The organism is Paenibacillus baekrokdamisoli (assembly GCF_003945345.1).
In the GTDB taxonomy this organism is placed as follows: Bacteria; Bacillota; Bacilli; order Paenibacillales; family Paenibacillaceae; genus Paenibacillus_Z; species Paenibacillus_Z baekrokdamisoli.
Window position 1 is genome coordinate 6,483,700 of the sequence record NZ_AP019308.1, and the last position, 57,671, is coordinate 6,541,370.

At 43.0% G+C, this 57,671-nt stretch carries 55 protein-coding genes and 1 pseudogene (1 of these 56 running past the window's edge); 49 read left to right on the plus strand and 7 right to left on the minus strand.

From position 1 onward, the window contains the following. Positions 1-944, plus strand: partial view of a serine hydrolase domain-containing protein gene (locus EKN16_RS28515; RefSeq protein ID WP_125664566.1) — the 3' portion only. Its footprint begins 487 nt before the window's first position; 944 of the gene's 1,431 nt are visible here — the last part of the coding sequence; its start codon lies beyond the left edge, outside the window; the stop codon is at positions 942-944. A 16-nt stretch (positions 945-960) separates the two neighbouring features. After that, positions 961-1,407, plus strand: a complete 447-nt coding sequence (locus EKN16_RS28520; RefSeq protein ID WP_125664568.1) for a PH domain-containing protein — start codon at positions 961-963, stop codon at positions 1,405-1,407. Between the two features lie 251 nt (positions 1,408-1,658). Here EKN16_RS28520 and EKN16_RS28525 read toward each other — a convergent pair. Continuing rightward, positions 1,659-1,754, minus strand: a pseudogene (locus EKN16_RS28525) (hypothetical protein); the annotation flags it as partial. 80 nt (positions 1,755-1,834) lie between these two features. Here EKN16_RS28525 and EKN16_RS28530 point away from each other — a divergent pair. From EKN16_RS28530 to EKN16_RS32730, 4 genes are all read left to right on the plus strand, one after another. Beyond that, positions 1,835-2,224 (plus strand): MerR family transcriptional regulator, encoded by a 390-nt coding sequence (locus EKN16_RS28530; protein ID WP_125664570.1) that lies wholly within the window; start codon positions 1,835-1,837, stop codon positions 2,222-2,224. Between the two features lie 120 nt (positions 2,225-2,344). Then, positions 2,345-3,535, plus strand: a complete 1,191-nt coding sequence (locus EKN16_RS28535; RefSeq protein WP_125664572.1) for an MFS transporter — start codon at positions 2,345-2,347, stop codon at positions 3,533-3,535. Then, positions 3,532-3,777, plus strand: coding sequence for a hypothetical protein (locus EKN16_RS32725; RefSeq protein WP_197719113.1), 246 nt, complete (start codon positions 3,532-3,534; stop codon positions 3,775-3,777). The genes EKN16_RS28535 and EKN16_RS32725 overlap by 4 nt, the downstream gene beginning before the upstream one ends. A gap of 192 nt (positions 3,778-3,969) precedes the next feature. Next, a complete protein-coding gene (locus tag EKN16_RS32730; RefSeq protein ID WP_269462733.1) occupies positions 3,970-4,263 on the plus strand; it encodes an FAD-dependent oxidoreductase in 294 nt (97 codons plus the stop codon). A gap of 12 nt (positions 4,264-4,275) precedes the next feature. Here EKN16_RS32730 and EKN16_RS28545 read toward each other — a convergent pair whose 3' ends face one another. Next, positions 4,276-4,743 carry a hypothetical protein gene (locus tag EKN16_RS28545; protein WP_125664574.1) on the minus strand — a complete coding sequence of 156 codons (468 nt, stop codon included), beginning with the start codon at positions 4,741-4,743 and terminating at the stop codon, positions 4,276-4,278. Between the two features lie 177 nt (positions 4,744-4,920). On the opposite strand from EKN16_RS28545, the gene EKN16_RS28550 reads away from it, so the two are divergent. The 4 genes from EKN16_RS28550 (at position 4,921) to EKN16_RS28565 (ending at position 9,580) form a co-directional block, all read left to right on the plus strand. Then, the gene (locus EKN16_RS28550) at positions 4,921-5,382 is read left to right on the plus strand and encodes a GyrI-like domain-containing protein (RefSeq protein ID WP_164523033.1); all 462 of its coding nucleotides are present in this window, start codon (positions 4,921-4,923) and stop codon (positions 5,380-5,382) included. Positions 5,383-5,646: 264 nt separating this feature from the next. Further along, a complete protein-coding gene (locus EKN16_RS28555) occupies positions 5,647-6,066 on the plus strand; it encodes a hypothetical protein (protein ID WP_125664578.1) in 420 nt (139 codons plus the stop codon). A 199-nt stretch (positions 6,067-6,265) separates the two neighbouring features. After that, positions 6,266-7,147 carry a serine/threonine-protein kinase gene (locus tag EKN16_RS28560; RefSeq protein WP_125664580.1) on the plus strand — a complete coding sequence of 294 codons (882 nt, stop codon included), beginning with the start codon at positions 6,266-6,268 and terminating at the stop codon, positions 7,145-7,147. Between the two features lie 822 nt (positions 7,148-7,969). After that, entirely contained in the window at positions 7,970-9,580 is a 1,611-nt protein-coding gene (locus tag EKN16_RS28565) for an S-layer homology domain-containing protein (protein ID WP_232016062.1), read from the plus strand. 206 nt (positions 9,581-9,786) lie between these two features. On the opposite strand, the gene EKN16_RS28570 is transcribed toward EKN16_RS28565, so the two are convergent. Then, complete coding sequence (locus EKN16_RS28570; protein ID WP_125664584.1) at positions 9,787-10,704, minus strand: hypothetical protein; 918 nt, start codon at positions 10,702-10,704, stop codon at positions 9,787-9,789. 180 nt (positions 10,705-10,884) lie between these two features. Here EKN16_RS28570 and EKN16_RS28575 point away from each other — a divergent pair, with 180 nt between their 5' ends. The 29 genes from EKN16_RS28575 to EKN16_RS28715 all read left to right on the plus strand — a co-directional run bounded on the left by EKN16_RS28575 (position 10,885) and on the right by EKN16_RS28715 (position 36,496). Then, positions 10,885-11,457, plus strand: coding sequence for a nucleoside/nucleotide kinase family protein (locus EKN16_RS28575; RefSeq protein WP_125664586.1), 573 nt, complete (start codon positions 10,885-10,887; stop codon positions 11,455-11,457). 48 nt (positions 11,458-11,505) lie between these two features. Then, the gene (locus EKN16_RS28580) at positions 11,506-11,844 is read left to right on the plus strand and encodes a VOC family protein (RefSeq protein WP_269462734.1); all 339 of its coding nucleotides are present in this window, start codon (positions 11,506-11,508) and stop codon (positions 11,842-11,844) included. Between the two features lie 30 nt (positions 11,845-11,874). Further along, a complete protein-coding gene (locus EKN16_RS28585) occupies positions 11,875-12,195 on the plus strand; it encodes a GNAT family N-acetyltransferase (protein WP_269462735.1) in 321 nt (106 codons plus the stop codon). Between the two features lie 525 nt (positions 12,196-12,720). After that, positions 12,721-12,987: a CD3324 family protein gene (locus EKN16_RS28590; RefSeq protein ID WP_125664591.1), complete on the plus strand. Its 267-nt coding sequence runs from the start codon at positions 12,721-12,723 to the stop codon at positions 12,985-12,987. 146 nt (positions 12,988-13,133) lie between these two features. After that, entirely contained in the window at positions 13,134-14,243 is a 1,110-nt protein-coding gene (locus EKN16_RS28595; protein WP_125664593.1) for a nucleotidyltransferase domain-containing protein, read from the plus strand. A 56-nt stretch (positions 14,244-14,299) separates the two neighbouring features. After that, complete coding sequence (locus EKN16_RS28600; protein ID WP_125664595.1) at positions 14,300-15,244, plus strand: GNAT family N-acetyltransferase; 945 nt, start codon at positions 14,300-14,302, stop codon at positions 15,242-15,244. Between the two features lie 14 nt (positions 15,245-15,258). Next, complete coding sequence (locus EKN16_RS28605; protein WP_125664597.1) at positions 15,259-15,798, plus strand: GNAT family N-acetyltransferase; 540 nt, start codon at positions 15,259-15,261, stop codon at positions 15,796-15,798. Beyond that, complete coding sequence (locus tag EKN16_RS28610) at positions 15,791-16,918, plus strand: P-loop NTPase family protein (RefSeq protein WP_125664599.1); 1,128 nt, start codon at positions 15,791-15,793, stop codon at positions 16,916-16,918. Before EKN16_RS28605 ends, EKN16_RS28610 begins: the two co-directional genes overlap by 8 nt. Before the next feature lie 318 nt (positions 16,919-17,236). Beyond that, on the plus strand, positions 17,237-17,551 hold the full coding sequence (locus tag EKN16_RS28615; protein WP_125664601.1) for a hypothetical protein: 315 nt from the start codon (positions 17,237-17,239) through the stop codon (positions 17,549-17,551). A gap of 153 nt (positions 17,552-17,704) precedes the next feature. After that, on the plus strand, positions 17,705-18,259 hold the full coding sequence (locus EKN16_RS28620) for a DUF4240 domain-containing protein (RefSeq protein WP_125664603.1): 555 nt from the start codon (positions 17,705-17,707) through the stop codon (positions 18,257-18,259). Positions 18,260-18,527: 268 nt separating this feature from the next. After that, on the plus strand, positions 18,528-18,896 hold the full coding sequence (locus EKN16_RS28625; protein WP_125664605.1) for a VOC family protein: 369 nt from the start codon (positions 18,528-18,530) through the stop codon (positions 18,894-18,896). Positions 18,897-19,193: 297 nt separating this feature from the next. Beyond that, positions 19,194-19,418: a hypothetical protein gene (locus EKN16_RS28630; protein ID WP_125664607.1), complete on the plus strand. Its 225-nt coding sequence runs from the start codon at positions 19,194-19,196 to the stop codon at positions 19,416-19,418. 303 nt (positions 19,419-19,721) lie between these two features. Continuing rightward, positions 19,722-20,186 carry an NUDIX domain-containing protein gene (locus EKN16_RS28635; RefSeq protein ID WP_125664609.1) on the plus strand — a complete coding sequence of 155 codons (465 nt, stop codon included), beginning with the start codon at positions 19,722-19,724 and terminating at the stop codon, positions 20,184-20,186. A gap of 217 nt (positions 20,187-20,403) precedes the next feature. Next, positions 20,404-20,862: a DUF4279 domain-containing protein gene (locus EKN16_RS28640; protein ID WP_269462717.1), complete on the plus strand. Its 459-nt coding sequence runs from the start codon at positions 20,404-20,406 to the stop codon at positions 20,860-20,862. Positions 20,863-21,191: 329 nt separating this feature from the next. Continuing rightward, a complete protein-coding gene (locus EKN16_RS33305) occupies positions 21,192-21,545 on the plus strand; it encodes a GNAT family N-acetyltransferase (RefSeq protein ID WP_331852385.1) in 354 nt (117 codons plus the stop codon). A 127-nt stretch (positions 21,546-21,672) separates the two neighbouring features. Continuing rightward, positions 21,673-22,269: a GyrI-like domain-containing protein gene (locus tag EKN16_RS28650; RefSeq protein WP_125664613.1), complete on the plus strand. Its 597-nt coding sequence runs from the start codon at positions 21,673-21,675 to the stop codon at positions 22,267-22,269. 254 nt (positions 22,270-22,523) lie between these two features. Continuing rightward, on the plus strand, positions 22,524-22,796 hold the full coding sequence (locus tag EKN16_RS28655; RefSeq protein WP_125664615.1) for a hypothetical protein: 273 nt from the start codon (positions 22,524-22,526) through the stop codon (positions 22,794-22,796). A 464-nt stretch (positions 22,797-23,260) separates the two neighbouring features. Continuing rightward, positions 23,261-24,166, plus strand: a complete 906-nt coding sequence (locus EKN16_RS28660; RefSeq protein WP_125664617.1) for an ROK family protein — start codon at positions 23,261-23,263, stop codon at positions 24,164-24,166. Positions 24,167-24,192: 26 nt separating this feature from the next. Next, the gene (locus EKN16_RS28665) at positions 24,193-25,146 is read left to right on the plus strand and encodes an aldo/keto reductase (protein ID WP_125664619.1); all 954 of its coding nucleotides are present in this window, start codon (positions 24,193-24,195) and stop codon (positions 25,144-25,146) included. A gap of 136 nt (positions 25,147-25,282) precedes the next feature. Then, positions 25,283-26,581 (plus strand): extracellular solute-binding protein, encoded by a 1,299-nt coding sequence (locus tag EKN16_RS28670; RefSeq protein ID WP_164523034.1) that lies wholly within the window; start codon positions 25,283-25,285, stop codon positions 26,579-26,581. Positions 26,582-26,731: 150 nt separating this feature from the next. Beyond that, positions 26,732-27,628: a carbohydrate ABC transporter permease gene (locus EKN16_RS28675; RefSeq protein WP_125664623.1), complete on the plus strand. Its 897-nt coding sequence runs from the start codon at positions 26,732-26,734 to the stop codon at positions 27,626-27,628. 19 nt (positions 27,629-27,647) lie between these two features. Beyond that, positions 27,648-28,472, plus strand: a complete 825-nt coding sequence (locus EKN16_RS28680; RefSeq protein ID WP_125664625.1) for a carbohydrate ABC transporter permease — start codon at positions 27,648-27,650, stop codon at positions 28,470-28,472. 124 nt (positions 28,473-28,596) lie between these two features. Continuing rightward, on the plus strand, positions 28,597-29,721 hold the full coding sequence (locus tag EKN16_RS28685; protein WP_125664627.1) for an ROK family transcriptional regulator: 1,125 nt from the start codon (positions 28,597-28,599) through the stop codon (positions 29,719-29,721). Between the two features lie 38 nt (positions 29,722-29,759). Beyond that, positions 29,760-30,497, plus strand: coding sequence for a glucosamine-6-phosphate deaminase (locus EKN16_RS28690; RefSeq protein ID WP_125664629.1), 738 nt, complete (start codon positions 29,760-29,762; stop codon positions 30,495-30,497). A gap of 22 nt (positions 30,498-30,519) precedes the next feature. Further along, positions 30,520-31,284 (plus strand): sugar phosphate isomerase/epimerase family protein, encoded by a 765-nt coding sequence (locus EKN16_RS28695; protein ID WP_125664631.1) that lies wholly within the window; start codon positions 30,520-30,522, stop codon positions 31,282-31,284. A 30-nt stretch (positions 31,285-31,314) separates the two neighbouring features. Continuing rightward, a complete protein-coding gene (gene iolD / locus EKN16_RS28700; RefSeq protein ID WP_125664633.1) occupies positions 31,315-33,174 on the plus strand; it encodes a 3D-(3,5/4)-trihydroxycyclohexane-1,2-dione acylhydrolase (decyclizing) in 1,860 nt (619 codons plus the stop codon). A 33-nt stretch (positions 33,175-33,207) separates the two neighbouring features. After that, complete coding sequence (iolB, locus tag EKN16_RS28705) at positions 33,208-34,038, plus strand: 5-deoxy-glucuronate isomerase (protein WP_125664635.1); 831 nt, start codon at positions 33,208-33,210, stop codon at positions 34,036-34,038. Then, positions 34,039-35,031, plus strand: a complete 993-nt coding sequence (gene iolC, locus EKN16_RS28710; protein ID WP_125664637.1) for a 5-dehydro-2-deoxygluconokinase — start codon at positions 34,039-34,041, stop codon at positions 35,029-35,031. 13 nt (positions 35,032-35,044) lie between these two features. Continuing rightward, positions 35,045-36,496 carry a CoA-acylating methylmalonate-semialdehyde dehydrogenase gene (locus EKN16_RS28715; protein WP_125664639.1) on the plus strand — a complete coding sequence of 484 codons (1,452 nt, stop codon included), beginning with the start codon at positions 35,045-35,047 and terminating at the stop codon, positions 36,494-36,496. Between the two features lie 853 nt (positions 36,497-37,349). Here EKN16_RS28715 and EKN16_RS28720 read toward each other — a convergent pair. Continuing rightward, positions 37,350-37,655 (minus strand): type II toxin-antitoxin system RelE/ParE family toxin, encoded by a 306-nt coding sequence (locus EKN16_RS28720; RefSeq protein ID WP_125664641.1) that lies wholly within the window; start codon positions 37,653-37,655, stop codon positions 37,350-37,352. After that, complete coding sequence (locus EKN16_RS28725; protein ID WP_125664643.1) at positions 37,633-37,917, minus strand: type II toxin-antitoxin system Phd/YefM family antitoxin; 285 nt, start codon at positions 37,915-37,917, stop codon at positions 37,633-37,635. The genes EKN16_RS28720 and EKN16_RS28725 overlap by 23 nt, the downstream gene beginning before the upstream one ends. Positions 37,918-38,179: 262 nt before the next feature. Between EKN16_RS28725 and EKN16_RS28730 the strand changes: the two genes are divergently transcribed. From EKN16_RS28730 to EKN16_RS28765, 7 genes are all read left to right on the plus strand, one after another. After that, positions 38,180-38,776, plus strand: a complete 597-nt coding sequence (locus EKN16_RS28730) for a GNAT family N-acetyltransferase (RefSeq protein WP_221226891.1) — start codon at positions 38,180-38,182, stop codon at positions 38,774-38,776. Positions 38,777-38,895: 119 nt separating this feature from the next. Then, on the plus strand, positions 38,896-39,372 hold the full coding sequence (locus EKN16_RS28735; protein WP_125664647.1) for a GyrI-like domain-containing protein: 477 nt from the start codon (positions 38,896-38,898) through the stop codon (positions 39,370-39,372). Between the two features lie 655 nt (positions 39,373-40,027). After that, positions 40,028-40,840: a hypothetical protein gene (locus EKN16_RS28745; RefSeq protein WP_125664650.1), complete on the plus strand. Its 813-nt coding sequence runs from the start codon at positions 40,028-40,030 to the stop codon at positions 40,838-40,840. A gap of 207 nt (positions 40,841-41,047) precedes the next feature. Beyond that, entirely contained in the window at positions 41,048-41,590 is a 543-nt protein-coding gene (locus tag EKN16_RS28750) for an O-acetyl-ADP-ribose deacetylase (RefSeq protein ID WP_125664652.1), read from the plus strand. A gap of 210 nt (positions 41,591-41,800) precedes the next feature. Then, on the plus strand, positions 41,801-42,268 hold the full coding sequence (locus tag EKN16_RS28755; RefSeq protein WP_125664654.1) for a hypothetical protein: 468 nt from the start codon (positions 41,801-41,803) through the stop codon (positions 42,266-42,268). 549 nt (positions 42,269-42,817) lie between these two features. Continuing rightward, positions 42,818-43,834, plus strand: a complete 1,017-nt coding sequence (locus EKN16_RS28760; protein ID WP_125664656.1) for a LacI family DNA-binding transcriptional regulator — start codon at positions 42,818-42,820, stop codon at positions 43,832-43,834. A gap of 323 nt (positions 43,835-44,157) precedes the next feature. Next, a complete protein-coding gene (locus EKN16_RS28765; protein WP_125664658.1) occupies positions 44,158-52,206 on the plus strand; it encodes an S-layer homology domain-containing protein in 8,049 nt (2,682 codons plus the stop codon). Positions 52,207-52,481: 275 nt separating this feature from the next. Here EKN16_RS28765 and EKN16_RS28770 read toward each other — a convergent pair whose 3' ends face one another. Then, positions 52,482-53,495: a LacI family DNA-binding transcriptional regulator gene (locus EKN16_RS28770; protein WP_125664660.1), complete on the minus strand. Its 1,014-nt coding sequence runs from the start codon at positions 53,493-53,495 to the stop codon at positions 52,482-52,484. Between the two features lie 116 nt (positions 53,496-53,611). Between EKN16_RS28770 and EKN16_RS28775 the strand changes: the two genes are divergently transcribed. Genes EKN16_RS28775 through EKN16_RS28785 form a run of 3 tightly spaced genes read left to right on the plus strand, consistent with a single transcriptional unit; the run spans position 53,612 to position 57,088 of the window. Then, positions 53,612-54,526, plus strand: coding sequence for an ABC transporter permease (locus EKN16_RS28775; protein ID WP_125664662.1), 915 nt, complete (start codon positions 53,612-53,614; stop codon positions 54,524-54,526). 13 nt (positions 54,527-54,539) lie between these two features. Next, positions 54,540-55,421, plus strand: a complete 882-nt coding sequence (locus EKN16_RS28780; protein ID WP_125664664.1) for a carbohydrate ABC transporter permease — start codon at positions 54,540-54,542, stop codon at positions 55,419-55,421. Positions 55,422-55,480: 59 nt separating this feature from the next. After that, positions 55,481-57,088, plus strand: a complete 1,608-nt coding sequence (locus EKN16_RS28785) for an extracellular solute-binding protein (protein ID WP_125664666.1) — start codon at positions 55,481-55,483, stop codon at positions 57,086-57,088. 174 nt (positions 57,089-57,262) lie between these two features. On the opposite strand, the gene EKN16_RS28790 is transcribed toward EKN16_RS28785, so the two are convergent. Beyond that, entirely contained in the window at positions 57,263-57,550 is a 288-nt protein-coding gene (locus EKN16_RS28790; RefSeq protein ID WP_125664668.1) for a hypothetical protein, read from the minus strand. Between the last annotated feature and the right edge of the window lie 121 nt (positions 57,551-57,671).

A 57,671-nucleotide genomic window follows, 5' to 3' on the forward strand; every position in this document is an offset into this window, starting at 1 on the left:
TAATCGAAAAAGTTACCGCCCAACCTTTAACCGATTATCTCATGCCTCGCTTGTTTGAGCCCTTGGGTATCTCACGACCATCGTGGGAAACTTGTCCGATGGGTGTTGCTGCTGGAGGAATGGGACTCAGTATTCCAACCGAAGGTATAGCTAAATTCGGTCAGATGCTGCTTAACAAAGGGGTATTCAATGGACAAAGAATTGTTTCAGAGTCCTACATAGATCTGGCAACCAAAGAGCAAAGCGATACAAGAAGAGACGAAGAAAGAATTGATTTCTCACAAGGCTATGGGTATCAGTTTTTCTTGTGTCGTGATGGATGCTTCATGGGGAATGGCGGGTACGGCCAATTTTGCTTTGTAGCGCCACAATCCAATATTGTTATCGCAGGTACATCAAGCTTCTCAAGTATGAAACAGCTTCAGACACTGCTCGATCTCTTTTATGAACATATCCTCGGGAATATAAACAAAGATGTTCTGCAAAGTAAGGCTGATCAGCAATCGTTACAGAAATATCTTTCAGCTATGACTTATCCGTTCACCAAACCGCAGTCGCCATCTATCAATTGCATACAATTACAAGACCGTCACTATTCATTAAAGGATAATCCCCAGCATATCTCGCAGCTTAGCTTTTTTTCAAAAGATGAGCACGTAGAGTTTCAAATGACCTATGAGGACGAGACTGTTAAGTCATATAAATGTGAATTGGATTGTCTAGTCACCTCAAGTGATCTATTTGTTAAGGATTTAGCTCTACATCAACAAGAGGTAGTTACTCATGCCTGTTGGAAGGAAGCAAACAAACTAATCATTACGAGAGTGTACATTGAAACACCGTACGTGGTTACGTACTCTATTTCATTCACTGATAACAGGGTAGAGTTAATTTGTACTTCTAATGTGTCTGAAGAATATAAATTGCTCGGAATTTTAGTTTAAAGGAGGGACTTCGCCAATGACCTTTAAAACCAAAAGAGATCGCTTTTTTATCAATTTGTGGGTGGGATTACTATTATTTATTAATGTGATCTTCCTTGTCCCCCTGATCTTCTCACCGCCGAAAGCAGGTGAGCTATTAACTGTCATCATTCTGGATATCATCATAACGGGATTTTTAGCTTGGATAGCCATCGATATAAAGTATGTATTGTTACAAGACCATTTGGTTGTAAAGGGTGGGTTGTTTAAGTCCAGGATTCAATACCGGGATATAACCAGAATTACAAGAAACCCTAATATATGGGTAGGTTATAAAATCTTATTTTCTCAAGATGCATTGGAAGTTCACTATAAGACAGGAATCTTGGGGAGTGTCATTATCTCTCCAGTCGATAAGGAATTATTCATTAATGAAATGAAAAAACGTAATGGGAATTTGAAAGTTGAAGGGGGAATTTACTGACATTGAGGAGGAATCAACGGAGTCATGATGCTTTCTTTCGAAAAAGAATCAAGTAAATTTCAGGTCAGAGTTTGCTGATCCTGTTGTTGATAATTATAAGTAGATGGAAAAATACTGTATACGGACTCTTTTAATTTGTTCAAGGACATTTTTAATCTCTTTCCCCTCCCATAATCACAAACGCCTACATTATACGGATACGCGTACCCTGCTTATTGAGTCAACAGATGGACAAAAAGCAAATTCGTTACAATGGCAAATCCTATCTCAGCAATTAAATTTGATGCTTCCGCACCCACAATTTGAGCACCGATGATACGCCCCGTTTCATTTTCCGCGATAATTTTACTCGCGGATCGTTTACGTTAGGATACATAAAAATAAAAGTGCTTGCTTTAGAGTGAACTCGAAAGTATATACTGTTGTTATGGAAAAGTTATTAACAATTCGACAGGTTGCTGACGTTACGGGTCTTAGTGTTCACACGTTGCGTTATTACGAAAATATTGGTCTTCTTAGCTCAATCCATCGCAATAAAAATGGTTACCGCTGTTATTCAAAAGAAGACATCATCTGGATTGAGTTTTTGAATCGACTGAAAGCCACAGGAATGCCAATCAACAAAATGCTCGAAATCGCCGAGCTAAGGTGGCGAGGCGATTCAACTTTAACTGAAAGGAGAATTCTTCTCGAGGAGCACTACAAAGAAGTTCAACAACATATGATTGAGCTTAACCAAAATTTGAATTTGCTTGCAGATAAGATCGTGACGTATAAGGTAATGGAGAAAAATTACATGCTTAACATAACAGAATGAGTCTGACCATAATATCCATCAACCATTGGGTATTGTTTGGTCGCCAATTCATGAAATACATTTTATCCCTTACATGTATTTTGTTGTTTATTCATTGAAACTAAGGAGAATTTTAATTCTATGAAAAAGTCATATATTTCCTCTATCATCGCCATCGGCATATTTGGAATAATTAATACCGAACTTGGCGTTGTGGGTACTTTACCACAGATTACTCAGCACTTCCGAATCAGTGTTTCGCAAGCAGGATTACTTGTAAGTCTGTTCGCTCTCGTCATTGCCATTTTCGGTCCATTTATGACTTTATTATTTTCAGGGGTAAATCGCAAAAATATCTTGGCTGGAGTACTTGCTATTTTTGCAATATCTAATCTTGGCTCAGCATTCGCCCCCAACTACACGGTTCTATTACTTTTTCGAATTCTACCTGCTTTTCTTCATCCCGTTTATTTTTCGGTCGCTTTTACGGCGGCTGCGAGTTCTGTCCCAAAAGATCAAAGTACCAAAGCAGTGGCCAAAGTATTTACTGGCGTGACTGTAGGAATGGTCTTAGGAATTCCGATCACTTCATTTATTGGAAATCAATTTTCTCTTGAATCATCATTTTTATTCTCAGCGGTTATCAATGCTATTACATGTATGAGTATTTTAAGCTGGATCCCCTCCATGCCAGTAAAAGAAAAAATGTCCTATGGGAAACAATTGAAAGTTTTGGTAAAACCCCAATTATGGCTTAATATTGCAACTGCATGTTTGATTATGGCAGCTTTATTCGCCGTATACAGCTATTTTGCAGAATATCTAGGGAAAGTGACAAACATGAAGGGTACAACGATAAGTGTCATGTTAATTCTATTTGGAGCGAGTGGTGTTTACGGCAATATACAAGCTGGTAAACTATTAAGTAAAAGCATCGTTAAAACTACCATTTTTTATCCTTTGGTATTGGGAATGATCTATTTATTGATATTTTATGCGGGAACCTACACGATTCCGATGATTGTTATTATCATTGCATGGGGAGTTGTTTTCACAAGCGGTCTCATAATAAGCCAGACTTGGCTAACCTCTGAGGCCTCAGAAGCGCCTGAGTTTGCAAATAGCTTGTTTGTATCTTTTGGAAATCTAGGTGTCTCATTAGGTACCACCTCGGGGGGGTGGTTTCTATCCCAGATGGGAACGCATCAGATTATATGGAGCGGTGTATTGTTTCTGATGCTTGCTTTCATCTGCATTGGATTAAAAATCAGGCTTTTTGATCCGAAACGGGATAAAATTTTACTAGTAAAGAATATCACCAGCAACGAATGAACGCTGGCTCAATGGCCCTTATCGGCGACGAGCCCGACCGAGGGCTCCGTCGTCACGCTCTCTTCCGCAATTTCCAAGACCACTTGACTTATAATCTGGATTTACTCTATTTCCTTTGCAATGATAAGCGCATACCCGAGGTCATACGTAATGAGGCGCGGCAATGGGGGTTGCCGGCTGACGAATATACGGATTTCGGAGGCTGGTCTCCACAGCTTACATCCGCAAAGCGCGGAGAATGATTTCGGACCTAGTGATGACTGAAGACGACTGCCGTGGCTACCTACCTCAAAGTGTCCGATCCCGCTGGGCTCGCCGCTTATCAGATGGACTCTCACAACTGCCGGCGCATCGTCATTGATGGCCGTTGCATCAATGAAGGCAACGTTGAGGTTCGTCCTTCCGGCCCCTCCCCAATTTCGTACTGATCCATCATTCCCAAGTGCGAAGAATGCCTCAACCTGCTGGTGCCCGTCCGCCTCTCCTCCTGCCATATCGCGTTCGGCTCGATCCGGATGGAGCTAGTGTTCATGACCCTGGGACAATTGGCGGCTACCGCAGCGGCGCTAGCCATCCAGCACGGCACATCGATTCAGGATGTCGATTACGCCGATCTTATTACATTTTATTCGGTACCCTGCCCGTTACTTGAACTAAGAAAAAGGAGCCTTCATACGGCAAGCTCCTCCACTATCGTTCCTAAGTTAGTTGAACTTTTCCAGCAATAACTATTCCCTCGTTTAGGCAACCTTTCTGAATCGGCATAATAAGTGAAAAGATTTTGACAAACAAGCATCCACTCGACTACCAGGACTAAAAAAATACGAAAGCAGAGCTGAAAGAAAAGCCGATATAATAATCGCATATAAAATTGGGCAGAAAATCCAACCTAATTGAGTCCTGATTAAACGACCATCATAAATGGGAGCAAAAGTACCCAATAGATTGTATAGTGGTAAGGGTACATTTAAAAAGTACGTAATATTACTTACCTCTCTATATTGATACATCATAAATGAAACAAACGATAAGCCGAAAAAGAGAGTACTTGTTCCACCGTATACCCATAGATAGCGAAGCCCTTCATCTCCCGACCATGGAATCCAATAATAATCACCAAGATAAGTGTAAAAGGCAAAATTTAAGATCATAGTCGTTACAATATTAATAACCCCGGCAAATATAAGTTTTTTTGTCTCTATTTTCAAGCAAAGACTCCTTTTCTACTCAATTTGTATTAATTAGAAAATAACACCTTAATTCTGGATGGATAAGTACTATCTTTTCCTAGTACCAATCCTAAAAGATCACCTATCCACCGTCAGCAAATGGGCAGACGTTCTTTGAGCAATCGCACAAATCCAAAATGAGAGATGGTTAAAAAAATGTCCATCAATGTTGTTGTAAAGGAATTTTTAGCAGTAGGTACAAGGCACACCTGCCCTAGTAACAAAAATCCAATTGAAATTCCAAATGCAATTGAGCAATTAAAAAAACGGTTAAATGAAATCCCTAACCGCACTGGTAAAGGACTTATTATGTTTGAACCGACGGAGTCTGATGAAATTCCGACATGGTTTGTTACTGCTGAAGTATCAGAACTAGGGGATATTCCAAAGGATATGGTTGTTCAAAAAATTCCTGAACAGATGTATGCAACCTATAAGCACAAGGGCTCAGCTACTAAGTTTGGCGAGACATATTCCATCCTGCACTCATGGATTCTTGAAAATGGCGACTACGACCACGGTTATATGGTTGAGCAGCAAGATGACGGATTCGATGTTTTTTCAAATGATTTTACAGCAGATGTTTATGCTCCATTTAAACCCAAACAAAGTCATTGATTCACTCTACCCTGAATCTGTGACGATCTACGTCTCCGTGTCCTTTTCGTTCTGGATGCTCTTCCAATCAGATGCAGTCGACGAAGCATATTGTAAGCAAATAAGCCAAGATAAAGAACGAGGTCATTCGTAGCAAACTTCCCAGAGAGTAGACGTTCGAGATCCAGTTCAGATTGAAGTAATTTCTGTTTCAATCGATTTTAAATTTACTATTTCAAATTAATAAATTATTGAATCCATACTAACCAAATTGGAGTATTCACTTTGAGAAAATTTAAAATTCTGCTTTTTTTAATCTTGATATTTGTAACAGGTTGCTCGAACTCTCAAAACATTTCAATTACGTATTTAGACTTAAAATCTGCAGATGGAAACATTCAGAAATGGATCGAAAAAAATAGAAAAATGAATGGGATCTATCTTGGAAAGAACATTACTAATAATGAGGGGGATATATACTATCTGTATATTAATTATTCAATTCCTGTTACTAAAAAATTCTCTATTAACGCTGTTTCAATAGATTCAAACTCCAGTAGCTCGATAAACATAAATGTTAGACCAAGACCATCAGATCAAAAAAGTGAAAAATTATTTTATATAAAGGTAAAAGAGTCATCCTTAAAAAAAATTATCCTTAATGGTGAAGATATTAACACTTCATCAATCGCTTCCATACAATAAGAAATGAAAAAAGGAAAACCTTTTAGTTTGCTATGGTTAAACGGATAATGATAGCTTTATAAAAAGCAGTGGTAGTCTAAGACTTTATTTTTAGAGTTCTAACTCGCCGCTGCTTTTCTTTTTCATTCAGTTTAATGCTTATTTTTAGAGGGTTGACCATGAAACGAATTTTGGAAGTAATAATAAGAGGAGGAGACCAATGATAGAAAAGCTCTTTACCATTCAATTAGAGGATGTCGTGTTTCAGGTCCAGGAAGAGCATGATTTTAGTTGGCTGCAGATGCTAGGTCATGTGTTCTGTGTTTTCGACCAACAAGATTCCGGAAACATTAGCTTCGGTGTCGAGAAAGACGGTGATAGGCGATTCATTAAATATGCAGGCGCAAAACCTCTTCATTTTGCAGGTGACAAACATAACGCCATTCAAAGTTTAAGAGATGCGGTTCATCTTTACGATGAATTAAGCCATCCATGCCTGATCGAGTTGATTGATCATTTCGAAATCGGATCTGGATATGCCGCTGTTTTCAAATGGTTCGAAGGGGAGTCTCTTCATGCACATTGGTCTTATCCGCCTCCAGCCAAATATAATAATCCCGCATCCCCTTATTACCGCTTTAGACAATTAACAGTAGAGCAAAGAATAGTCTCATTGGCAAATATTTATTCGTTCCATGTAGATGTGGAGAATAGAGGCTGGGTCGCCGTTGATTTCTATGACGGGAGTCTAATCTGTGATTTCAAAAGCAACGAAACAAAAATCTGTGACATTGATCTTTACCAAAGGAAACCATTTATCAATACGATGGGCAGACTCTGGGGGTCTTCACGATTTATGTCACCAGAAGAGTTTGTTATGGATGCTCAGATTGATGAACGAACGAATGTATTTACCATGGGAGCGGTAGCATTCGCTCTGATCGGTGGGGAGCTTGATCGTTCCTTTACGAAGTGGGAAGCAGGGAAAGGACTTTATGAGGTTGCATTAAGGGCTGTGAATCCAGATAGGGAGTTAAGATACACGAATGTAGCTGAGTTTAAAGCAGCTTGGGATGAAGTGAAAACCTTAAATAAGGAGTGATTATTTGTTAATAAATTGGCTTCTTATATCAATTTTTGCTTTTCTTATATTTAGATTGTTCAGTTTTTACACAAAAACGTATTGGAAAAACGACATATTAATTGCTGTATCTCAAGGACTTGTTATTTCATGTATTATTATACTCTATATATTTTTTCGAAGCTTAATGAACCAATTAAGATGCTTCCCAGTTCAGAAATTTCGACAGTGATGGAAAGCAAGCTGCCGACCCAAGTAGGTGTTATTCTCATGCCACAGCTTGTCTCAGAAATTGCTCATACTCCTTAGAAATATTATGTACAACAAACCTTATAAATATTACCACATGCGTTTATTCAATCTCTCCAAGAATCATCGGTTGAGGAAAAGAGCCGTCTTCCCAGTGAAGGTGGCTCTTCGCGTTCTTACTTATAGCATTCCATTGCTGTATAGCTTCTCAATACGCATGAATCCTACGACTCATAACCTTCCACACAATGCGATTATGCTGTTCAGCTCTAAGGGCCCTCACCTTTAAACTGTTCAGTACTTCTATTGCTTCCTCAAGATATTCATGATCTCCAAAAATCTCGTATAGTCTCATGTAATCATTATATTCGTCCAGGTATTCATTAATAGTAGAAGAGCTCATATCCATCACTCCCTCATAGATTCATAATAGATTAGCAATATTAAATGCAGCTTAGGACCAGCTTAGAACTAGCTTAATCCTTAGTAGTTCTGAGGTTGAAAGTGAACTACCAATATTTGAATCGTGTGTAATTGAACTATATTTGTTAAGATACGGAGAATTCAGTCTCTTCTGATAGAAGGAGAATCTTCGTGAAACGCAAAATAGGTAGGATAGCATTGTTAGCAGTCGTCGGTCTTTATTTGGCGAGTTATTTACTGCAGCATGCTTCGGCTCAAAGTGCAATGCCTTACAACGATATATCCAGCAGCTTCGCAAAAAGTGAAATCATAGATTTATATGAGAAAAATATTATAACTGGTACGTCAGCATCAACCTTTTCTCCGACCCAATCGATTACCCGTGCCGAATTCGTAACGGTGTTGGATAGGATGCTCAGGCTCCATCCGGTGAGCAGTCCCGTTTCTCCATTTACGGATGTCTCCAAGAGTGCCTGGTATTACGGATGGATTCAAGCGGCGGTGCAGCTTGGTTTGGCAGAAGGTACAAGCGCAAGTACATTTGCTCCGGCGAAGTCGGTAACAAGGCAGGAGGCAGCTGCTCTGTTAGCCCGCGCATTAAAACAACCTGAGGCTGTAACGAGTGTCTCTAAGGGTTTTAAGGATTCTAGCCTCATTGCAGCTTGGGCGAAGGCACCCATTGGCACGATGCAGAAGCTAGGTTTGATGAAAGGCGACAATACCGGCAAGTTTCGTCCGAACGATTCGATAACCAGGCAGGAAACCGCTGTTATGATTGATCGAGTTTTGCAAAATAACAGCTGGTCGGCTGAGCTCAAATCCAAGGCACAAGACACCGTTCAGCTGGGGTGGCAGTACGACCAAACAACGTCGGAATATGAACAAAGCGTCCTGCAATCGAATGTGAATACATTGTCTCCACGGTGGTATTTCATGGGAAACTCAGGCGCTATAACAGACAATACGGATTCGTCACTCATTACTTGGGCTAAGAAGAACAAGAAAAAAGTTTGGGCAATGGTTGGCAATCGGAGCAATCAAGAAGTTACGCATCAAGTTTTGTCGGACTCCACTTCCAGAAACCAAGTGATTAATAATTTGACGGCGATTGTCAAAAGATATGGATTAGACGGACTTAATATCGATTTTGAAAATGTAGCTCCTGAAGATCGCGCTGTGATGACGACGTTTATTACGGATTTGAGTGAGAAGCTTCACGCTATTGACGCCGTTCTAGCTGTCAACGTCTCTCCGGATCTGGAGTGGGATTGGACAGAGGCGTTCGATTATGCCGAATTGGGCAAACATGCCGATTACATCGTGATGATGGGCTACGACGAACATTGGAGCGGAGGCACAGTAGCGGGCTCAGTTGCATCCTTGCCTTTTGTGGAGAGTGCAATAAACAAGCTGCTTAAAGCTGTATCGAATGAAAAGGTCATTTTGGCAATGCCTTACTACAATCTGGACTGGACCTTGAATGAGAGTGGAGGCGTTTCGTCTGCCGATTTCATTACACTCATCGAGCAAAACCAGCTTATAAATACATACTCGTCTAAGCTGGTATGGGATTCCAGCGGTGGACAGTATACGACTAGTTATACGAAAAACCGCGTAAAGCATAGCATTTGGATAGAAGACGGCCGTTCATTAACCGCGAAATATAAATTGGCTGCAAATAATCATATTGCGGGCACGGCCTTTTGGTATGTGGGCAGTGAAAGCCCTGACATATGGACTAGCTTGAGCAATGCTGAGCTATTTTTCGGCTATTCTTTCTAGTGTCTAAGGTACTTCTATAATTTACTAGGAGTTAGACATCAAGGTAAGTCTGAACAGACGGTACATGAAGTACCAGTATTTTTTTCCGTTTTATGTAAAATAAGAGGGTGTACCTAGGTCATGTTAATGACTTTGGGACAGCCTCTTATTTTAGCTTGAATTCATGAATTGAAAACGATAGATTTGAAGGACCTGCATCTCGTCTTCTATTTTTGTAGTGGTTCGACTTGAGACATCCAGTTCACATAATCACGTTCATGAGTAGTAGTCTCGTCGCTCAGAAATTGCTCATACTCCGCCACAAATCCATCGTCAACCTTGCTTTGGGCAGCCCATTTAGAAAATGTGGGAAACTGTTTCTTGGCATCACCCAATTTGTTTAGCAGCAAATAGGCGGATAACAAGGAATCTAGCGTCATTTCACTTGGATCGTCTTGGAATGCCCTTTCACGCTGCTTAAGCCGAGCTTCCCAATAGTGATGAGTTAAGGCTGGGCTTGGTTTATATTGATTGTCCTTCCACTGGTAGATCGCTACCAAAGCAGGTGAGAGCGGCACTTCACCATAAGAAGGAAAGCCCACGAGCTCCATACTGCCGCTACCGTCAACATCCTCAAACCATGCTTCGATATTATCGTGCATGGTCACCTGCATACTTCCATCCAACTCTTCCACAATGATGCTTGCAGAATTAGGTCGGTTATCTGCTAGTGTAAATAGGAAAGCTGGCCGATTGTTCTGCTCTACACCTTGCGACCAAATGTTCTCTTCCTCCGCTGCTTTCATTCCGCCTTCCATGGTAACACCGGCTTTTAAGCTGTCAAATAGGACCCGTTTATTCTTTTTGATTACAAATCGCGTGTAATCGAATTCACCCTCGTTCCAGTAATTAATTTCGTATACTTGTCCGTATAATGCGATGGAGTCCGTATGTACGGCGCCTGTGGGCAAACCGGTATCTTCTTCTTGTTTGGTATCTGTCTGTGCAGAGGGAACATTGATGGTAGTGGTCAAATTGGCTGCCGTGGCAGGATGAGAACTGTTCGATGCCTGGTCATGATTCGTACAGGCGCCCAATGACAAGAGAACTAGTGCTAAAGCGAGGGGGATTATAATGCGTTTCATTCGTTTCAACTCCGATGTTGGCATGTATAGCTGATTGAACTATAACTTAACTTTATTTATAATAGTGTAAATCATTGTAAATACCAAGACTGGGAATTCTTCTGCGACACAAAACTTAATAGCAATAATTTTCTGAACTAGTTTGTAAATCGGTCGATAATATGAAAGTAGGTACGAGCTATGAGTATTACCGTTGTTTCGATTAGTGGACCATCAGGTTCAGGTAAAAGCAGTCTAGTCCATGCAGTTATTCAACGTCTTCCAAATGCATGTTCACTCCATTTTGATGATTATAAAGAAACTACAACGTTCCCCGCAGATTTGTCAAAATGGGTAAGTGACGGCTGTAATCCAGATGATTTTATAACCCCCAAACTGGTTGAAGACTTGCGAGCCATACGTACTCAGCAGCAAGATATTAATGGTTTAGTTATTGTCGAAGAGCCTTTCGGCAGGGGACGAACTGCAATGTCTGGACTTATCGACTATGTGGTTTGCATAGATATTCCACTGGAGATTGCTTTTGCGCGGACTGTGAAAAGGGCAGCGCAAACTGTTCCAGAGGATGTTGAAGTATCTGTATTATTAAACAGTATTGTTGAATATGTTGATCAATATCTTTCAGTGAGCAGGCATACCTATGCATTAGTGAATGAGAACGTAAAGAAAGATTGTAATCTGGTTGTAGATGGTACAAAAGATATTGATGATCTAGCGAATGAGATTGTCACTGCATTACAAAAGCAAAAATGAGGAAGGGGCAATTAGAATGGCAATACAATTAAAAGTAGTTATCTCACTATTCCAGTAAGCGATTTTGCACGGTCGGCGGAATGGTATGGTGAACATTTGGGATTTCAAATTGTAAAAGAAGATCCATTTTACATGGAATTAGGGAACGAATCAGGAATTAGAATCCTATTTCAACAAAATGAGCATAGCCTTCATTCTCATTTCATTTATCCAGATGGAGCACTTCAATCATCATATGGTTTCATGGTTGATGATGCGGAATCAGCGTATCAATATTTTGTTAATAAAGGTCTAAAAGTCGGGGAAATCTTTGACTATCAAGGAAAGTCCTTTTCGTTCTACGATCCGGATGGAAACTTCATTGAAGTATGGAGTTCACCCAAATGATAAATCATTTTTCAGCTTTGGAATGAGATCATTCATGACCGATATATGAAGATTCTTGTAGTTGAGCATGAAGGGGAATTGGTTTCGTCATGCGTACTTTCTGTCATTAAGAACTTAACAAGAAATGCAAGGCCGTATGGATTAATTGAGAACGTGGTCACACATGAAGACTATAGAGGAAATGGATTTGCACGAATGGTTTTACATCAAGCTGTTGAATCTGCAATAGAAAACAATTGTTATAAGGTCATGTTAATGACAGGTTCAAAGAGAGAGGAAATCCATCAATTCTATGAGAAATGTGGATTCGTTAAGGGCGTTAAGACCGGTTTTATAAAAAAACTGGAATGATCCCAAATGGGAGTTCTTACCCCTTCTTTATGACGTTAAAAGTAGAATCACTCAATAACAAGAAGGAAACTTTTGGGGCTCTCGCGAAACTATATAAGTTAAACTAGAGATATAACAAGTGAGCGGAGCAGATGGATGATTCTGGAGAAGCGTCAGCGTTCGCCTTTGAGACCGGATTTCCCCCTTATCAGGGGACAAAATAAGAAATCCGGGCTCAACAGCGATCGGAAGAACATTCCATCTGTGCAGCGGCTCATTGTTCGTCTCTTAAGTTCAACTTATATAGTTAGAGGAACAAGAATTTCACGTCATACATTATCTTGAAGGAGGGTCACTATGGATAGAGTAATATATTTCGATGTTCGCAAGCTCCATGCAAAGTCTATATTATGAACAATTGCGGTTGTTTGTATGGAGCTGAATCATTAACCGCACGCTGTCATTCTACCTTTGCGTGATGATATTTGTTTATAATTAGGCTTTGCTCACTTAAATTGGATAACAATTTTAAGGAGCGAAGTTAGCATGAAATATATAAGCGCCAATGACATTTTTCCAGAAGAATTACTGAAAGAAATACAAAAGTATGTGCATGGTGAAGTGGTTTATATCCCTAATCCAGAAGGCATTCGGAAAAAATGGGGAGAAAAATCGGGTAACCGATCATATTTGACTGAGAGAAACAAGGAAATCCGTCAAAAGCTTGCCACTGGAAGCACAATTGAACAGTTGGCTATCCATTACTTCCTCTCCCATGAGAGCATCAAAAAAATTATATATTCAAAATCATAGCCCCAAGAGGTACGTTTGCTGAGATGCTGACGTGCTTCTTTTTTTGCGTAAAATTCGGTTAGCAGTTGTTCTTTACCTATATTTGTGGTGCCGCATACTTAATAATTAACGCTATATAACATATAGATCAACAAGGGGGAATTAGGATGGAGAACATACTCGACATCGCCCATACGCTAGTTAATCATATTCGTACCAACTATCCGGATGACATTGCTTTAATTGGTTACTACGGATCGCAGGCGCAAGGAACAGCAACCAAGCGGTCGGATTTGGATTTCTTTTTCATTCCAGCTACATCCAAAGGTTACCATGCGAGCATCCAGTTTGTGTTGAACGACATAAGCTTTGATTTTTGGCCAATTAGCTGGGAACGAGCTGAAAGAATGGCTGCATTCGAAGACTCATTTACGACGATTATCGCCGATTGTAAAATATTATATGTCCGTTCAGACGATGACCAGACACGCTTTCTTAAGCTGCGCGATACAATCACCGAAATGCCCCAGCATGGATTGAAGTTAATGGAGCGTGCGGAGGCCAAGCTTCGCGATGCTTATGTGCATTTGTATAAAATGAGTCGCAGTGACAATCCGGAGAACATTACATTTTACCGGAATGAAGCCCACGAAGTTTTGACGAACGTGCTTGATAGTCTTGCGCTATTGAATCGCACCTATTTTACTAAGGGCTGGGGCAAGAACTCAGAACAAATCATGAGTTTCCCATTAAAACCATCTCGTCTTGAGGAGCTTCTGGAAACCATTATGTATGCTCAGTTGTCCAAAGAAATTCGAGAAGCATGTGAGCAGCTCGCACAGGATACGCTAGATTTATTGTTGCAACAAAAAGAAACGTATTCCACCGGACCCTCTTATCCCGATAGAATGAAAGGCTTTTATGAAGAGATAAAAGGGACTTTGGATAAAATCTTAACGGCTTGTGAAACGAACGATTATCACTCGGCTTTCTTCGTGTCTATTGGTGTGCAGGATTTGACTGCTCGTTTTCTTTATTACACCGAAAAGGGGCATTGGCCAAATTCATTGGACCCTAGCTTGGATTATCAGAGCTGTTATAACCGAACAGGATTGCCGAATTTAGCTGCTCTTCTTGACCCTAATAATCTAGCGCCACTTCAAGAGGCAGTAGAGCGTCTTGATCATCTTCTTGAAAACCACCTGAGACGCCAAGGAGTAGACATTAACCGTTTTGAAAATATGACTCAATTTGAAGCTTTTTTGAAAAGTCATTAATGGCGAAATGGAACAAGAACTACTAGGGGATTTATTAGACACTGGAGGTACTTATTATGAATGATTGGTCCGAGGATTTAACGCGATTTGATCTATCTGATGATATTTCTATACAGCAAGCTGACCCAAATGATTGGGGCATTTATTATTCGATTTACTATAACATGGAGTATAACGGATTTTTTAAGGATCAGGGTTTGACTATGAACCATTGGAGAAGAAAGTTTTGGATTTATAAAGGAGCTGCGAGGATTGGTGGAGTTGTGATTGCACCAAACGTAATATTCGGCTTGTTTTTCATCCCACCCTTTAATGAGGAAAGCAAAGTCATGAAATTGCTGAAGCAAGCTCTTCTGAAGTGGTCGGATCGGACGAAAGATATAACGGCCTATGAAATCTTACCGGATCAAATCGACCTCTTCTCGAGAGCTGGATTTTGGCCTGGCGAATTTAGATGCCGCTGGATGCAGCGGCCAACCGAAGCTTTTACAATGGAATGGGATGACGATCTTAAGATTTCCTCACCTGAATTATGTACAGAAGCTGATCAGGTCAGTCTCACCAACTCAGAAGAAATAAGTAAACTCTCTTATTTAAGCTACTTGGGTATGATTGACGGAGTACGAAGAAAGCAGACTTCGCGCGATTGGTACACCTCGTGGACTAATCAATTCACTCAAGAATCGAATGAGAAGCTGCTGCTTGCATCGAGCCTTGTCTATGATTCAACTACAGCTCAATTAATTGGCTGCTGCCTTGTTTCCTTGCAGGATGATGTGCCGGCTATATTTAATATTACTGTTGCTCCTTCTCACAGGGGGAAAGGGATTGCAACCAAGATGCTCCGAAGAGCTCTGAGTGTGTTAAGAGAGCAAGATCACCCTATTCTTCGTCTCTATGTGATGCAGGGAAACATCGCAGAGTCTGTGTATCACAATCTTGGATTCGCGGCAGGTCCTCTAGAAGTTCAGAGATGTTATATTCCAGCTTTGACGCAATAAGGGGGTAAGGTGTTGTGCCGAACAATAGAAAGATAGAGTTTCCTTCATTAGAAACAGACAGACTGAATCTTCGGATTTTAACACTACACGACGCCGAAGAAGTATGGAAACATTTCTCGGATGAAGAGGTTACAAGATTTATGGATATTGAACCATGCAAAGATATAAAAGAAGCTGAAGAAATAATTAGATTTCATCTTGAGGATTCGGGCTGCCGGTGGGGGCTATTTGATAAGGACAAGAATAATTTGATCGGTACATGTGGGTATCACTGTTTGAGAAGGGCCGACGATCACTTTATCGCAGAGGTCGGATTTGATTTATCTAAGCTTTACTGGGGCAAAGGCTTAATGTATGAAGGGATGAAGGGAATAATCGACTTCGGATTTCGAGAACTGGGACTCACGATGATCGATGCAACTGCTGAACCAGAGAATAAAAGGTCCATAAACTTAATGAGCAAATTAGGATTCCAGCGGGAAGTTGAACGTAAAGACCATCTCATATCTTTTAATTTGAATCGAAAAAGTCTGAGGGGTCCCGAAAATGGTTAGGTCGAGATTGATTTTAATGGAGGGTCTACCATCAACGGGGAAATCCACGAATTCAGGCATTCTTTTATCACAGCTGGAGAGAAATGGTCATCGGGCAAAATGGGTCCATGAAGTTGCTAGGCCTCACCCTACTTTATTCTTTTATGAAGCTTGTATGGAGGAGCATGAATACAAGGATTTTATTACTCGTTACCCGCATTCTGTTTCAATTCTTGAGCCGATAAGCATGAGACGTAATAACTCAATCGGTATTGACTTGCTTGAAGTAGAATGGAACCATTCCAATCAATTGGGTGAAGACGCCTATCAACAATTAAAAAAGTACGATGTATGGAATTTCACCGTAGATCGATACATGAAGGTAGCTTTGGAAAAGTGGGAGCATTTCGTAAATAAGCAAAACTATTCAGATGAGATTGTCATTTTGGACAGCAGCCTATTTCAATATCAAATCTATAGCCTAATCTTGGCGGATGTACCTTTCACTCAACTCATGGCGTTTATTGAAGCGATCTATAGGATTATTTCACCGCTGCATCCATCACTCATTTATTTATACAGGGAAAAAACGGATGATACGATCAACTATCTTGTGAGGGAGAGGGGTGTGACTTTTCTAGAACGCATTTGGAATAGGGATAAGGAACGGCCGTATTATAAGGGTCGTCCAGCAGGAGCAGAAGGTTACAAAATGTTCCTAAGGGATTATGGTGAATATGCAAAACTGTTATTTGATTCAGCGCCCTTGCCAAAATTATCAGTGGAAATTACTCAAGGGAAGTGGGGAGAATATGTGGATTTACTCCTTAACTTTATGGACTTGTCATACATAGATCCTCCTAAAGTCGTATTTCCATCCGGAACATACTTCAATGTGGAATTAAATCAGCATATCGAAATAGTTGGCAAATATATTGTTACCCCTGATGGTGGAAGAAAACATTTGGAGCCGAAGTCGGATACGGAGTATTATCTTCATGATCTTCCTGTAGTGATAAGACTCGATGAGAATGGAATTATTATTGAAGGCGAACAAATATGTGATAAATGGACGACAAAAGGCACAGTGTTTCAGAAAGTAGCAGACGGTGGTCAATTATTACAACACCTGAAAAAATAAGGAATTATTCAATAATTCTTATGAGAGCTGAATGATTGAAATGTATATCCTTCATAACTTATATTGAACAGAAAGCATCGGGGGTTTGCAGAGTCTTATAGACTTTGTGAGCCTCCTTTTTATCTCCAATATTTACTATCTCTGTTATAATGGAAAGGCTGGTCTTGATGGAGATGTCTTTTAATCAAACGAAATGATACGACATCTGGCGTAAAGTTTATAGTAATTGTTAGAGGAGTGTTACTTGCTTCAATCCTAAATGAAAAGGCAAAAGTGCTCTCATGCCTATGTAAATCAAGAGGATAAGGGAGATAAAACTTGAATAGAATTTTAAGAAACTTAATTATCTATTTGTTGGCTGTATTCCCAACTATTATAGTGGTGCATTTATTAATCAATTATTATCCAAACACAGGTTTAGGCAGGATTGTCGCTATACCAATAATTTTCATTATTAATACTTTGATAATAGTAGCAGGAATTATTATTCAAAAGATAAGTAGACCTTATCTATCTACCATTTCATGGCTAGTATTAATAATTACAACGATATTCGTAGCTGTAAGCATTTATCCTCAGGAATATGGCCCGCCAGTTATTGAGCAGATTATCAATCGGTGGTTCATGGCCTAGAAAGAAATAAATTTTGATAGTAATTCAAGTGGAGGCAGCGGAGACATCCATTCCCCTAAGATAAGAGCTATCTAAGGGGAATGGACGTCGTGAATACAAGAACGTTATAAGAAATCCCCGCACTGATATAAAACATTAAAGGAGATCATTTAAATGACGAATAACGACTTTTGGAAAATGATAGAACAATCTAAAGAACATAGTGAAGAGCAAGTAGAATGGATAACCAATGAATTGGTAAAGAAAACAACTGATGAAATCATTGAATTCGAATTAGTGTTTAGACATAAGTTGGAACAATTATATACTTCTTCATTATGGGGTGCAGCTTTTGTAATTATGGGAGGATGCTCCGATGATTGTTTTGATTACTTTAGGGGCTGGTTAATCGCTCAAGGAGAAGAAGTGTTCAATAAGGTACTCGGGCATCCTGAATCTCTTGCGAAATATATCCCTGAATATTACTTGGAAGAAGAATTAGCTCCTCAATTGGAAGAGATATTATCAGTTGCTTCAGATGCATATACTTTTCAAAAAACCGAAGAGTTTGAATATAATGACGATATTTATACTGAATTTTTGAATGCATTAGAAACTCGGGGATATGAATTTAAATCAGAAGATATTGAATTTGATTGGGAAGAAGATGACTTAGAAAAGAGATATCCGATCTTATGGGAAAGATTTGGAGAGAACCCATTGTTGTAAGAAATGCTTCGAAGGCGGGGAGATCTTATAACACCGTATTCCGCTGCGGGCTGACGCCCTTGATTCGGACCGAAGTAGAAGTGCCGAGGGTTGGTTCAGCCGGACAACCACTGCGAGCCTAAGTCTGACGACCCGTTCGCTATCGCTCACTTAAGGCTCTCGGGTTCGTGAATATAACAACGTTGTCAGAAAGTCGAGGAATTCGAATAAAACAAACAAACAAACAAATAAATGAAGTTTCTTAATCGATCGGAGGCGTTGAATCCTTATGAAAACATCTATTAATTTGATAATGATTAGAACTTCTAAAATTGAAGAAGTCAAAACCTTCTATCAAGGCTTGGGAATACAATTAGTTGAAGAACAACATGGAAATGGACCTATTCATTATTCATATGTTCAAGATCAGCTTGTAATTGAAATTTATCCTGGAGATGAAGGAAGCTTACCTGGCTGGAAAAATGCTGGAGCAATGATGTTGGGGTTTTATGTTAAAGATATAAAAGAAATTATTGATCAAATAGATATATTAAAAGGTAAAGTAATATCAAATCGTACCGAAAATAAAAGAGGATTTAGAGCAGTCCTTGAAGATCCAGATGGAAGAAGAATTGAATTGATTGAATATAAGAATTAGTAGTTTAATCAAGGAGTCTCGACCATCTGATAACACCATATTTCACGCTTTGGGGCATCCACCCCTCGGTCCGGTCGAAGTTAGATGTGGATTCGAGGATGCCATTGGCAGTAGCAGGGAAGCAGGTTCAGCCCATCTGCAAGACTAATTACGCTTCGCGAACTGGTAGAATGGATGGCTGCGCCGATCTGATCTGCCCTTAAGTCTTTCGACGTGAATACAAGAACGTTAGCTGAAATCAGCGAAAAGTATATTGAAAACTGATTATAGAACTCATCAATAATGAGGTGGAAAAATTTGAGTAATTTTTACGACAATGAAGAAATGTATGACGAAGGTGAACTTGCTACAAAAAAGTGTGATTTCTGCGGACAAGTAGTTGATTGGACCGAACCTGTTGCGGACATTGATGAAAATGGCAATAATATTGAGTTGCGATCTTGTTTAATGTGTTCATTTGAAGGTGTATTCAGTCGTGAAGAGATTCAAACAGTAATGGACCAGATGAAAAAGAATAAATAGTTGTTTACACACCATCTTTAATTGATTTTTATTATAGGGAAAGTTAAGTGCAATTATCGTATTTTTAAGGAAGTCGCTGACATCAGCTAATACCGTATTCACTCTGCGGTCATACGCCCTTCGTTTGGACAGAAGTAGAAGTGCCGAGGGTGGAATCACCCGGAACAATCCGCACCATCTAACCGCATCGCGGCCGCTCTTCGGGCTTAAGGTGGTGGGACGTCGTGAATACAAGAACGTTATACGAAAACTTGCAGAATGATTATACAAACCCTATTAAGACATTGAGGGAGATAATAGAAGATGGGATCGGAAAAGAAACAAAAGTATCATGTATTAGCTAGAGGGATTATTTTGTCTGAAGATCATATATTAGTTGCCCATTGTCTCGGAATGGATAATACCTTTCTACCTGGTGGACATGTAGAGTTTCGAGAAGGTATAAGGACATCTCTATCTAGAGAAATACTTGAAGAACTTGGATTAGAAAGTGAAGTAAAGGAATACTTAGGGATTGTGGAAGCAGAGTTTGATCTTGAAGAAGTTTATCATCAAGAAATTAACCATTTATTTAAAACCGAAATACAAGAATTGAATTATACTATTAACCCCGTATCGCAAGAAAGTCATTTAGAATTTTATTGGATACATATTGATGAAATGGAAGTACACAATTTACAACCTTACCCAGTAAGAAAAGTAATTAAAGATTATATCAATCATGTATCAGGAGCATATTTTGAAAGCACTTTCGAGAGGGTTAAATAAGTATTGTAGCAAATTCGCAGATGAGCAAGTCTTCGTATAACACCGTTCCCGCTGCGGGGCTTACGCCCCTTGGTCTGCCGGAGGTATTCAGGCAGACAACCCTGCACCGACTAAGCGCATCGCGCCCGGTCTAACGGCCTTAAGTCGGTGAGGGTTCGGGAACATAACAACGTTATAAGAAATCCCCGCAAGATCATTAAACAAGAAACTATTTGAGGTGGTTCATCTGAAGAAGACGAACGTAAAAGTATACTTTAGTCTATACGGTGATCAATTTCCAATCGACTATATTTCAAATACTTTGAAATTAAAGCCAACTCATTCACATACAAAGGGAGAATCTATTCAAAGAAATCCTCACTCCAATATCATTCAGAATATAACAAATTTCAGGAAAGAAACTGCTTGGGAGATTGGATCTGATTATGAAGAATCCTTAGATGTTGATGAACAGCTTAATAAAGTAGTAAACCAACTTAAAGGAAAAGAAGAAAAAATAATCGAAATTTGTAAGAGATATAATTTATGTTGCATGTTTATGATCGTAATTATAATGAATGAGGGATTTACTCCTACGTTATCAATTAATAAAGAAATGATTAAAATAGCAAATAATATTGGAGCCGAAATTCTTTTCGATCTCTATGCAAACCCTTATAAGTCAGAACTTGATTAATAGACCAATGTAAGTATATCAATGAAGGCGGGGACAACTTATAACACCGTATTCACGCTGCGGGCATACGTCCTTGGTCCGGACGGAGCAGAAGTGCCGAGGGTGAGTTCAGCCGGACAACTGCGAGCCTAAGTCTGACGACCCGTTCCCTCCGGTCACTTAAGGCTCTCGGGTTCGTGAACACAAGAACGTTATATGAAATAGCCGAAGATCCTTTTTAAAAACATTGAAAGAAGGAAACCACAATTATTCAAATAAAAGAGATTACAAAAGACAATTGGTTTCAATGCACCCAACTAAATATTAGCAAAGAAAATGGAAAATCATTTATTGTACCTATAGTATATTCGATAGCTGAATCAAAATACGAAAAACACCTAGTACCTTTAGCAGTCAGTATAGACGAAGAAGTAATAGGTTTCTGTATGTACTGTAAGGATCCAGATGATCAGAGATACTGGATTTATGTCTTTATGATTGATGAACACCAACAAGGACATGGATATGGAAAAGCAGGGCTCATTAAGTTATTAGAATTGATAAGTCAAAAGCATTCTTGCAATGAAATTATGATAGGGCATAAATCGGATAATCTAAAAGCAGAATACCTTTATAAATCAGTTGGATTTAAAAACACAGGTGAAGTCATTAATGATGAAATAATAAAGAAATACGAATTTTGAGGATGAATCAAAGAAGTCGGCTACTTCATATAACACCGTATTCGCGCTGCGGACCATACGTCGCGAATACAAGAACGTAATAGGAAATTGACGTAAATCCATTATTAATTAATCGAGGGTGATATTCATGAAAGTGAATGACCATAGAAAGATATATAAATCTGTTTATCAGATGGGTTCGGATAGAGTTGAATTAATAGAGATCCCTCCTCTACAATTTTTGGTACAAGAGGGACAAGGTAAGCTCAATTGGCTGGGACGACCAGAAACAGACTATTGGGCTGTATGGAAAACTATAAATCAAATCAAACGAATAACTAAAAATAAATGTGACTATCAATTTAAACTAATGCCGCATGAAATAGTATGGCTTAGGAAAATTGGTGAAGAGGAGTGGATTTATACTGAGATGATGCAAGTCCCTGACTTTATTGATTATGAAATTTACGATGAGGCTAGGAAGAGTATAGAAAAGAAGTATCGAAATGAAAATATTCCGGAAACGAAGTTACAAAGGATAGAACAAGGATTGTGTATTCAGAAATTACATAAAGGACATTATCGTGAGACGGAGAGAACTCTGAATGACTTAATTAATTACGCGAAATCCAACGGTTTTGAAGTTGTTGGAGAAAGACGGGAATTATATTTAAATCAACCCATGTGTCATCCTACCCCAGATAAATGGGAAACGATAGTAAGAGTTCAGGTTAAGGAAAGTTGATTGCTCGGGTTGCTCAAAGAGGACGTCAACATCCTATAACAACGTATTCACGCTTCGGAATTCACCCTCGGTCCGGACCGGAGCAATTGGCAGGGGAGTGTATTCAGCCGGACAACCACTGCGAGCCTAAGTCTGATGACCCGTTCCCTCCGATCACTTAAGGCTCTGAGTTCGTGAATACAAGAACGTTAGGTGAAATACTTGAAGATCGAAAAATAGTAAAACCTTTAAATACAATATATAAGAGGAGCATTATGAAGCATTTCAGAAGAATTAGTTTGGTTTTTTTACTTATTGGAATAAGTATATTGATTGTTGGATTTGTAAAACATCCAGGAATACCCTATCAAGATCCAACTCAAGAAATGTTAAATATCTATAATCAAGAAGCAAAACGTTCGGAAGAGATACAATCATATGGATTATCTATCTTTTTAGTAAGTTTTGGGGCATTTCTAATGGGTAAAATAATAGATTTATTTAGGGGGAGAAATAAGAATAAAGGAAATAATGAGGACTCTAAATAATGGCAATATAGAATTTGAAGTAGATTCAAAGAAGTCAGGTACTTCGTTTAACACCGTATTCACGCTACGTGCATACGCCCTGGTCCGGACCGGAGTAGAAGTGCCGAGGGTAAATTCAGCCGGACAACCACTGCGAGCCTTGCCTTCATAATTGAAATATTACTTTGATTTCGCTCCCAGCTCTAGATGGGGGCTATTTGACGCTTACGCAGTAAAATAACAATGCGCATGGATTTCGATTGAAGCTGTTTGACATACAACCTCTGCAAGTATTGGCTCGAAAATTGACTCGTTATAAGAGTTTCTTTGACATTAGAATCAGTAAAGCCATCTTGGACTCTCGTTGTGATTAGCTATACTTAATTCGAACTTCATATTGACAAGGGTAGATAAGATGGTTTATCATTCAATTCAGTTAGTTCATTCTCGAAACAAACTAACAGAAACCGTATGGAGGTACACCCTTGATCGATCTAAGTCATAACGATTCTGATGCCCTTTATGTTGGTGTCGACATAGGTGGAACAAAAGTGATCGTTCAAATCGTTGACCGAAATGGACGAGTCGTTTCTAGGCACAAGACAACAACTTCGAGCGATTTGAATAGTATTGCCGAGATTGTTAATGAATGCGTTTCCGATTCCAAAGTGAACAAAGATAAAATCGCAGGCTACGGGTTCGGCGTTCCGGCCGTAACGGATATTGATAAAGGAATTGTCATTGAAGCTCCGGCATTGCAATGGCATAGTCTGAATTTTGTCGAACAAATGCAAGCTTTATTGATGAAAACGGTCACAGTTGAAAATGATGTGAACTGCGCGGCGCTAGGAGAACGTTGGCTCGGCTCTGCCAAATCCGCGGATGATTTCGTGTTTATTGCGATTGGGACGGGTGTTGGCGCGGCGATTGTAACCGGGGGAAAACTTTTTTACGGCAACCGGTTTATGGCTGGTGAAATCGGATATCTGTTGTCCGAAGAAGATTGGCAGGAGAATAAGCGATATACGTTCAAAAATTTTGGGGCACTTGAAGAGAAGATATCCGGAAGAGCGCTGTCAAGTCATCGGATTCGTCCTGAAATGATATTCAAGCAATATAAAGAGAACAACGGAGAAGGCTTCGACATCTTCACGCAATATCTTAAGACTTTATCGATTACGATTGCGAATCTCTCGAGCTTATTGAATCCTCAGAAAATCATTCTCGGTGGAGGCGTTTCGGAAGCGCTATCAGAGGTAATCGATCATTTGCGGGATCAGGTTGCAAAGATGTCGCCCGTACCCGTGATTATCGAATGCTCTACCTTAGGTGAGAATGCCGGTGCTTATGGCGCCGCCGCATTTCTAATAAATAAGCTTGACGCGCAATAGGAACAATATGAAGACGGAGGGATTTTATGAAACGAATTCAAATTCCAGGTGTGCAGCTGGCATCGACGCAATTGGTTATGGGTACGGGCGGAGATGCTTATCATCCGGATCACATGGATCACGTTACCCGATTATCTGACGCTTATATCGAACTAGGCGGAAATACTTTCGATTCCGCTCATCAATATGAAGGCAGCGAGGAAGCGCTTGGTCGTTGGCTGGAAAAACGGAATATTCGAGATCGGGTTGTGATCTTAACGAAGGGCTGTCATCCTGACGATGGTAATCCCGGACCAAGAGTAAGCGCAAAATACATCAAAGAGGACCTCATGGAGAGTCTTGACCGGCTTCGCGTAAAACACGTGGAAATGTATGCGCTTCATAGAGATGATGTGACAGTTCCGGTCGGAGAAGTTATTGAAGCTCTTAATCAAGCGCTTCGTGATGGATATGTCAGAACGATCGGCGCATCTAATTGGAAGCTAAGCCGTGTAATCGAAGCGAACCAATACGCCCAAGACAACAACCTTAAAGGGTTTGCCTTCACAAGTCCAAACTTCAGCTTGGCTAAGCCTTTGGAGCCTCATTGGCCCGGATGCGTATCGGCGGACGAAAGCTTCTGCCAGTGGCATGAAAGTAATCAGATTCCATTGTTGGCGTGGTCAGCGCAGGCGGGCGGTTTTTTCTCGGGAAGGTTCTCTCCTAACAATCGAGACAACGAGGACATGGTGCGAGTTTACTATAGCGAAGAGAATTGGGAGAGGCTTAATCGGGCTAGGGCTCTGGCGACGAAGAAAGACGTCACTCCGATTCAAATCGCTTTGGCATATGTGCTTCACCAAAGATTTCCAACCTTCGCCCTTATCGGCCCCGAAAAAGTCGAAGAGCTGCAATCAAGTTTTACGGGGGCTGAAATTTCCTTGAGCCCGACTGAGCTAGATTGGCTGGACTTAAAGACAAATGATCCTATCTTCGCATAGGGACTAGCCTTCGGATAGAGGGAGGTGATCAGCGCTTATCTTCATACCGGATTCAAACGGATGTTGAGTATCAAGTTTGTAATGGGTTTCTGCAACTGATGAATAATCAATTTAAATGAAAAGGGGAAACGTGCATATGAACAAAAATATGAAAAGTCTTGTTGTACTGATGTGCATGGTTTTATTACTAACGGCTTGCGGGTCTAACGGAAATTCAAGCAGCGGAGAAACGGAATCGGCAAAGCCTAATAAAGGGATTACGCTTACCGCGATTACGCCTCCAGGGATGGAAGACTATTATAACGCCAGATCCAAAGCATTCGAGGAAAAAACCGGCGTAAAAGTAAATATTGAAGTCGTTGCGTGGAATGATATTATCACGAAGTTAACGAATGATGCCGTGGCCGGATCCGATACGTACGACATCATCGGAATCGACGATATTTATTTGGCTAAATTCGCGGACGCAGGCTGGATTGTTCCTGTTGATCAGTATATGACTAAAGAGCTTAAAGGCGATTTGATGGACTACGCCAATCGGTTCATTCAATACAAGGGTAAAACGTATGGTCTTCCATGGTATACCGCTTGGAAAACATTCGGATACAATAAGGACATGTTGAAAAAAATCGGCGTAGATCATGCGCCCCAAACTTGGGACGAGTTCATTCAGCTCAGCCAGAAATTGCAGAAGGATGGGATAGTGCCGTACGCTTCCGCTTGGAGTTGGGGCAGAATGGAAGCCGTCATATGCGATTTCGTCGCCATTATGGGGTCAATGGGGGCTGAGCCATTCGAGAACGGAAAGCCAAACTTCAACAACGAGAAAGGCTTGGAAGCATTACAGCTCATGTATGACATGATTTACAAATACAAAATCGTCGATCCGGCATCGATTCAATTCGGCGAAAGCGATGTAAACTCCGCATTTGCGGCAGGACAAACGGCGTTCCAGTTCCAGTGGGGAATTCCGTTGATGGATCTGAATAAACCGGAAAATTCCCAAGTGGTCAATATGACGGATTTGTCGCTTTTCCCAAGCAAAGTCAGCTCGGCTTCGACCATCGGTTCGTTCGTTCAAGCGATCTCCAAAGGCTCCAAAAACCCGAAAGAAGCTTGGGATTTCATTCAATTCCTCAATGGTCCTGAAGGCCAAAAGGATATGATATTAAAAACGGGCGGAACGGATAAATTTACCGCGTGGAAAAGCGTTTCCGAAGATCCGGAAATCAAGAAAAACTTGCCCGGGTTCGAGGTGGCCATGAAACAAGCGGACACGGCTCTGGCCAGACCGCAATTGCCTTGGTACCAGGAATGGTCTGCTATGATGCAAGATCATATCCAGATGGCTCTGCTTAAGTCCAAAACCCCTCAAGAAGCGCTGCAGGAAGCAGATCAAGAAACACAGAAAATCATGGAAAAATACAACAAATAATTCATAAAAACCTGAATCTGTCTTTGCTGCGGAATGAATAAGGAAGTTGCGGGTGGGTGTAGACGATACGACCGTACCACTCGCAGCTTCCTTGTTACCTGACGAACTAGCGTTGGAGATAGGTTTTTGTTTTTGATCGGGGGGATTATAGTGAAGCAGAATACGAAGATCATGTCAGAAGGCCGGTTTGCTCTGATCCTGCTTGCGCCAACCTTGCTTCTCATTTTGGGACTATTGCTTTATCCGCTTATCTATTCCATCTATTTGAGCTTTGTAGACCTGAACATCACGAATCCCGACGTAGGCACGGAATTCGTCGGCTTCAGAAACTTCATGGACAACTTGAGCGATCCCGCTTTTTGGAATAGTCTTAAAATCACTTTTTATTTTGCCGTCGTTACGGTAATCGGCAGTTTGCTTGTCGGGCTATATGCGGCGCTTTTGCTGAATAGCAAAATTCGAGCGCGAGGTTTATTCCGCACATTGCTCCTTATCCCGTGGGCAATCCCTCTTGTTATCGTCGGTATGATTTGGAAGCTGATTCTTCATCCGAACTATGGTTCGCTTAATGCGTTATTAATGAAAGTCGGAATAATTCATCACAATATTGCATGGTTGTCCGATGCAAAGTGGTCGCTGATCATGCTGTTCCTCTCCGAAATCTGGAGATCGTTTCCTTTCGTAGCCTTGTTATATCTCGCTGCCTTGCAAACCATTCCTCAGGATTTGTTCGAAGCGGCATCCGTCGACGGAGCGACGAAACGCAAGGCATTCTGGCATATCACCATGCCTTATTTGCAAGCGACAACGCTTGTCCTGCTTATTTTGCGAACAATTGATGCGTTCCGTTCGTTCGATCTCATTTTCGCTTTGACAAAAGGAGGTCCGGCAAACAATACGGAAATAGTCGGCCTTTATTTATATAAACAAGGCTTTACGTTTGCTAATTTCGGTGTAAGCGCTGCCGGAAGCTATATCGTGACTTTCCTTATCCTTGTGCTTGTGTTCGTTTACATCAAATTAATGAAGGTTCAAAACATATCTTAAGAGAAAGGAGACATATCTTTTGAAAAAGCTGATGACGTATATTGGATTAGCCATACTAATGGCTTTTACGCTTGCTCCCTTTCTCTCGACTTTATCGACAAGCTTCTCGACCAATCAAGACATTATTAGCGGGGCGAATCGTTTTATTCCTACGCATATGACCTTTGCTAACTTTGAGAAGGCGATTATGGGACAAGCGGCTTTATCCGGGTTTGTATCATCCATGATTAACAGCTTGATCGTGGCTGCGGTGACTACTTTTTTCTGTTTGTTGTTCGGTGCATTGGGTGCTTATGCATTCGCAAGATTGAACTTCCGTTTTCGAGACAGCTTCATGCTGCTTGTATTGATCACCCAGATGATTCCCGGTATCGCCATTCTCATCCCGATCTACGTGATTTTTCGACAAATGGGCCTTCTTGACACCAAAACCTCCATTATATTGGCGCAAATGGCTTTTAATCTGCCTTTTATCATATGGATCATGCGAAGCTTCTTTTTCTCCATTCCGAAGGATTTGGAGGAGGCGGCGTTCATTGACGGCTTGGGACGATTCGGGGCTCTATTTCGAATTATACTGCCGATTAGTACGCCGGGTTTGTTTGCTACGGGCGTATTCGCGTTCATGAACTCTTGGAATGATTTTCTCACCCCCCTCGTCTTAACCTCTAGCCAGATTGCAAAGACGATGCCGGTGGCGATTAATGAATTTTTAGGGAGATTTACGGTGGATTACGGACTTCTTGCGGCTGCCGGTTTCATTGGAATTATTCCGCCGATCCTCATTATCCTTTTCTTCCAGCGCTACCTTATCGAAGGGCTGACAGCGGGAGCGGTAAAATAGGCTAACCGGAAAAAGAACGATTGACGAAATCATTTTTTATGTAATACTGAAATAGATCGTTTTGTTCGGATTCATTACAAACTACGAGCATCTATTTCAGTTCGTTGAAGGGGCATGGTGTACAATGAAATCAGTTAATCTTGACCTGATCAAAAAAATCAATCGTGATTTGGTACTGGAGACGATACGCACAGATCAACCCATTAGCAGGGCTTCGATTGCTCAGAAAATAGGAATGAGTAGATCAACGGTTTCTTTGATCGTCGACGAATTGATTGCTAAAAAATTCGTATCGGAAACAGGCTTGGGCTCCTCGACCAAAGAAGGCGGAAGAAGGGCCATTCAATTGAGCTTTAATCCGAGCTCGGCTTACGGCATCGGAATTGAATTGAATGAAAAAGGTTATCTTATTTGCGTTTCCGATCTGGATGGGACGATCATTACCTTGGCCAAGTACAAAGAGAAACCGATGCTGGAGAAGATCCGGGACCACCTTCTGGAGACGGTTCAAAAAGCGAACATTTCTCTAGATAAAGTTATTTCTGTCGGGTTTTGCGTACCTGGATTAACGAACAGTGTGGATGGTATTGTAGTGGGTGCTCCTGAATTGGACTGGAAAAACGTTCACTTAGCCGAACAGTTCCGCAAGCTTTTGGATAAGCCAATTTTTGTAAATAACGATGTCAACTGCGCCGCCCTTGGGGAGCGTTGGTTAGGTGCCTGCCAAAATGTCGATGAGTTTATTTATATATCGATAAAAGCCGGTATTGGGAGTGCCATGGTATGTAATGGAAAATTGGTTCAAGGGAAAGATTTTATGGCAGGCGAGCTTGGATATTTTGCATTTGAAGAGGACCTGCTATACCAAAAAGTGAATACACTGGGCAATTTCGGAACTTTCGATAAGAAGGTATCGGTTGATGCGCTGTCTCTTTATGAATCGTCCATCGAGGAATTGTTCGAACAATACAAAAGAGATGAAATTCAAGCGGTAAGAGTCGTTCAGCGATTTGTTAACCATTTGTCTCTTGGGATCGCCAATATGGTAAGCTTGCTTAACCCTGAAAAGGTCATCATTGGCGGAGAGTTAGGGTCATATCTGGAAGGGTTATTGCCTGAAGTGCGTCAAATGGTAGAGAGAATAACACCCATTCAAACGATAATCGAGCCGACCCAAGTCGGTGAAAATTCCGGAGTTCTGGGAATTATCTCTTATTCCTTCGAAAATGTTCAGAATGTCATTACTTAACAATTGAACATCCTATATTTAGAAAGGAAGACTGAGTTATGAAAATAAATATAGCTGGAAATTACGAGGAACTGTCTAGGATGGCTGCGGAACATATTATTAAAGCCATACATCAGAAGCCAAATGCGCTCCTATCGCTCGCGGGAGGGTCGACTCCATTGGGGACATTCCGTCATTTAATCGATGCATCCAGAGAGAATCGGGTCTCATTCGCGCAGTGCAGGTTTATTAGCTTGGACGAATGGGTCGGTCTTGGCGGGGAAGATGAAGGCAGCTGCAGAAGCACATTGGATCAACACTTTTTTGAACCTTTGAACATTAGCGAAAATCAGATTCATTTCTATGATGGCCGGAGCAGCGACTTGATCGAAGAGTGCGATAAAATGGATCTATTCATTAAAGAGTATGGTCCCATCGATTTGATTGTGCTTGGCGTAGGTTTGAATGGGCATCTTGGATTTAATGAGCCCGACTGCGAGTTGGATGCCTATTCTCACGTGGTAGAGCTGGACGATGTTACGCGGACGGTGTCGGTAAAGTACTTCTCCGAGCAAAAGAATTTGAACCACGGAATTACTTTAGGCATGAAGCACATTATGGAGACGAAAGACGTGCTGCTTCTAGCTGACGGAGACAAGAAAGCCGAAATCGTGAAGGCAACGGTGCTTGGCGAAATGAATGGACATGTTCCTTCGAGTCTGCTTCAGGGGCACAACCGGGTCGAAGTATTTCTGGACGAGAGGGCAGCTTCCCTGCTTGGGAATCAAATCGCTTAAATACGTTAGAGGAGGAACAACCATGAAACATAAATTTGCCGCTCAGCTCTATACGCTTCGAGATGAATTGACGAAAGATTTTTCGGCGACGTTGCGAAGGTTGAAGAAGATGGGATGGGAAGCCGTTCAGATCGATGGTTTGTTTGGACTCAGTGCAAACGAAATTAGCGCGGTGCTGAAAGAAACAGGACTTCGAGCAGCGGGAATGCATGTCGGCTTGGACCGTATGAATAACGAACTGGAGGCCGTTTTGGAAGAGGGCAGAGCATTCGGAACGAAGGATTTCTTCTGTCACTACCTGGAAGACGATATGCAGCATGTCGACGGCTATATCCAAGCGAAGAAGGAACTTCTTGCAACGGCAGCCAAAGTTAATCCTTTCGGTTACAGGGTCGGTTATCACAACCATGACTTCGAATTTCACACGATGGTTGAAGGCCAGATTGCGCTGGATTATTTGATGGCACCGGTGGGAAATCAGTTTCTTTATCCGGAAGTCGATACTTATTGGGTGAAATATGCAGGGAGAGACCCGTTGGAATATATTCAGAAATTTTCGGGTCGAATTCCGATCCTGCACTTGAAAGATATGACGGCCGACGGGAGACAGTTTTACGCCGAAGTCGGGACGGGATTGATCGATTTCGAACCGATTTTGTTGTGGGGCGAGAAAAACGGGGTCGAATGGTATGCGGTCGAGCAGGATGAATGTGCGGGAAGCCCGTTCGACAGCTTGGACATGAGTTTGACGAACTTGGTGAAAATGACGGAAAAGCTGGGGCTATAGATTTGTTTAATACCGAAATGGGGGAAGAGAATGACGACGATCCGTTTAACTATGGCTCAAGCTTTGGTCCGCTTCCTGGATCAACAATATATTGAAATTGATCATCGGGAAATGAAATTCATTCACGGCGTTATGGGGATTTTCGGACATGGCAATGTAACGGGGATCGGCGAAGCGCTGGAACGCATGCCGGGGAACCTGAAATTCATCCAAGGGAAAAACGAGCAAGCAATGGCTCACGCGGCAATGGCTTTCGCCAAGCAGAACAACAGACTGAGCATATTCGCCTGCACATCTTCCATCGGCCCGGGCGCATTGAACATGGTGACGGCTGCCGCTACGGCAACCGTGAACCGAATTCCGGTTCTTTTCCTTCCAGGGGATATTTTCTCTACAAGACAACCGGATCCCGTTCTCCAGCAGGTGGAACATCCGTCCGATTATACTATATCGGCCAATGACGCTTTCAAGCCGGTGAGCAGATTTTGGGATCGCATCTTGAGGCCGGAGCAGTTGATGACCTCATTGCTTCACGCGATGCGAGTGCTTACGGACCCTGCGGATACGGGAGCCGTAACGCTTGCCCTTCCGCAGGATGTTCAATGCGAGGCTTATGACTATCCGGCTTCTTTCTTTGAGAAGCGGGTTCACTCCATTGACAGAAGACCGATGGCGGAGTCAGCCCGCAAGCGTGCCTTGGAGCTGATCTCAAGAAAGAAAAGCCCGATTATCATTGCTGGGGGCGGCGTGCATTACTCATTGGCAACAGAAGAGCTGCGCGAGTTTGCGGAAGCTTTCCGGATCCCTGTCGGGGAAACGCAGGCCGGAAAAAGCGCGATGGCGTGGAATCATCCGCTCAATATGGGGGCAATAGGAACGACCGGATCGCTATCGGCAAACCGATTAGCGAAGGATGCCGACCTTGTCATTTGTGTAGGGACCCGAATGAGCGATTTCACGACAGCCTCCAAGAGCCTTTTTCAACATCCCGAGGTGGAATTTCTCCAATTAAACGTGAATAGCCTCGACGCTGCCAAGTTGAGTAAGGTATCCGTTCAAGCGGATGCCAAATTAGCTTTGCGCCAATTGACCCTTGACCTGCAAGCGGCCGGGTATGTCTCTAGCTATGATTCCGATCGGCTAGCCCTTGCCAAATCCGAATGGATAAGTGAAATCGATCGGCTCTATGCGTTGGAAAGAGAAGACGGTTTGGCGCAAACGCGGGTACTCGGGGAAATCAACGCATTCGTGCAGCCCGAAGATGTCATTATCGGTGCGGCAGGCAGCATGCCCGGGGATCTTCATCGGCTCTGGAAAACGACGCGGCCGAATACCTATCATATGGAATACGGTTTTTCTTGCATGGGTTACGAGGTTGCGGGGGCGTTCGGCGTGAAGTTAGCTCATCCTCACCGCGAAGTGTACGCTATGGTCGGTGACGGAAGCTATTTGATGATGCACTCGGAATTAGTGACCAGCCTTCAGGAAGGACGGAAGATTACCGTTCTGCTCCTTGACAATCACGGCTTCCAATGTATTCACAATTTGCAAAGGGAAAATGGCAGCGACGGATTCGGCAATGAATTCCGGTATTTCTCTCCCGAACAAGGGGGATTGTCCGGCGGCTACATGGGATTCGACTTTGCCGCCAATGCCCGGAGTCTGGGTGCGAAAGCTTATACGGCGCAAACGATCGATGAACTGAAGCAAGCTTTGGAGGATGCGAGAAACGAGGAAACGACGACACTCATTCATATCAAGGTCGTGCCTGGAACCAATACGTCCGGATACGAATCATGGTGGAGAGTCGATGTTGCTGAAGTTTCCGAGAGCGTAAAGGTTAACGAAGCGTACAGAAAGCTTCAAAACAAACTTGAAGCGGTGAAATAAGAACAAGTTCCGGAAAGGAGCAGTGATGCATAAATGTCGAAATTAATCGTGCCTAGTCAGCATCCGGATGCGGAAGGAAAAGTGCTTTCCATTACTCCTGAGTCGGCAGCTTGGGAATACATCGGCTTGGATGTCTACCGATTAAAGTCCGGACAATCGATGCGCAAGAGCACCGGCGGGATGGAGATTTGCGTTACGTTGCTCCAGGGTCGGGCTGATGTCTTCACAAACGAGCTGAAATACGCCAATATCGGGCGACGAATGAGCCTATTTGAAGAAATACCCCCTTACTCCATGTATGTGCCGATGAATGATTTTATCGAGGTTATTGCATTGACGGATGTAGAAATAGCTGTTTCCAGCGCTGTCGGCAATCCATCTCCTGCTTATCCTGCCAGATTAATTCGGCCTGAAAACGTTCAAGTAGAAATTCGCGGATACGGCAATATGACGCGGCGGGTGCATAGCATTTTGCCTGAGCAGCAAGAAGCCGGCAGTTTACTTGTCGTGGAAGTGTTCACCCCGAATGGACACTGGTCCAGCTTTCCTCCGCATAAGCACGATCAAGAAAATTTACCGCATGAGTCTTATTTGGAAGAAATTTATTATCACCGGGTAAATCCGGATCATGGTTTTGCCGTTCAAAGAGTGTATACGGATGATCGATCGTTGGATGAAACGATGTCGGTTATTAATGGCGATGCCGTGTTGGTTCCGAAGGGGTATCATCCCGTTTCGGCGGTCCCTGGTTACGACCTTTACTATTTGAACGTAATGGCCGGACCGGTACGAACTTGGAAATTCCACAATGATCCTGCGCACGAATGGTTGTTTAAACCGCCTGTCAGAGAGGAGCAGTCATGAATGAACACGATCCCATTTTCTCAAGATCGTCCTCTTGATCTAATCGCCATAGGGCGCTTGTGCATCGATATGAACGCCAATGAGATCAATCGTCCTATGGAGGAAACGCTGACTTTTACTAAATATTTAGGCGGATCTCCGGCGAATATCGCGGTAGCCGCTGCCAGGCTGGGGCTGAGAACTGGGTTTATAGGCAAAGTAGCCAACGATCAGTTCGGGAATTATATTACGAGTTATTTAGTCAAAGAAGGAATCGATACTGGGAATATCGTCGTCGATCGAACCGGCGCCGTAACTGGTCTGGCCTTTACGGAAATCAAATCGTCTGAAGATTGCAGCATCCTTATGTACCGAGACAATGTGGCCGATTTGAAGCTGGAGCCTAAAGACGTCAAGGAAGAGTATATCCGGCAGTCGAAAGCGATCTTGATATCCGGAACGGCGCTATCCAAAAGTCCGTCTCGAGAAGCGGTGTTCATGGCTTTGGAATACGCGATCAAGCATAATGTTCTTGTTTTTTTCGATGTGGATTATCGTCCTTACTCCTGGAATTCACCGGAGGAAACAGGGATCTACTGCCGCATGGTCGCGGAGAAAAGCGACGTTATCATCGCAGGCAGGGAAGAGTTCGATCTCATGGAAGCGCCGTTCGGGGAGCTTCGACATGATGACTGGTACACCGCGGAAACCTGGCTTCGCTGCAAAGCAAAGCTTGTTATGGTGAAACACGGCTCGAACGGCTCCATCTCTTTTACTAACGACGGTAAAACATTCCGCTCCGGCACTTATCCGACTATAGTTGTCAAAACGTTCGGGGCTGGGGATTCTTTTGCGGGAGCATTCATATACGGCTTATTCCAAGGGTGGAGCGTCGACCGTTGCCAGAAGTTCGGCAGCGCTTCGGCATCCATCGTCGTAGCCAGCCACAGCTGTTCGGATGCTATGCCGACCGTTGAGCAGATTCAAGCGGTTATTGATCGGAACGAGAATTAAGGGGGAATCAGGGATGACGGTACAATTGGTGAAAAACTATATCGGCGGACAGTGGGTCGAGGCAACATCCGGCAAGACGGACGACGTTCCCAATCCGGCTACGGGAGAATGGATTGCGAAAGTTCCGTTGTCCTCCAAGGAAGATTTGGATCGCGCGGTAACGGCTGCCGCGGAAGCCTTTAAGGAGTGGAAGAACGTCGCGGTTCCCAAACGGGCGCGTATTCTGTTTAAGTATCAGCAATTGCTCGTCGACAACTGGAAAGAGCTCGCAGAGCTTGTTACTTTGGAGAATGGCAAAAGCTACGGGGAAGCCTACGGGGAAGTGCTTCGGGGCATCGAGTGCGTAGAGTTTGCGGCCGGTGCGCCGACCCTCATGATGGGCAGCGTACTGCCGGATATCGCTACGGGTTTGGAATCCGCCATGTATCGGTATCCGCTTGGAGTCGTTGGTGGAATTACGCCGTTTAACTTCCCGATGATGGTACCTTGCTGGATGTTCCCGCTTGCGATCGCCTGCGGAAACACGTTCGTATTGAAGCCTTCGGAAAGAACGCCGCTGCTTGCGAATAGGCTGGCAGAGCTGCTATCCGAAGCGGGATTGCCCGACGGCGTATTCAACATCGTGCACGGCGCCCATGATGTCGTGAACGGTTTGCTCGAGCATCCCGGCGTCAACGCGATTTCCTTTGTAGGCTCACAGCCGGTTGCGGAATATGTGTACAAAACGGCTGCTGCTTATGGAAAACGGGTACAAGCGCTGGGCGGAGCCAAAAATCATTCGATCGTCATGCCGGATGCGAATATGGAGCTTACGGTCAAGGAAATCATTAATGCGGCATTCGGATCTGCGGGCGAACGCTGCATGGCTTGCTCCGTAGTCGTAGCCGTTGGCGAGGTTTCGGACACTCTCGTAGAACGTTTGACGGAAACGGCGAAAGGGTTGAGCATCGGGAACGGACTTCATGAGAAAGTGTTCTTGGGGCCCGTAATCAGGGACTCCCATAAGAATCGAACGATCCAATATATCGTGAAAGGCGAGGAAGAGGGGGCAAAGCTCGTATTGGATGGCAGGAGCCATGAGGCAGCCCAAGGCGATGGTTATTTCTTGGGCCCGACGATATTCGATTATGCGAAACCGGGAATGGAGATTTGGAATGATGAAATATTTGCCCCTGTTCTTCAGGTGATCCGGGTACAATCGCTAAGCGATGCAATCGATGTTGCGAACCAGTCCGAATTTGCCAACGGCGGCTGTATTTATACGGATAGCGCAAGCGCGATTCGGGAATTCCGCGAAAATATGGATGCCGGGATGCTTGGGGTAAATGTAGGAGTACCGGCGCCCATGGCCTTCTTTCCGTTCTCGGGCTACAAAAAATCGTTCTATGGCGACCTTCACGCTAACGGGAAAGACGGAGTGGAGTTTTACACCCGCAAGAAGACGGTCGTCGCCAGACATTTATAAAATCTTTTGCATCACACAATCAGATCAATTCACCTCCCAATTTGGAATGAAATGAGGAACCCGTCCAAGAGGGTTCCTCGTTTTTGTGGTATCGCCCAGCATGGACGTTATCTATAGAGTGAAGTCCTGAATAACGAATGTTGTCAAGCCCTAGGAGGTTATTGACAGGAATAAAAGCGCTGACCTAAAATAAAACTAAGTTAATACTTTGTGACGGAGAAAGAGAGTCTCACTTCGAATTGCGCATGGATTTCGGATGCGGTAATTGAAGTGGGTCTTTTTGTTTTCCGAGTCGAGGGAGGAGCCCGAAGAAGACAGGAAGTCGATGGGTTTGAAAGCGTACACACAATTCAAAATGAATTGGAGGAGGGCAAGCTATGAACAAAATGGTTTTTAAGTTAAACCGGTGAACCTTACACAGTCCATCATCAACGTCTCCCGGGTGGTTAGAATGCTTGGAGATAACCAGTTACACGGCTGTGTTCTGCGCAGATATTGAGCTTTCTGGAATCTAGGGGCATTCAAGGCTGTGCAGCTATCTCTGCCGGTATCTTGAACGACTACTTAAAGACTACAAGTGCATATGGAAAGCCATGAAATATTGAAAGTGAATTCAAGAAGTCAGCCACATCATCTAATACCGTATTCACGCATTGGGGGATTCGCCCCTCGGCCCGGACCGAAGTCCGATGTTGATTCGAGGATGTAATCGGCAGCAGCAGGAAAGCAGAATCAGCAGGACACAGGCGCACTACCCAACCACATCGTGGCTGGTCGCTTCGCTCCTTTAGGGTGGTGGGACTTCGTAAATACAAGAACGTTAGGTGAAATCCGAAGTACTACATAATAAGAGCTAAAGCAAAAAGTCATATTTACGTTTCGCATGAAGAACCCTGCGAATTTCAACAAATTCATTTTGAACGACATAAAATACAAGATAACTTTGAATGCCTAACATTCTATAATTAAGAAGTTGGAGTCTAGCATCATTAGGAATAGGTCCGCTTAAAGGAAAATAGGCAAGAATGGAAATGGACTCATCAAACTGATTGAGGAGATTTAAGGCAGCTGGAGGATTATCCATGGAGACATAATCAATGATTTCTATAATATCCTGTTCAGCGGATGGCAGATATTTAATCGGAAGGTTTTTCTCCATTGATGCGGCTCCTTAATTTACTCATGAGATCAGAATGATCAACTCTATGCACCGATGGATCAGAACTTTCTTTTTCGGCAACTGCCAATTTTTGATACAATTCAATTACAGCCAGTTGTTTTTCATAAAGGGCATGGCTCATAACAACCAAATCCTCATGACCGTTTTTTGTAATGAATACCGGTTCACCTTCAGTATGACAAACCTCAGAAATGTAATTAAAGTTATTTCTAAGATCAGAAATCGGTTTAATAATTGGCACGGTCATCACCTCGTTAAGAAATATCCCACATTAATAATTTTATCATAATAATGATATTTTAAACACTGTTTAGAAATTTGAGGGTAATACAATGGGCTTCGCCTAGCAGTATTCACGCATTGGGCATCCGCCCTCAGTCTGGCCGAAGCTTTTTATAGACCCCGTAATCGTCAAGAGATTTCAGATCAGACCATTAGTGTAAGTTGTTCAAAGAAGGCAGTAACAGCAGATAACACCGTATTCACGCTGCGGGCTTACGCCTTTGGTCTGGACAGAAATTGAAGTGCAAATAAAATATTTAACCAACTGGAGTGATACTATAGTGGCTCTGAAAAACCCTTGGAAATCTGAAAGACTCATATTTGAGGATCTCAAACTTCAAGAATTAGAAGAAGTACAAGAACTTTATGAATCAAGTAGCAACATAAGTCGTTGGAATGGACGTGAACCAGATATAGAATACATAAATCAATGTTACTTTAAAGGAGATTTACCGCCAGGTGGTAAGAAAGAGAACTATAAAATACAAACGATAAAAACCAATGAAGAAAGTAACAATTTGATCGGAATGCTAAGTATATACCACGGCTATCCACGGAGTGACATTACATATATAGCTTTTATGTGTGTAGGAAATAAATATAAGAAACAAGGATATGGACAAGAAATAATAAATCAATTAATTATTGAACTAACTAGACTAGAATATAAAGAAATTAGAATTAATGTAGCATTAAAGAACTGGTCTGCATTGAGATTCTGGATTAAGTTAGGGTTTGACAAGATTAACGGGATATTTGGAGATGAAGATTATTCTGATCGTACATATTCCAATATAGAATTAACAAGACTTTTGTAAGTTTTTCGAAGAAGCAGATTCCTTCTGATAACACCGTATCTATGCTGCGGAGCTGACGCTCCTCCTTGGTCTGTTAAACGCAATTACTACAAATAAACATTTTGAATGAAGGAGATTTCATGGAAGCTAAAGTAATAACATTACCCCTTTTTCATGTTGTAGGTTACAAAATTGAAGCAAATATTAAAGAGTTTGAGTCTGGTCTTGGTAAGAACGTTTATCATTCACTATTTGAAAGAAAAGACGAAATTCAAAACAAGAAAAATGAGAATGTAATTTTAATGCAGATTTATCCTATGAAGTCCGATTTTAATCCTCAGGTGGATAGGTTTATACAAATTCTCTGTTATGAAGTAAGTAAGCAAGGCGATGTTCCATTAAATATGATAAGTCATGCTGTCACAGAAAGTAAGTATGTTACTTACACACATAAGGGACTTGAATCGGAGCTTAGCCGTACGTATGACTATGTATATGACCAATTGATTAGAGAGACTGGAAATGAACCAAAGGATTATGATTTTGAAATTTGGGATGAAAGATATAAACCAGAAAGTCCAGACAATGAGATTGATTTATTTGTAGCATTGAAGTAATTATTCAGCTTACTCGAAGCTGGCAGTAACGGCGAGTTCGAGGGTTCGTAGATACAAGAACGTTATCAGAAATATCTGCTAGGACAACTGGATTGTATAATTAGAGCCACGTTTAATTATGACCAACGTGATCATTTGAGTGAATTCTATCGAGGAAAGGTTTGGTCAGCAACTGGCTATGGCGAAATTGAACCTGGTGGACAAGGTAAAAAGATAGATTGTTCATTGATTTTTTAATTGATGGAAGATCTCTTTATGAATTAGTTAAGAGACATGGTTTCATTCCTGTGTTAGAACCTGAAGATAAGAATTTAGAATTAAGAATAAGTGAACTAACATTAGTAAGATTAAGTCCATTAGGTGGCAATCGTTATCCGATATTCGTATGTGCACAGTGTGGAGATCTGGACTGTGGATATATATCTGCGATCATTGAAGAGAGTAATAATATGATTTGCTGGCGTGATTTTAAGAAAGGTGAGGACATGAAATTGAACCATATAGGACCATTTTATTTTAAACAAAGGGACTATAACAATGAATTAAATCGAGCAACTCCAACCGCGTCGCGGCCAATCGCTCCGCTCCTTTAAGGTGGTGGGACGTCGAGAACACAAGAACGTTATGTGAAATTATTCGTTAAGGAGATAGAGCTATGAATGGAGAGCTTCATCATCTAATGCTCTTGGCTTCGTTTGGAAATTTATATTTGCTCAAAAATATACTTGAAGAACCGAAACATTATAAAGACAATTCACATTACTTAATTAAGTTTATACCTGAATATAAAGACAAGAAACACCTATTCTCTTTATTCTCAAAATCGCTCAAAGAATATGATACTTTGTCATGGATGCATGATTTGAGGGAACGTAAGTGCAAAGGGATATTTATTTTTAATTCCGATAGAAGTAAAGACGAGAGAATTACAAGTGCCTTTGTTGGTGGCGGACGCAGATGGGGACTTATCTGCCAATTTGATAATTTTAATGAACTCTGGATTGCAAATTGGGAGTTAGAAGAGAAACCACCGAACACAAGGTGGGAAATTTCATATAATAAGCTTGATTTCAGGGAAAATATAAAATTAAAAAAGCGTCAGTCAGATTTACTTGATTTATCAAACCAATTAAGAAGTGCATTAGTAAACCTAAGTCAATTGGCACATGAGATACAAGAAGATTTTTGGAGAGAGAGTTTCTTTGATAAGGGGATTCAAATTCTTGATGGCATTATTATTGCGGAAGATCAATTATCCAGTATTTATTCTGTTGAAGCCCAAAGGATAATCAATACAGTTTACAGTTCGTGGGTATTTGGTGGAATGGGGTCTTGGAATGATAGTCCACCCTATTCTGCACAGCAACATGGAAAAGAGACTGAATATAATGACTTCTCGAATGCATTATATGAAACAATGATGGATTGTATCGAAGGGGCAACAAATTCGGTGGTTTCTCAAAGATGACGAATAACTTCAGATGACATCGTATTCACGCTGCGGGCTTACGCCTTGGTCCGGACCGGAGTTGAGGTGCCAGGAAGTAGAATGAGCCGGACAACCCTGCACTGGCTAAGTCCCGGGCCCGTTCGTTATCGCTCTCTTAAGCCAGTGAGGGTTGTGAATACAAGAATGTTATCAGAAAGCTACAATTGCTAAAGAGAGGAATATTCAATGGAATACTTGTTAAATTCAACCATAATTGAGTTAGTTAAACGTGACATTACACAATCTGATTTGGAATGCATTGTGAATGCTGCAAACACAAGTTTGCTCGGCGGCGGAGGAGTGGATGGAGCTATCCACCGAGCAGGTGGTAAAGAAATACTTGATGAATGTATTCGAATCAGAAACAAGCAAGGAAATTGCCCAGTTGGGGAAGCGGTAATAACAACGGCAGGCAAATTGAAAGCTAACTTTGTGATACACACAGTAGGACCTGTATGGAATGGTGGAAATAACAAAGAAAACGAAAAGCTTAGTAATTGTTATAAAAACACTTTAAACCTTGCGCTTTTGAATGGAATCAAGAGCATTTCATTTCCTAATATAAGCACAGGAATCTATAAGTTCCCTAAAGATAAGGCAGCTGAAATTGCAATAAAAACAGTTAAAGGCTTTGTGGAACTGAATAATTCTTTTAACAGAATTCAATTTATATGTTTTGATGATGAGAACTACAATATTTATCAAGAGACATTAAGTGCAGTTTTGTAGGTATTTCAAGGTGACTTCACCATCAGAAAACACCGTATTCACGCTGCGGGCTAGCGCCCTTGGTCCGGACCGAAGTTGAAGAGCCAGAAAGTCGAACCACTGTGAGCCTAAGTCTGATGACCCGTTCCCTACTGTCACTTAAGGCCTCTCGGGTTCGCAGATACAAGCTCGATATGTGAAACCTCTGCAAGACTTTAAGGAGGTAAAGCTTTGAGATATGCCCGATTACTTTCAAGCATACTTATATTAATTTTTTTGGTTTCTTGTTCTAATGTAAGACCAAACATTGAGAGCAAAGACGAAACGATGCCTCCAGATCCTTTCCCTGTAGAACTATCTTCGAGATTGAGCATTTTGGATATTAATGCGAATGAGCAAGACACTACATTAAAGTTGTCTATAACAGTTAATAGAAATTACGAATATCATAGTAATGTGAAAGTAGATTTTATTGTTTTAGAAACAAATGTTAGCACACAAATGGAAATAACAAAAAAGAAATTGTTTGATAACGAAATTGAACTATATGTGAAAAAAACTATTACTGAAGAAACACATCTTACTCGATACGGAAAGTACATAATAAAAATTGAAGCTAATTATAGTTCACACGGGCAGAATAAGAGATATTTAGTTGATTTTGATAAAGATGGAGTAAGTATATTACAAGAATTTTAGTAATCGGGAAGTTGATTCAGCCGGACAACCCTGCACTGGCTAAGTCCGTCGGACACGGCGTTTACGCGCCTTATGCCAATAAGGGTTCGTGAATACAAGAACGTTATCTGAAAGCCCCCAAAAGCAATTATTTTCAAATCCGTTTACTTAATGTAAGATAGAACCAATCAATTGTGAAAGCGGGGCGTTTATTTGATTCCTCCCTATTCTAACTATGGAAGGAGAGAAGAAATTCTCTCCTTCTTTTTAATAATAATTAATTGTAATTCAAGAAGTGGGGCCTTCAGATAACGGCAGTATTCGCAATAATGAGAGCATCCCAATATTTACAGAAAAGAGTCTTTAATTCCACTTCAGTGGAGATGAAGGCTCTTTTTATGTGTGAAATCAAGCTCTAGGTGGGGAATGTAGAATCACAAATTGACTTTTTACAAACCCCTATTATCGCACAGAGCCCGTCTGATGCACGAAACCACCCTACTTGTGTTCATGAGATAACAAACATATAATTATATTATATAGATTAATACGGATCGGGATTGAGAACTTATGGATCGTAAACTTGTTGATGTGGCTAAGTTGGCAGACGTGTCGCCGGCGACAGTATCGAGAGTGTTGAATAATAGCAGTTTAGTGACGAAGAAGACAGCGGAGCGGGTGCTGCAGGCTATTGAAGAGCTGAATTATCATCCCAATGCGGCAGCGAAGCATCTTCGTTCACAGCGTACCCGCACGATTGGTGTCATTATTCAGGATATCAATATTGCCTATTTTGCGGAGATTATTAAGGGTATTCAGAATACGGCCTATGCTTTAAACTATAAGGTTATTGTTTGTGATTCAGACAATAAGCCGGAGAAGGAACAGGATTATCTGGGGCTGCTGAAGAACCGAACGGTAGACGCGCTCATCCTAGTATCTTCTACCTTGAGAGACGAGTTGCTGACAGAGCTCGCAGATAATGGGCATAAAATAGGTCTGATTGGCAGAAGTATTGATCATGACAGTATTCCATGCTGCCTTACGGATAATGTTAAGTTTTCGACAGATGTTATTCGTCATTTTCTTGATCAAGGTCATCGCCATATTGCTTATATTAATGGATATCCTGAGATTGTTGATAGCTATGAGCGTCTGGAAGGGTATATGAAAGCATTGAAGGAACGGCGGATTCCTTTCTTTCCAGAGCTGATTGAATGCGGTGATTTCAGTGAAGAGGGGGGATATTCGGCTACGAAAAGGCTTCTCCGGAAAAATATCCCATTCACTGCGGTGTATGCAGCCAATGACGAAATGGCGCTTGGCGTTCTTAAGGCATGTCGGGAGATGGGTATTTCCATACCGGAACAACTTGCGATAGTAGGGGTAGACAACAATCGTATTACGGAATATGTTACGCCTAGCTTAAGTACCGTGAATCAGCCTAAATTCCAGCTCGGCGCACTTCTCACGGAGAAAATCATTGCCCAATTAGGTGATGAGCCTGATAAAGGACCCCGAATCATAACTGTAGAATCAGAATTAATCGTTCGAGAGTCTTCTTCATATGTACATTCATCGAGATAGCTAACCGACCATTCATGCCTTTTTCAGAGTCCCGGCACGTCAGCCACGAAATCTCCCATTTCCAGAGCGGATTCGGAAACACAAACCTATTTGCTGAGTGGCTGCGGCAAATAAAAAGTTTGGGAATCGCCCCAAGTGCCATTGACACCCTCTTCATGTCTTCTTTATAATGGAAATTGAAATCGATTACATTTTGTTTTATTGTAAAGAAATTTCTATCTTGTATGGCCCCAAAGTACGAATAATACAGAAGGAGGTTATTTTTTTAAGTAAAATTGAAATCGGTTTCATAGCTATAACAATAGATCAGGAGGAATAGAACTATGCAAGGATTCACACGGTTAATAAGATGGAGAAAGGTTTCGGCAATAACATTGACCTTTGCGCTTCTTTTCTCAACTGTGCTTACTGGAATAGGCTCTCAAAACGCAAGTGCGGAAGCTGGGTCGATTCCACCGGCTAATTGGTACCAGAATTTCGAACAGCCTGGATCAGCTGGGAACAATGGCATTGCCTCAATAGGGAGCGCTTCCACAGTTACGATCTCTGGTAAAACGCCTGGCAATGGGAGCACGAAAAGCGCGAAACTTGTGCAATCGAATGACAACAATCCAAGCGGCGGCGCATGGGATACGAATGTTTACGGCTTTATTGTGACACCGCAGGAGGATGTCACTGTTGCCGGAGAAGCTTACTATGATGCTTCGAATTACAACGTATTTAGCTTCTACATATTGGATGCCGACGCTCATAATCCCAATGTTGTATTCAAGGACGCAGACGGCAAAATGTGGAGTCCAGAAACGAAAGATGTGGTATCTGTGAAGAATGAGTGGACTCGTCTATCTATTTCATTAGACAAGACCAAGGATTTTGACTTCTCCAGAATCGTCTCCATATCACTAGGTGAGTACTGGGGTTGGAATAACCAATATTATTTCGATGAGCTTTATTTTGCTCAGCTCGCCTCTGATTTGCCTCCGGCATATCCGGAAGGACCTTTGGTACCGGCCAAACCGATTATGTACCAGAGCTTTGATACCCCCGGTATCAATGGAAAGTATGGCCTGAATGGCCAAGGAAGTGCGACAGTAGCCCAGCATACAGCTAGTCCTACTGCGTATTCCTCCAGCTCGGGCAGCCTGAAGTCCGTGCAAAATACGTATACCGATGGGGATGGGATCGAGAAGAACGGTGAATGGAACACGGGCATTTACGGTGTTCACATTGCCCCCCAAGATGATAGCAAAGTATCGGGTAACGATTACATGGACGTGTCTAACTATAAGTATTTGATGTTCTACGTCAAGGATACCTCGAAGGATGCCGGAGTTAACATGCATGTGGTCTTTAAGGATGCGGAGGGAGCTGTCTGGGATACAGACTCTGGGCAGACGGTTAAGACGCAATCCAACCAATGGGTGAAGATGATTGTACCCTTAGACAAGACGAAGCTCAACTTCGCTAAGCTGCAAGAGATTCAACTGGGAACTTACTGGGGCTGGGGCAATGTCTATTACTATGATGACCTCTATTTTGGACAAAATATGTCGGATGCCTCTCCGGCGTATGAGCCGGAACGTACTTCACTGTTCAACGACTTTGAGCATGGAAGTGGATTCTCCGCAGGCAGCGGTGCTTCGGCAGAGACGGCAGAGGATGTAGCTAACGCAGCAGAGAAAACAAGCGTGAAGCTGACGACAACTGGATCTGGCTGGCCTTATGTCGGCGGTACCTATCTGGGAGTAGTTCCAAAGGCGGCTGGGAGCTTCAATGCCTCCGGTTATCACTATCTCGCCTTCTACTTCAAGGATATGCAAGGCAGCAATGGTGTGGAGATCCGTATGAAGGATGCGGATGGAGGTGTACTGGATAAGTGGGGAACAACAAACTCAACCAAGAATAAGTGGGTGAAGATGCTTCTTCCGCTGGATGGAGCAACGGGTATTGATTTATCTAATATTACGTCTATTGATATTGGTGTATATAATGCAGGAACTTATCTCGTTGATGATATTTTCTTCGCAATGGATGAGAACGACGAGCTGCCGGGTTTCATTGGTGAGTCTGCGAACATCGGTGCAATTTGGTATCAGAGCTTCGAGACGAAGGGACAAGATGGCCTCTACGGAATTTCGGCCGGTACGGGTGTACAGACATCTGTGAGCGGGGCTGAGTCTGCGAATGCTTACCATTCCAGCAGCGTCAAAGCATTAGTGGCCGCCGATTCAACAGATCCTGGGGTGAATGGCGTGAATATTAAGCCCCAAGCGCTTGGAGCCTCGATCAACAAAGAAAAACCTTATGATTATCGCCCAGAAATCGATGCAACGAATTTCAGTCATCTTATTTTCTATGTGTGGGATGCACAGGGTGGACAGAATTTACGCGTGCAATTGAAGGATGCGGAAGGCAAGGTCATTGAATCGACAACAACAAGCAAGTTAACAGATAAGGATAGCTGGAGCCGTATTGTCGTACCGCTGGATAAATCGGCTAACTTCCGGTTCTCGCAGCTTTCACAGGTGACGGTTACACCTGAGAAGGCGGGAATTTACTATTTTGACGAGTTCTATCTGGGCAAAAGTGCGAATGACGATTTTCCCAATGCAGGGTACACACAACTGGTGCTTAAGGATGTTAACGGTGAATCCATGCCGTTTGCGAACGGGCTGCCGCTTGGTTCGTACGAGAAGCAGAAGGATAGAACTTATATTTCTCTGAATGGAAATTGGAATAAGCTTAGAACAAGCCTGAATTCAGAGTTGTCTGCTTCGGCTCGGAATCAAGACAGAATCGAAGGGCTTGAAAAAGAGGCCGATGGGAAGCAGAAAGCGGACTTCGATGATTCCAAATGGAAGGTTAAAGCACTGCCGATGCCGGAGGATGAGATTAGCGCTTACGAATCGGTGAATGGACCAGAGAATAAGAGCGACAAATCGGGTTATCAGAGCGGTGTTTGGTACCGCAAGCATTTCTCCGTAGACAGCTCGATGAAAGGCGTTCCAGCACAATTAAACTTTCTGGGAGTCAACTATTTTGCGGATGTATGGATCAACGGAAAGTATGCAGGCGGACATCAAGGCGGCTATACGCCATTTTCTCTTGAAGCCTCAAGTCTGCTCAATTATGGCGGGGACAATGTCATCGCTGTAAGAGTTGATAATCCCAAATGGGATACGTTCGCTAATGGCGAGATTCTGCCTTATGCCAAGTCAGACTGGTTTAACTATACAGGTATTCTGAGAGACGCTTACTTCGAATTCCTGCCGGATAGCTACATTGTCCGCAGTGACATTCGTACGCTGAGCACAGACGGAACGCTCTCAATCCGCACATTCTTGAACAATACCAGTACGGCAGATGAGAATGTGCAGTTAACGTACAGTGTATATGAAGCGAATGTGCTTGACAGCAATCGTCTTAGTGAATATGGACAGGACTTGGTCGGCCAGATGTCTCTGAAGACAACAGGTACGACTCTCACGGTTGCAGCGAACAAGCAAGCGGTACAGACGCTGCAGTTAAAGGTTCCAAGTCCGAAGTTATGGAGTCCTGCTAGCCCAAATCTCTATATTCTGAAGGTAGAGCAGAAGGTTGGAGGAACGGTTAAAGATACATTCTATACGCAATTCGGCATTCGCACGCTGGAGGCGGATGGCGTAAAGATCAAGCTGAACGGTGAGCTAGCTCCTTTCCTAGCAGGTGTAGGATATACGGAGGACAGCAGCGATAAAGGACCTTCACTGGATCTAGCGACTCGTTACAGTGATTTGCAGAAGATCAAGGAAGATGTAAAGGCGAACTTTGTGCGGACTGGTCATTTCCCTCATAGTCTGCCAACCTATCAATATTCTGATCGAATCGGGCTAGCCATTTGGCAGGAGATTCCGGCTTATTGGTACAGCGGTGATGCGTTTGATCTTCAGCGTCAGCGCGGTCAGGCAAAGCAGATGCTGGAGGAGATGATCTATAGCAACTATAATCGTCCTTCGATATGGTTTGATGGGGTGAGCAATGAATCAGCTGGACAGCTTCAGCGCGTGAATTACATCACGGAGCTTAAGGACACTGCCCATGCGATTGACGGGACCCGTCTGGTCGGTCAATCCGCTGTGGCGAATCCGTATAAAGGTGAGAGCGATCATTCACATTCAGCCGCAGATGTCATCGGCATGACAATGTACTTCGGTGCATTCTATGGCAAGAATATGGACGTTGATACACAAGAAGAGATCGAGCGTATTCACGCACTTTATCCTGACAAGCCGATCATTGCTACGGAGTACGGATATTGGTCGGGGGATGAGAGCCCTGCGGACACGAAACAAACGAAGCTATTTACGGGCACATTCAACGCCTTTGCTCGAACAGCCACTGTCACCGAGGAGGGAAAGGCCAACCCTTCCGGCCTGCTTAGCGGTGCAGCCTGGTGGACGGCTTATAACTGGTATACCAACATTACTGGATTGCAGACAATGGGATTGTACCATATGGATCGAACGAAGCCGAAGCAAGTGACGGACATTGTTGCTGAGAGATATAACAGATATACCCATACTTCTTCTGGCGCAATACCTCATCCTGTCGGCATCTCTACCTGGTTCCAGAGCTTTGAATCGGGCAAGGGGGTTGTAGCGTCCGGAAATGAAGTTAAGTTGGAATCCGTTATCGACAGTCCAGGAGGCGGCGCTTCCAAGAGTATGAAGATCACTGTCGACTCCGCAGCTGACGGCGCTTATGCTGCAATCGTACCTCAAGGTGGTATGATCAATAGCGACCTGTCTGTTTATAATTACTTGAATTTCTATGCAAAGGATAGTGTAGGGGGCAGACCGCTTTCCATCACCTTAGTGGATGCGGAAGGTAATACCTGGACGTCGTCTACAGAAGAGCGCACAGTGAAGAATAAATGGACGCTGCTCAGCCTTTCTCTGCAGGGAGCACAGGGATTTCCTCTCTCCAGCAGAAAGCTCAATACGATGGCGATCAAGCAGGTCCGTATTGGACTTGCGCCTTCGGATCAATTGCTAATAGACGATATATTCGCGGCTACATTCAAGGATAGCTCGCTTCCCCCATCATATCCGATCGGTGCAAGCGGCTGGTTCCAGTCCTTTGAGGAAGCTCAAGTTCAGGTTACTCAGGGAATGAATGCACTCGCAACCGTTGACCGGACTTTCGGAGTAAATCCGGGCGGCACTGGCAGCGTGAAGCTGGAGGTTACAGGCGATGGCGGGGCTCCTGGAGCAAATGGCCAATCCGTCATTATTACACCTCAGGGCGGAGCAGCTTCCTTGGATGCCTCTGATTTCAATTATTTGGTGTTTTATGTGAAGGATATGCAGGGCTCGAATACCGTTCATGTAACCTTCGTAGATACGGATGGAACGGTTTCCATTGACAACTGGACGGATGTTTCTGCTGTGAAGGGGCAGTGGACCAAGGTGTATATTCCGCTCAGCAAAACATCGGCAGATGTGCGCAAGCTGAAGGAAATTCGCTTGGCGGAATGGAATCCTGGCACTTATTATTTCGATGATTTGTATTTCGCTGAATATCCATCGGATGAAATACCCGCCACGTATACCGAACAAATTCCGGAGAAACCGCAGCCGGAAGGGCAAATCAAGGTAGCCGCAATCGGCGATAGTATCACAGCTGGAGCGGGACTGGAGTATGCTGGAGTGACCAGCTACCCTGCACAGCTTCAGTCGATGTTGGGCGATAAGTACGCGGTCAAGAACTTTGGCGTTAGCGGCAGTACGCTGCAGAAGAAAGGCGACAAGCCTTATTGGAATGAAGCGGCTTTTGAGGCTAGTAAAAAGTATGCGCCGGATATCGTAGTCATACAGCTTGGAACAAACGATACGAAGTCTGGGAACTGGAGCAACGGCAGTAACAGCTTCCTGAGCGATTACAAGGAAATGATTGAAGCCTATAAGGAACTGCCAAGTCATCCGAAGGTATACGTCAATTTGCCGCCTTGGATTTTCAATGACGATCCGACCAGCGCATACGGAATCGTATCATCCGTGCTGCAGAACGGTGTTATCCCGTTGGTGAAGAAGGCAGCAGAGGCATCAGGCTCAGCCCTGATTGATGTGAATGCGGCAACAGCAGACCAGTCCGTCGATTTCCCGGATAAGATTCATCCGAATCCCAAGGGAGCGTGGACGATTGCAAATACGGTTGCAAAAGCAATTAAAGGAGCCGCAGGCACGGTGGGCGATACCGAAATCTGCATATGGAAGGGCTGCAAGGCTGGGGCTTATTCAATTGTTTATGACGACGGCATTTACGACTCAGTGCTTCGTTTTGCCAGCTTGCACGAGAAGTATAGTTTGGTCGGCACCTTAGCACTAATTAGTGGTTGGATTGATAAGTCCTATAATGATGTGGGAGCATCCACAGGAACATGGGCTCAGTGGAAAGCACTGCTGGATAAAGGATATTTCGACGCTGCCAGCCATACGGTAACCCATAGGGATCTGACTACACTGACAACTAACGAAATGAAGACCGAGTTTAAGGATTCAATTGCACAAATTGAATTAAAAACGGGACATAAGCCAGAATCGTTGGCGCTGCCGTATAATAACACCAACAGTAAGGTATCGGAGGAAGCGGCTAAATATTTCGTTGCTGCACGCCAAGGGGGTAACAATGCGGGTAATACAGCTGGCACAACTCGCTATTATGGCTTAAGCAGCACGATGGCCGAAAGCACAACGACGGTCAAGTCTTTGAATGACTGGACAGATTTTGGCATTGCTAAGGGGAACTGGCTCGTTCTGACCGGACATGGGAATGAGGGGGAAGGATGGTCATCCCCACCACTCAGCTTGTTCGACAATCATTACGGCTATGTTCATGGCAGAGAAGATGCGCTGTGGAATGGCACCTTGACTGAAGTAGGCAAATATTTGCGCGAGAGACAAGATGTCTCGATTGAAGCAAAGGCTGGTTCGTCTAATTCGATTGAGGTGAAGCTTACTGGCTCTCTAGATAAGGCAGTCTATAACGAATCGCTCACATTGAGAACGAAGATTCCGGCTGACTGGACGAAAGTAACGGCAACACAGGGAAGTCTTGTTCAAACTCTGCAGCCAGTCCATGAAGGGGCAGGCAATTTCGTTTACTACGAGGCGGTGCCAGGTCAAGGCAGCGTAATAATCGCAAGGAAGCAGGATGGCGGGATTATCGATTCGAGTCCAGGCTCCGGCATAGTTTCGAATACAGATTCCAAAGCTGTTCTTTCCTTGGATCAAACGGATATTGAGAAGGCCATAAATGCCGGCTCAGCAGATGCGAAAGGTATCCGTACGATCCGCTTTACAATCCCAGCTTCACTGGGTAAAGATACCTTTGAATTAAGAGTGCCTGCATCCTATCTGATCGGGCAAGAGAAGCTAAGAATGGAGTTTGTTACACCGACAGGCCAACTCACCCTCCCTGGAAATATGTTCGAAGGGCAGGCAGCTGGATCAGCCAAGGAGATTTCCATTATGATCGGTTCGGCTGATTTGTCTGGCGCGAGTGAAACCGTGAAAGGAGCAGTTGGCAATCATCCGGTTATCGAGCTTCATGCAGCCATCGACGGCAAGCTTGTAGAATGGCGTAATGACAAGGTTTCCGTCACATTCCGAGCTGCATATAAGGCTTCTGATGACGAACGAACGAACCCGGAACGGCTGACTTTCTGGCAAATCAAGGAGGACGGAACAGCAGCTCCAGTCGTTAGCGGACGCTATGACAAGGTATCGGGTGAGATGACATTTGCTACTCATCACTTCAGTCGTTACGCCGTCGTCTCCGTCGCGAAGACGTTTGGCGATCTGGAACGCTTCGGATGGGCACAGCAAGCGATTGAAGCGTTGGCTTCCAAAGGAGCAATCAATGGGACAGCTGTGAAGACCTTTTCACCTGAACAGCAGATAACAAGAGCAGACGCCATTGTGATGATTATGAGAGTGCTGGACCTGCATGCGGAACGCTCCAAAGACTTCAAGGATGTTCTTCCAGGCGCTTATTACTATGAAGATGTGAACGAAGCCCGGACACTTGGAGTTGTACAGGGTCAAGGAGGCAATCAGTTTAATCCGATGTCGCTGGTGTCGCGTCAAGAGATGATGATTATGCTCCACAATGCTATGAAGGCTGCGGGCTTGCAAACTGCAGCAGGCAGCAAGGAAGCTTTGATGAGCTACAAGGATTCAGCGGCCATTGCCAAGTATGCGGAAGATAGCGTGTCAAGCATGCTTGTAGAAGGTCTATTCCAAGGAAACAATGGGTATTTGAAGCCTGCTTCACCACTAACAAGGGCTGAGGCAGCGGTCGTGCTTTACCGGCTATACAATCCTAAACGTTAGTAAGCCAATCGTTTGACTCCGGTGATTGCTCTTCTTAGGGAGAGTAATCGCTGGAGATTCTAATTAAATCGCTTAAAGCCGGGGCTGTCTCAAAAGTCATTTCCGGAAAATTTAGCCCCCACTTTTCACGTAATATTCGGGTAAAAAAGAACCTTCAGATCCACTTTCATAGTGGCTTTGAAGGTTCTTTTGCACATAATATGGGATTGTCTCACTCTGGTTTACCCTTTTGGGACAGCCCCTATGCACCTGGATTCGGCAGCGTCAAGCACCTGTCATTGTTCTCTTCGGAAACTGGAAGAGCCACGGACGATTAGCTCGGAGTCAACCTTGAAGACGCGCATATCATTAAATTCCTTCTCTACCATCTGATCGATCAGTTTCTCAGCGATGACCGCTCCCATGGTGTACTTCGGCTGGTTAACCGTGCTGAGCGTAGGGCTCAAATATTTACTAATCCGATTATTATCAACGCCAACGATGGCAAGCTGCTGTGGAATTTGGATGCCCCGCTCTCTGCAGGCCCTGTATACTCCGAGCGCCATCTCGTCATTGGCAGCATAGACTGCAGTGAACAACAAGCCCTTATCAAATAGGCGATTCATAGCCTCGTAGCCGCCAGTCTCATTGAAATCGCCGTTCTCGACAAGCTCTGGCCGGAAAGGGATCGTATACTCCTTCAATCCTTTGAGATAACCTTCCAGACGCTCATAACTGTCAACAGACTCCGCGTAGCCGCTTAGGAAGACGATATCGCGGTGACCCTGCTCAACGAGATGATAGACGACCTCTCTTGAGAATTTAACATTGTCTGTGAAGATGCAGGGAATCCCGTCATGCTCAATATTCCTGCCGATTAAGGCGACGTTATAGCCTCTGTCGGAGAAGGAGCCAAGCTCTTCATCTGTCAGCAGCGTCGTAGCGAGAATCATGCCGTCTATCGTTCGACTGATCAGTAGGTTGAGATACTCCAGTTCATGCTCTCTGTCATTCTTCGCGTCGCAAATAATCACTCTATATTTGCGCGAGTAGGCCATATTTTCGATGCCTTTAATTATATCCGTATAGTAGGAGGCGTTGATATCTGGGACAATGATTCCGATCATCATTGATTTCTGCGAACGCAAATTTTTGGCTACAGCATTGGGATAATAGCCCAACTCCAAAATTGCCCGTTTAACCTTTTCCCTTGTTCTTTGTTTAACCTGGGAATTGCCGTTTAGCACGCGGGAAACCGTTGCAGCTGATACACCCGCTTGGGTTGCCACGTCGATAATTTTAATATCCATTGCTCATCTGCCTCAGTAAAATAATTGTTTGACAACATCCGTATGTATCCAATATAATTCAAAATGAAATCGATTTCAATACAAAATAAAAATTAAATTGTTTGGAGGTGTTATGTATGCGCGGCATGTTCGGGGAGCTTATCCGCAACAGAGTTATGTTTGTTATGATTGCTCCTACTTTGCTTTTCTTTCTCATCTTCGCCTATCTTCCGATGGTTGGCATCTATTATGCCTTCACCAATTATAGTTTTGAAGGCGGGTTATTCGGCAGCGAATTCATCGGCTGGCAGAACTTTAGATTTTTGGTCGAATCGGGATCTTTATGGGCGCTGACAAAAAACACTATGTTTTACAACCTGGCATTTATCATGGTCGGCAATATGCTGCAGCTGACATGCGCCATTTTCCTGGCAGAAATTCCAGGCAGGCTCTTCAAGAAAACCGCACAATCCGCAATGTTTCTACCTTATTTCATTTCTTTTGTTCTGGTCGGCGCTTTTGTATTCAACCTGTTCAATTCAGAGAACGGTGTCATCAATACACTACTGCACCAGCTTGGACTTGCTGAGTATGACTTCTATATGCATACCGCACCTTGGAAATACATAATCGTCTTCTTCAATCTCTGGAAAGGGCTCGGTTATGGCACAGTTATCTATCTGGCCGCAATCATGAGTATCGGAGATGAGTATTACGAAGCGGCCAAGATTGATGGCGCGAATATATTCCAACGAATTCGCAGCATAACGATACCGATGCTTATTCCAACGTTTATCCTGCTTGTCCTGCTTAGTCTTGGTGGTATTTTGAAGGGACAGTTCGATTTGTTTTACCAAATCGTTGGAAACAACGGCCTGCTCTTCGAAGCGACCGACATTATTGATACTTACGTCTATCGCTCACTTGCGGTTAACTTTGATATTGGTATGGGAACCGCCGCTGGATTGTATCAATCCTTCTTCGGGCTTATGTTGGTGCTTGTCGTGAATTATATCATCCGGAAAACAAGAGAAGATTATGCTCTGTTCTAAATAGGAGGAACCAATGAAGACAGAACGATCAACGATTGTGTTTAATGTGGCGGGATACATCATGTTAACTCTAACCAGCCTGCTCTGCCTGCTGCCTTTTCTATTTATCCTAACAGGTTCCTTTACCTCGGAGCTGGAAATCCTTTCGGATGGCTTCAAGCTCATACCGGATAATTTTTCCCTAATGGCGTATAAAGCGGTGTTCAGCGAGCCTGGACAAATTCTGAAAGCCTATCAGGTGACGATCTTGATTACAGTATGCGGTACGCTTGCGGGTTTATTCTTAACTTCAATGGCTGGATACGTGCTCGCTCGTCCAGATTTTCTTTATCGCAATAAGCTTGCCTTTTTCATTTACTTTACGACTCTATTCAGCGGGGGACTAATTCCTTGGTATATCTTAATCGTAAGCTATCTGGAACTGAAGGATAGTTACTTAGCGCTAGTCTTGCCGGGTCTTGTCGGGGCTTGGAATATCATTCTCATGAAGAACTTTATGAAATCTATTCCAGATTCCATCGTCGAATCGGCGAAAATCGATGGTGCCGGCGACTTTCTCATTTACCGAAAGCTTGTACTGCCTTTGTCGACCCCCGGCTTGGCGACGATTGGCTTATTCATGGCGCTGGCTTACTGGAATGATTGGTTCAGCGCGAATCTGTTCATCACCTCAGGAGACAAATATCCGCTTCAGTTCCTGCTATACAAAATATTGTCCAGCGCAGCCGTACTGAAAACAAATATCGCGGGCAATTTATCGGCTGATATGAAGCCGCCTGCAGAGACGCTTAAGATGGCGGCCGCGGTTGTTGTGACAGGCCCGATTATTTTCCTATATCCTTTCGTACAGCGTTTCTTTGTTAAAGGGCTTACGATTGGAGCCGTTAAAGGTTAGAACCGGGACGCCGGCTAACATACATTCATCACCTTATCAATGGGAGGAGTCAGAAATTTATGGTACAGAAGAAGAGAAATAAGGCAGGGTCAATTTTAATCGCGGTCTCGCTCTTTACAGCCCTCTTGTCAGGCTGCAGCGGCAATAAAGATGGCAACAGCAAGCCAGTGAATGAGAACGCTCCATCAACAACGAATTCAACGAAATCGGATAGCAATTCACCGAGCGATCCGGCCAAGCCGGACACTTCAAAGAAGGTTACTCTGAATTGGTATTTGCTTGGAGATGCGCATAAGGATACCGATAAGGTTGTGACGGAATGGAATAAGCTGCTCGAGAAGGATCTGAATACGACAGTTAAACTGAATTTCACCTCATGGACTGATTGGCAGACCAAATATAATCTGCTGCTTACCTCTGGAGAGAAAATCGATATGATCTTCGCATCAAGTTGGTCAGATTTCTACAAGTTTGCTAAGAAGGGTGCTTTCTTGGATGTGAAAGATCTGCTTCCAACTTACGCACCAGAGACATGGAAAACGATTCCGGAGCAGGATTGGAAAGATGTAAGCGTGGGCAGCAGCATCTACGCTGTCCCAAGCACCTTCCCTGAGTACACGCCTGACGGCATTGTGTTCCGTGAAGACTGGAGAAAAGAGCTGAACCTTCCAGAGATCAAGGATCTCGACTCAATCGAGGCTTATCTGGATGGGGTAAAGAAAGCGAAGCCAAAGGTTGTTCCAATCAATGGAAAAGCGTGGAATGAGCAATTTTATTTGTTCCTCAATTACTATGACTTCAAGCAAATTGGCGGTGACAGCGGTGTCATTGCAGCGAAGTCATACGATTCGCCGCGTGACATTGTCGCGTATCCATTCACGCAGGAGTTTGAAGATTGGGTCAAGCGGATGAAGAATTGGGCACAGAAAGGCTTCTGGTCTTCTAATACCCTTTCCAATCAGAAGGAAGCTGGTGATGGGATCAAGACAGGCAACGGAGCGGTCTACTGGAGAAATCCGGCAGGTGCAGGCGGGTTTATTAATGACCTGAAGAAGTCCAATCCTGAAATCCAACTGGGTTATTTCCCATTCACGCGCTTCCATAACTATGCCATTCCTAACCTATCGATCAATAACGGCATGGCGATTCCGAAGAGCGCAGAAAATCCTGAGCGTTCCCTAATGGTGCTCGACAAGCTGCGTAACGATCCGGCTTATTTCTCATTGATGACATATGGTATTGCTGGACTTCACTATGATGACCTTGGCGACGGGAAGCATATTCTTGTTCCGGCCAAAGGTCAGGATCCTAAGGTTGTAACCAAATATGACATCGCAAGCTGGGGCTGGCGCTATGAGCCGAACATGCGTAATGAAGAAGGAGGATGGTCTGGCCTGGAATCGCTTAATGAAGAATTCAAGGCAGAGAGCAAACCGAACATCTTCGCACCGCTGCTTATGGATTATCAGGAGGTTAAGACGCAGGTCGCGGCCGTTAACCAGGTGTTAAAGCAGTACGGAGAGCCATTGATGATGGGGCTTGTGGACGATCCAGACAAGGCGCTTGCGACATATAGAGAGAAACTCAAAAAAGCCGGCGTAGATGAGCTTCTTGCTTACGTTAAGAAGCAAGCGGATGCTTACTATGATGAAAAAGGAATAAAATAAAGGTCTAATAAGGGAGAGACGCCCCGTTATCGAATTGGGCGCTCTCCCCTATTTTTAGATTGCAATGAATGAGTCCATATTCTGGGCTTATTTTTTTTGAGATTGTTGATGTGGTGGAATACACTACTATCATCCCGAGGGCTTGCTTCCTAGTCTACTTGCCGAGTGACAATATCAATTGGGAGCCATCAGATTTCTAACTAAACTTTCTAGTATAAGATCTCTACTAATTTTGGTTTTATCCTCCAAAACGTGAATGATATATTCTTCGTCTGGTTTAGAGGCTTTATAAATGAAGTGTTCTTTATCTAATAAGACAACATCATGACCACAGTCCCTTAGACATTGTTCATAATCATTTAAGGTTGGTTGTTGATCCTCTTCGAGGAACAGAATACCTCGTAACAGAGAACTTCTATCATGATGAATGACCTTAAAATGAACAGTGAACTCTTTTTTCATAAATAGGTTCATCTCCTTAGTTTCATAATAAATTCATTATAACCTGAATCCGTGAAATAGCTTTGATGAAAACGATAGATTTCGAGAGCCTCAGGGATTAAAATGGAGATAATAGCTGGTT

Bases quoted from the DNA above. Each gene is read 5' to 3' on its own strand.
- EKN16_RS28655 (WP_125664615.1), top strand. From the start codon at position 22,524: ATGAAGCATTTCAGAAGAATTAGTTTGGTTTTTTTACTTATTGGAATA.
- iolB (WP_125664635.1), top strand. From the start codon at position 33,208: ATGTCGAAATTAATCGTGCCTAGTCAGCATCCGGATGCGGAAGGAAAA.
- EKN16_RS28650 (WP_125664613.1), top strand. From the start codon at position 21,673: ATGAAAGTGAATGACCATAGAAAGATATATAAATCTGTTTATCAGATG.
- EKN16_RS28665 (WP_125664619.1), top strand. From the start codon at position 24,193: ATGAAACGAATTCAAATTCCAGGTGTGCAGCTGGCATCGACGCAATTG.
- EKN16_RS28570 (WP_125664584.1), bottom strand. From the start codon at position 10,704: ATGAAACGCATTATAATCCCCCTCGCTTTAGCACTAGTTCTCTTGTCA.
- EKN16_RS32725 (WP_197719113.1), top strand. From the start codon at position 3,532: ATGAACGCTGGCTCAATGGCCCTTATCGGCGACGAGCCCGACCGAGGG.
- EKN16_RS28715 (WP_125664639.1), top strand. From the start codon at position 35,045: ATGACGGTACAATTGGTGAAAAACTATATCGGCGGACAGTGGGTCGAG.
- EKN16_RS28685 (WP_125664627.1), top strand. From the start codon at position 28,597: ATGAAATCAGTTAATCTTGACCTGATCAAAAAAATCAATCGTGATTTG.
- EKN16_RS28590 (WP_125664591.1), top strand. From the start codon at position 12,721: ATGAAATATATAAGCGCCAATGACATTTTTCCAGAAGAATTACTGAAA.
- EKN16_RS28550 (WP_164523033.1), top strand. From the start codon at position 4,921: ATGTCCATCAATGTTGTTGTAAAGGAATTTTTAGCAGTAGGTACAAGG.
- EKN16_RS28760 (WP_125664656.1), top strand. From the start codon at position 42,818: ATGGATCGTAAACTTGTTGATGTGGCTAAGTTGGCAGACGTGTCGCCG.
- EKN16_RS28595 (WP_125664593.1), top strand. From the start codon at position 13,134: ATGGAGAACATACTCGACATCGCCCATACGCTAGTTAATCATATTCGT.
- EKN16_RS28735 (WP_125664647.1), top strand. From the start codon at position 38,896: ATGGAAGCTAAAGTAATAACATTACCCCTTTTTCATGTTGTAGGTTAC.
- EKN16_RS28600 (WP_125664595.1), top strand. From the start codon at position 14,300: ATGAATGATTGGTCCGAGGATTTAACGCGATTTGATCTATCTGATGAT.
- iolD (WP_125664633.1), top strand. From the start codon at position 31,315: ATGACGACGATCCGTTTAACTATGGCTCAAGCTTTGGTCCGCTTCCTG.
- EKN16_RS28520 (WP_125664568.1), top strand. From the start codon at position 961: ATGACCTTTAAAACCAAAAGAGATCGCTTTTTTATCAATTTGTGGGTG.
- EKN16_RS28575 (WP_125664586.1), top strand. From the start codon at position 10,885: ATGAGTATTACCGTTGTTTCGATTAGTGGACCATCAGGTTCAGGTAAA.
- EKN16_RS28750 (WP_125664652.1), top strand. From the start codon at position 41,048: ATGGAATACTTGTTAAATTCAACCATAATTGAGTTAGTTAAACGTGAC.
- EKN16_RS28745 (WP_125664650.1), top strand. From the start codon at position 40,028: ATGAATGGAGAGCTTCATCATCTAATGCTCTTGGCTTCGTTTGGAAAT.
- EKN16_RS28635 (WP_125664609.1), top strand. From the start codon at position 19,722: ATGGGATCGGAAAAGAAACAAAAGTATCATGTATTAGCTAGAGGGATT.
- EKN16_RS28690 (WP_125664629.1), top strand. From the start codon at position 29,760: ATGAAAATAAATATAGCTGGAAATTACGAGGAACTGTCTAGGATGGCT.
- EKN16_RS28765 (WP_125664658.1), top strand. From the start codon at position 44,158: ATGCAAGGATTCACACGGTTAATAAGATGGAGAAAGGTTTCGGCAATA.
- EKN16_RS28780 (WP_125664664.1), top strand. From the start codon at position 54,540: ATGAAGACAGAACGATCAACGATTGTGTTTAATGTGGCGGGATACATC.
- EKN16_RS28625 (WP_125664605.1), top strand. From the start codon at position 18,528: ATGAAAACATCTATTAATTTGATAATGATTAGAACTTCTAAAATTGAA.
- EKN16_RS28610 (WP_125664599.1), top strand. From the start codon at position 15,791: ATGGTTAGGTCGAGATTGATTTTAATGGAGGGTCTACCATCAACGGGG.
- EKN16_RS28785 (WP_125664666.1), top strand. From the start codon at position 55,481: ATGGTACAGAAGAAGAGAAATAAGGCAGGGTCAATTTTAATCGCGGTC.
- EKN16_RS28770 (WP_125664660.1), bottom strand. From the start codon at position 53,495: ATGGATATTAAAATTATCGACGTGGCAACCCAAGCGGGTGTATCAGCT.
- EKN16_RS28790 (WP_125664668.1), bottom strand. From the start codon at position 57,550: ATGAAAAAAGAGTTCACTGTTCATTTTAAGGTCATTCATCATGATAGA.
- iolC (WP_125664637.1), top strand. From the start codon at position 34,039: ATGAACACGATCCCATTTTCTCAAGATCGTCCTCTTGATCTAATCGCC.
- EKN16_RS28775 (WP_125664662.1), top strand. From the start codon at position 53,612: ATGCGCGGCATGTTCGGGGAGCTTATCCGCAACAGAGTTATGTTTGTT.
- EKN16_RS28620 (WP_125664603.1), top strand. From the start codon at position 17,705: ATGACGAATAACGACTTTTGGAAAATGATAGAACAATCTAAAGAACAT.
- EKN16_RS28695 (WP_125664631.1), top strand. From the start codon at position 30,520: ATGAAACATAAATTTGCCGCTCAGCTCTATACGCTTCGAGATGAATTG.
- EKN16_RS28670 (WP_164523034.1), top strand. From the start codon at position 25,283: ATGAACAAAAATATGAAAAGTCTTGTTGTACTGATGTGCATGGTTTTA.
- EKN16_RS28720 (WP_125664641.1), bottom strand. From the start codon at position 37,655: ATGGAGAAAAACCTTCCGATTAAATATCTGCCATCCGCTGAACAGGAT.
- EKN16_RS28535 (WP_125664572.1), top strand. From the start codon at position 2,345: ATGAAAAAGTCATATATTTCCTCTATCATCGCCATCGGCATATTTGGA.
- EKN16_RS28530 (WP_125664570.1), top strand. From the start codon at position 1,835: ATGGAAAAGTTATTAACAATTCGACAGGTTGCTGACGTTACGGGTCTT.
- EKN16_RS28560 (WP_125664580.1), top strand. From the start codon at position 6,266: ATGATAGAAAAGCTCTTTACCATTCAATTAGAGGATGTCGTGTTTCAG.